The sequence below is a fragment of the uncultured Aureimonas sp. genome, assembly GCF_913775355.1.
In the GTDB taxonomy this organism is placed as follows: Bacteria; Pseudomonadota; Alphaproteobacteria; order Rhizobiales; family Rhizobiaceae; genus Aureimonas.
In genome coordinates this window covers 1-43,075 of the sequence record NZ_CAJYIU010000236.1, presented here as the reverse complement: position 1 = coordinate 43,075, position 43,075 = coordinate 1, and the positions used below count along the sequence as shown (strand labels likewise).

The following is a 43,075-nucleotide window of genomic DNA, read 5'->3' as shown; positions in this document are numbered from 1 at the left end:
AGGCGGTGATCTACGAGATGGGCGACCTTCTCGTCGAATCCGAGCGATTCGCCCGCGAGCCGCAACTAACGGTCGCGGACGTCGATCTTCAGCGCTTGCGGCTCGAGCGCATGCGCACGCCGACCTTTAACGATGCGGCCGCGTTCGAAGGGCATCCCGAACAGGAGTTTCGTCGCATCCGGTTCGAGCATCGACCGAGCTTCCGGGATCTCGGCCTCCGTCGCCCGCTGCGCCGTTTTCCCTATGTACCGAACGCCCAGGATCGGCTCGACGCGGATTGCTACGAGGCGTTCAACATTCAGGTTCATGGGCTGGTGAAGCGCTTCGAATCGACGCCGGGCGACCGAATGGTCATCGGCGTTTCGGGCGGTCTCGATTCCACCCATGCGCTGATCGTGGCCGCCAAGGCCTGCGACTGGCTCGGTCTGCCGCGCACCACGATCCTCGGCTTCACCATGCCGGGTTTCGCGACGGGCGACGACACGAAGGCCAACGCCTGGACGCTGATGCGCGCGCTCGGCATCGAGGCGGCCGAGATCGACATCAAGCCGACCGCCCGGCAGATGCTCGGCGACATGGGGCATGCCTTTTCGAAAGGCGAGCCCGTCTACGACATCACGTTCGAGAATGTGCAGGCGGGGCTTCGGACCGACTTCCTATTTCGCCTCGCCAACCAGCGCAACGGCTTCGTCATCGGCACCGGCGACCTGTCGGAGCTGGCGCTCGGCTGGTGCACCTACGGTGTCGGCGACCAGATGAGTCACTACAACGTAAATTCCGGGGTACCGAAGACGCTGATCCAGTATCTCATCCGCTGGACGGTTGCGAGCGGCCAGTTCGACGAGGCGACGGGCCGGGTGCTGACGGCGATCCTTGCGACCGAGATTTCGCCGGAACTCGTGCCTGCCGATGCGTCGGGCGCGATCCAGAGCACACAGGCCAAGATCGGGCCCTACGAGCTCAACGACTTCTTCCTCTTCCACACGATGCGCTACGGCCAGCCGCCCGCCAAGGTCGCGTTCCTCGCTTGGCATGCGTGGCGCGACGCGGCCGCCCGACGGTGGCCGGCGAACTTTCCGGACGGCGGCAAGAACCAATACGACCTCGCCACGATTCGGCATTGGCTGGAACGGTTTCTCGTCCGGTTCTTCCAGACCGCCCAGTTCAAGCGGACGGCGATGCCCAATGGCCCGAAGGTCTCGGCCGGCGGCAGTCTGTCGCCCCGCGGCGACTGGCGCGCGCCGTCCGACGCGGTGCCGCACGCCTGGACGGCGGACCTCGCGGCCGTTCCGGCCGAGGAACCCGTCTGGAAGCCTTGAACGCGAAAAGGGCCGGTTCGAACCCGGCCCGTCGTGTCATCGGCGCGTCATGGTGATTTGGAAATGGTGGGCGATACTGGGATTGAACCAGTGACCCCTGCAGTGTGAATGCAGTGCTCTCCCGCTGAGCTAATCGCCCGTCGCGCCGGGCGTTTCCAGCTGCGAACGAGACTGCCTATAGTCGCCCGCGCCGGGCTCGTCAATCCGCTAGCTGGCCGGCGTCAGCGGATCAGCCGTTCGACCAGCGCGACATCGATCTCGTCGAAATGCGAGACGACGGCGGTCGCCTTCTCACGCGCCGTACGGTCGGCATCGTAGCCGAAACCGAGGAGGATCGATGGAAGCCCGAGGCGTCTGGCCGCTTCGACGTCGGTGTCGGTGTCGCCGATCATCACGGCGCTGTCTGTCCGCCCGCCTGCCAGCGCGATCGTTCCCGACAGGTGGATCGGGTCGGGCTTGCGGCCGATGAACGTGTCCGCGCCGCAGATTGCGGCGAACCGTTCGGCGAGACCGAGTTCGCGCAGGAGCCGGATCGCGAGCGCTTCGGTCTTGTTGGTGCAGACCGCCAGTGTCGCACCGGCGTCGGCCATGCGCTGAAGCGTCTCCAGCGCGCCGGGATAGAGCGTCGAGGCGACGGCGATGTGATCGCTGTAGAAGGCGAGGAAGCGCGCCGTCTGGTCGGCCAGTTCGGGATCGCCGAGGCGGCGCTCGGCGCGCCGATAGGCGGCCGCCAGCATCGCCTTCGCCCCATGGCCCGCATCCGGCCGCACGCTGTCGAGCGAGGTCTCGGGTAGACCGACGGACACGAGGCAATGGTTGAGCGCGCCGGTCAGGTCGGGTGCAGTATCGACCAACGTCCCGTCCAGATCGAACACGACGGTCGCACCCTCGAGCGGCCGATCTCGTATCGCCGGAGACTGCTCTGGCAGGGAAACGACGGCTGGGCAGGCGAAGGGAATGGATCGGGCGACACTCATCGACGCGGACTTTGGGGACCTTCGGTTTCGGGTCAAGCAAGGCGAGGGCAGAGAACGGCGTCGAGCCCGCGAAAGCGCCGGTTTGCCGCTACGCTGGAACATTCGGGTCACAGGTTAAGCCGCGATTCACCAACAAAGAGTTGCACCGGCCCTCGCGGCTTCGGCTTTGCCCTCGCGGCTCGATCGGATAAGGCCGACGGTAGAATTTTGCGCGAAGGGGCGGCAATGGACGCGGCATCGTTGAAGGAAAAGGTCGGACAGGCGGCCGCGGCCGAGGTCGAGACCGGGATGCGCCTCGGCATCGGCACGGGCTCCACCGCGGAAGCCTTCGTGCGCGCGCTCGCCGTTCGCGTGGGTGAGGGACTTCGTATCGTCGGGGTGCCGACGTCCGAACGGACCGCGGCGCTGTGCCGCGACCTCGGCGTGCCGCTGGCGACGCTGGAGGAGGTGCCCGAACTCGACCTCACCATCGACGGTGCGGACGAGATGGACGGCGCGCTCCGCCTCGTGAAGGGCGGCGGCGGCGCGCTCCTGCGCGAGAAGATCGTCGCTGGCGCCTCCGCGCGTATGCTGGTGATCGCCGACGTGTCGAAGAAGGTGGAGATGCTCGGCGCCTTTCCCCTGCCGATCGAGGTCAACGGCTTCGGCATCGTCGCCTCGCTGATCGCCATCGAAAAGGCGGGCCACCTCCTCGGGCTCACCGGCGACCTCGCTTTGCGCAAGATCGGCGAGAGCCCCTTCGTCACCGATGGAGGCCACCTGATCGTGGACGCATCTTTTGGCCGTATTCCCGATCCAGAAGCGCTTTCGGCCGCCCTTCATGCGATTCCGGGCGTGGTTGAGCATGGGCTGTTCCTGGGGCTGGCAAGCGCGGCACTCCTGGCGGGACCGGACGGGATCGAACACGTCGCGCCGCGCTGACGGACCCTCGCGAATGCTCGGCGGGGCTTGCGGCGCAATTCAGAGTTTGGCACTTGGGCCGCAATAGCCCCATCGAGATCAATGGAGTGGGAACTTGAAGCTTCCTAGCGAAACACTGCGTCGCGGACTGTGCGTGTCCGTCGCGCTGCTCGGCCTGTCCGTGGCTCCGGCCTTCGCGCAGGACGCCAGCCCGTCGCACATCGCGGCGGCGCGTCAGGCCGTGGACGCTCTCGACACCACCGAGCAGTTCGATCAGATTCTCCTGAACGCAGCGACGCAGATCAAGGCGGAGCTGATCGTCAACAATCCGAATCTGCAGTCCGAAATCTCGAACATGGTCGACGACGAGGCGCTCAAGCTCGCCCCGCGCCGCGGCGACCTCGAGAACGAGATCGCCCGCATCTACGCCAAGCTCTTCACCGAGCAGGAACTGCGCGAGATCGCCGAGTTCTATCAGGGCGAAGCCGGCAAGAAGCTTCTCGCGCAGGGCCCCACGGCCTCGCGCGAGATGATGTCGGCCGCCGACGTCTGGGCGAGCGGCATCGTGCGCGACCTGCGCAACGCCTCGATCAACGGCGCGGCGAAGCTCGCTCCGCCGGCACAAGCCACCTCGACGCAGTGACGCCTCCGACCGGGGCTCTATAATCGGATGCAAGGGGCGGCCTCGAGCCGCCCTTTTTCATGAAGGCAGGAGTGGTCATGGCATCGGGCGCTTACGATTTCGATCTCTTCGTGATCGGTGGAGGATCGGGAGGCGTCCGGGCTGCCCGGAGGACCGCAGCGCTCGGCCACAAGGTGGCGATCGCCGAGGAATACCGTTTCGGCGGCACCTGCGTCATCCGCGGCTGCGTCCCCAAGAAGCTGATGGTCTACGCCTCGCACTTCGCCGAGGACTTCGAGGACGCCAAGGGCTTCGGGTGGACGGTCGGCGAGACGAGATTCGACTGGGCCGAACTCATCGCCGCCAAGGACCGTGAGATCGAACGTCTCGAGGCGATCTACGCCCGCAATGTCGAGAACGCCGGCGCCGAAATCCTGAAATCCCGCGCGGTGCTCGAAAGCCCGCACGAGATCCGACTTCTGTCGACGGACAAGGTGGTGACGGCCGAGCGCATCGTGCTGGCCGCCGGCGGCCGCGCCAACCCGTTCACCGATCTGCCCGGCGCTGAGCACTGCATCACGTCGAACGAGGCATTCCATCTCAAGCGCCTGCCGCAAAAGATCGTGATCCTCGGCGGCGGCTATATCGCGATCGAGTTCGCCCACATCTTCAATGGTCTCGGCTCCGAGGTTACGCTTATCTACCGCGGCAAGAAGGTCCTGCAGGGCTTCGACGAGGACCTGCGCGACGCGCTGCAGGCGTCGATGGTGGCCAAGGGCATCCGCGTCCTGACCGAGGACACGATCGTCCAGGTCGCCCAGAAGGCCGACGGCCGCTTCCAGGCGCACCTGAAGAGCGGCGCGCTGCTGGATGCGGACGAGGTGATGCTGGCAGTAGGGCGCATGCCGAACACGCTTCACCTCGGTTGCGAGAAGGCGGGTGTCGAGCTCGACGAGAAAGGTGCGGTCAAGGTCGACGATTATTCGCGAACGACGGCCGAGAACATCTGGGCGCTCGGCGATATCACCAACCGCGTCCAGCTGACCCCGGTCGCGATCCACGAAGCGATGTGCTTCGTCGACACCGTCTACCGCGATCGTCCGACGAAGCCCGACCTCAACGACATTCCGACCGCCGTGTTCTCGCAGCCCGAGATCGGCACGGTCGGCATGACCGAAGCGGAGGCCGCCAAGGCGTTCGACGACGTGGAGGTCTATCGCACGACGTTCCGTCCGATGCGCAACACCGTGTCGGGGCGCCAGGACCGGACGCTGATGAAGCTTCTCGTCGACGGGGCGTCGCGACGTGTCGTCGGAGCGCACATCTTCGGGCCGGACGCGGCGGAGGTCGTGCAGATTCTCGGCGTCTGTGTGAAGGGACGCCTGACCAAGGATGTCTTCGACCGGACCATGGCTTTGCATCCAAGCGCGGCGGAGGAACTCGTCACGCTCTATGAGCCGAGCTATCGCGTCCAAAATGGCCAGCGCGTCGATGGCTGAGCGGCCGCTCGGCGGCAACGTCCACCCCGACGATCCCGACCTTGCCGCGCTGGCCTTGGAGGGGCGGATCGTCGCCTATTTCGGCTACGGTTCGCTGGTGAACCGCGCGACCCTGCGCACGAAGTTTCTCGGCATTCGCCGGGCGAGCGTGACGGGCTGGCGGCGGTTCTGGATGCCGCGGCTCGCGCCCGAGGCAGCGCTCCTCTCCGTTCGACCGGAGGAGGGGTTCACGACGCAAGGCGTCGTCGTCTACGACCTTGCCGACCATCTTCCCGCCGTCGACGAGCGCGAAGCCGGCTATATTAGGCGTGTCGTCATGCCCGGCCATGTCGCGATCGAGAACGCGCCGGCGAGCGACGTTCCGCTCTTCATCTACGAGGCCTCGCCGACCACGCCGGATGCTGCCGACGTCGACGCCTTCATCCTCCAGTCCTATCTCGATGCGGTGCTGCAGGGCTTCCTATCGCTTTATGGCGAGGCGGGCGTCCGGCGCTTCGTCGCCGAGACGGAAGGGTTCGAGACGACGATCCTCGGCGATCGCGCCGCGCCGCGGTATCCACGTTCGGTCGTCCTCTCGGCCGGCGAAGCGGATCTGTTCGATCGTCTCGTGTCCGAACGAGGTGCACGGATCGTCGACCCCGGTTGAACGGTGTGCGTCAACCCTTTGGTGACAAACGGCCGGGTTCGTGTCAGTAAGCCGCCACCGATCGCTCCGGGCGCCCCCGCGTCCGTGAGCCATTCCGCCCGAACGAGAAACAGGAACCGGGCACACGATCGGGTGAGGAGATGTCATGGCCAAGGATTGGACCCCGTCGAGCTGGCGCGCAAAGCCCATCGAGCAGGTGCCGGCGTATCCCGACCTCGCTGCGCTGGCCGAAACCGAGAAGCGTCTGGCCTCCTTTCCGCCGCTCGTTTTTGCAGGTGAGGCGCGCAAGCTGAAGAAGGCGCTGGCCGAGGTGGCCGAAGGGCGCTCCTTCCTGCTTCAGGGCGGCGACTGTGCCGAGAGCTTCGCCGAGCATGGCGCGGACAACATCCGCGACTTCTTCCGCGCGGTCCTGCAGATGGCCGTCGTCCTAACGTTCGCGGCGTCCTCGCCCGTGGTGAAGGTCGGCCGCATCGCCGGCCAGTTCGCCAAGCCGCGCTCGTCCGGCAACGAGACGAAGAACGGCGTGACGCTGCCGTCCTACCGGGGCGACATCATCAACGGCATCGAGTTCGAGGAAGGCCAGCGCATCCCCGCGCCCGAGCGTCAGGAGATGGCGTACCGCCAGTCGGCGGCGACGCTCAACCTCCTGCGCGCCTTCGCGCAGGGCGGCTACGCCAATCTCGACAACGTCCACCAGTGGATGCTCGGCTTCGTGTCCGGCAGCCCGCAGGCGGAGCGTTACGGCCAGCTCGCCGACCGCATCTCCGAGACCATGAACTTCATGCGGGCGATCGGCATCAATTCCGAGAGCCATCCGTCGCTGCGCGAGACCGATTTCTTCACTAGCCACGAGGCCCTGCTTCTCGGCTACGAAGAGGCGCTGACGCGCGTCGATTCGACGAGCGGCGAGTGGTACGCGACCTCGGGCCACATGATCTGGATCGGCGATCGCACGCGCCAGCCGGACAACGCCCATGTCGAGTACTGCCGCGGCATCAAGAACCCGATCGGCCTCAAGTGCGGCCCGTCGCTTTCGGCGGACGAACTCATCCGCCTGATCGACATCCTGAACCCGCAGAACGAGGCCGGGCGTCTGACGCTCATCACGCGCTTCGGGCACGACAAGGTCGCCGACCACCTGCCGCGCCTGATCCGCGCCGTGCAGAAGGAAGGCCGGAAGGTCGTCTGGTCGTGCGATCCGATGCACGGCAACACGATCACGGTGAACGACTACAAGACGCGCCCGTTCGACCGCATCCTTTCGGAGGTCGAGGCCTTCTTCGACGTCCACCGCGCCGAGGGCACCCATGCCGGCGGCATCCATATCGAGATGACCGGCAAGGACGTCACGGAATGCACGGGCGGCGCGCGTCCGGTTCTGGCCGAGGATCTGTCGGATCGCTACCACACCCACTGCGACCCGCGCCTCAACGCCAATCAGGCGCTGGAGCTCGCCTTCCTGACCGCCGAGCGGATCAAGAAGGAGCAGGAAGCCTATCGGCCGCCGCAGGCCGTGGGCTTCTGAGCCGAGACCGATCGTCTCCATACGAAAAAGGCCGGGTGCGACAGCACCCGGCCTTTTTCAAATCCCGCCTCGGGTCTGCGATCAATCCTTCGACTTACGGTCTCGCCGCCCGGACGCATGCGAGGCGACGGGCTTCAGACCCTCGCCATCCTCGTCGTCGCGGCCGCGCGAGAGGATCTTGTCCCGGATCACGGAGCCGCCCTGCTGCCAAGCGAAGAACAGCGCCAGCAGGACGAAGAGCACCGCCAGCCCGATCATCACGCCGTGCTCCATCTGCTCGAGCCACTGGAACACGGACGTGATCGAGTAGCCGAAGACGTAGCCGATCGTCGTAAACAGGCCGGCCCAGATGGCGGCGCCGATGAAGTTGAGCGCGAGAAAACGCGGCACCGTGATCGAGGACAGGCCGAGCGCGATCAAACCGGGCATTCTGAGCCCGTAGACGTATCGGTTGACGATCACGAAGTAGGCCTGGAACCGGTCCACGAGGCGCAGGGCCTTGGCGAACTTCGGCTTCTTCTTCCAGCGCACCACCCATCGGCTGTCCGAGAAGTAGCGCGAGAACAGGAACACCGCGAGGTCGCCGCAGAACGATCCGACGAAGGCGAGCCCGGCCATCAGTTCGATCGGGTACGACCCGCGATAGGCGAGGAAACCGCCGATAATGGCGAAGACCTCACCTTCGAAGAACGTCCCGGCGAAGACGATGCCGGGACCGAACCGGTCGATCAGAGAGAGGATTTCGTACACACGGTCTCCGCAGGCGTCATCGTCGTGCGAGGCTTCTCCCTCGCGTCCTATGTCGGGCGGAATGCGCGATTTGCAATTGGGAGGCAAGCGTCGGAGGCGCATCTCTCCGTTGCGTGAGGCGTTGTGACGTGCTCTCGCTGGCCTCCGTTGCCCGTCTTCGACACCTCGCAGGCATCATTCTGGGTTATGGGCGGAATAGGACGAGGAAGCCGCGCGATGGATACACCGGCCCCCACCGATCTGCTGGCGGCCGCCTTTGCGGTCGGCGTCCTGTTTCTCCTCCGATTCGCGCTGTCGCTGCGTCGCATCCGCAGCGAAATCGGCGACCGATGGCCGAGCGAGCCGCAGGCTTGGCGGGGCGTCACACGTCCTCACGCGTTCGGCGAAGCGATGGAGCCGAACCGGCGCCATGCGGTGCGACAGCTCGGCGTCGGGCTATTCTGTCTCGCTTTGGCGGCGATCCTCGGCCTATGGCTCGGCGGCGCCGCGCTCTTCGGTTGGCCGGTTCCGTTCGCGACGGCATGATTGCCACGGGAACGCTCGCCGTCTATCGCGGATGGCATGACCGTTTTCGTCCGTTTCGCCCCGTCCCCGACGGGCTACCTTCATATCGGCAATCTGCGACCGGCGCTGTTCAACTGGCTGTTCGCCCAGCGTCACGGCGGCCACTTCCTGCTGCGATACGACGACACGGATCGTGATCGCTCGAAGGCTGAATACGCCGAGGCGATCGCGGAAGACCTCGCCTGGATCGGCATTCGGCCGGATGCCGTGGCTCGGCAGTCCGACCGGCTGTCGCACTACGATGCAGCCGCTGATCTCCTGCGCGACAGCGGCGTCCTCTACCCCTGCTACGAGACGGCCGACGAGCTGGAGCGGATGCGCAAGCGCCGCATGGGGCGCGGCCTGCCGCCGGTCTATGGCCGCGACGCCCTGCGGTTGAGCGCGGAGGACCGGGCACGGCTGGAAGCGGACGGCGCCCGGCCGCACTGGCGCTTCCGCCTCCCGAATTTCGCCAGCGACCCGCTGAACCCTCAGCGAACGGACGTCCATTGGGACGACGTGGTGCGCGGCCGCCAGACCGTCGACCTCGCGTCGCTGTCCGATCCCGTGTTAATCCGCGAGGATGGGACCTACCTCTACACCTTCTGCTCGGTCGTGGACGACGGCGAGATGGGGATCACCCATGTCCTGCGCGGGGACGATCACGTCACCAACACCGGCGTCCAGATCGCGATCTTCGAGGCGCTGGGCCATGCCGTGCCCGCCTTCGGCCACTTCAACCTTCTGACGACGATCGACGGCGAGGGGCTTTCCAAGCGTACGGGAGCCCTCTCGCTTCGCTCGCTTCGCGAGGACGGGCTAGAGCCGATGGCCGTCGCATCCCTCGCGGTGCTGACCGGCCTATCTGGCTCGATCGAGGCGATGCCGGACCTCAAGGCTCTGGAGGCGCGCCTCGACTTCGACCACGTCTCGGCGTCCAGCTCGAAGTTCGACCCAGCTGAACTCGAGCGCCTGAACGCCGAACTCGTTCACGCCATGCCCTTCGCGACCGCGGCGGATCGCCTCCACGCGCTCGGTGTGCCGGACGATGCTGCCGAAGCGTTCTGGATTGCCGTTCGCCGCAACTGCGGCCGAGTGCGCGACGCGGCCATCTGGCGGGACATCGTGTTCGGGGAAGCGATTGGCGCGCCGGACTGGTCGGCGGACGATCTCGCCTTCGTGCGACAGGCCTTCGATCTCCTGCCCGACGGCCCGTGGGACGCCGGAACGTGGAAGCTGTGGACGGAGCGCGTGAAAGCGGCGACCGGCCGCAAGGGACGCACCCTGTTCATGCCGTTGCGCCTTGCGCTCACCGGTCTGGAACACGGGCCGGAGCTGGCGGACCTCCAGCCGCTGATCGGCCCGGAGCGGGCGGTCAGCCGGCGCCCTTGATGGGCGCCGGCTGACGAGAGAGTCAGCCCCTCGCTTCCTCGTCGCGCTGCAACGCTTCCGCGACGGCGATCGCCGCCATGTTGACGACGCCGCGCGAGGTGACGGACGGCGTCAGGATGTGAGCCGGCTTGGCGGTGCCAAGGAGAATCGGCCCGACATGCAGCGCGTCGGTCATCGTCTTCACGACGTTCATCGTGATGTTGGCGGCATCGAGCGTCGGGAACAGGAGGAGATTGGCGTCCTCAGTCAGCGTCGAATTCGGCATGACGCGCTGGCGCAGCTCGCGCGAGAGCGCCGTGTCGCCGTGCATCTCGCCGTCGATCTCGAGGTCGGGCATCTGCTCGCGCACCAGAGCCAGTGCTGCACGCAGCTTGCGGGCGTCCGCCGTGTCGGCCGTGCCGAAGTTCGAGTGCGAGAGGAGCGCCGCGCGCGGCCTGATGCGGAAGTGCTCGATCATGCGCGCCGAAAGCTGCGCGATCTCGGCGAGATTTTCGGCCGATGGGCTGTCCTGCACGTAGGTGTCGGCGAAGAAGGTCGTGGCGTTCTGCGAGATCAGAAGGCTCAGCCCCGACAGACGACCGACGCCCGGCGCCACGCCGATGATCTGCCGGATGTCGCGGATCTGCCGCGAGAACCGACCGGCGAGACCGCAGATCAGGATGTCGGCGTCGCCGCGCGAGACCGAGACTGCGCCGATCACCGTCGTATTGGTGCGCACCAGCGCACGCGCCGTGTCCGGGTTGACGCCTCGGCGGCCGACCTTCGAGAAGTAGTGATCGACATAGTCGCGGTAACGCGGATCGTCCTCGGGGTTCACGACCTCGAAGTCCTGATGCGGACGAATGCGAAGACCGAACCGCTGCAGGCGGGTCTCGATGACGCTCGGGCGTCCGATCAGGATCGGACGGCAGACCTTGTCTTCGAGAAGCACCTGCGCTGCCCGCAGGACCCGCTCGTCCTCGCCATCGGAGAAGATCACCCGCTTTTCGGAATTGCGGGCGAAGGCGAAGATCGGCTTCATCACGAGGCCGGAGCGGTAGACGAAGCGGTTGAGGCGATCGAGATAGGCGTCCCAGTCCGCAACGGGGCGCAGCGCGACGCCGGTCGCCTCGGCCGCACGGGCGACCGCCGGGGCGATCTTGAGAATTAGCCGCGGATCGAAGGGCGAGGGGATCAGGTATTCCGGGCCGAAGACCGGAGTTTCCGAGCCGTAGGCCTTGGCCGCGACTTCCGACACTTCCTCGCGCGCGAGCGCCGCGATCGCATCGACCGCGGCGATCTTCATCTCCTCGTTGATCGATGTCGCGCCGCAGTCGAGGGCGCCGCGGAAGATGTAGGGGAAGCAGAGGACGTTGTTGACCTGGTTCGGGAAGTCCGAGCGCCCGGTGCAGATCATCGCGTCCTTGCGCACGGCCCGCGCGAGGTCGGGCATGATCTCGGGCGTCGGATTGGCCAGCGCCATGATCAGCGGCTTCTCGGCCATCGATTCGAGAAGCTCGGGCTTGAGGACGCCGCCGGCCGACAGGCCGAGGAAGATATCGGCGCCCGCGATGACGTCGGCCAGCGTCCGCGCCTCGGTCTTCTTCGCATAGACCGCCATCCAACGGTCCATGCCTTTCTCGCGGCCTTCGTAGACGACGCCTTCCTTGTCGGTGCAGATGATGTTCTCGACCTTGGCGCCGAGCGACACGAGGAGGTTGAGGCAGGCGAGCGCGGCGGCTCCCGCGCCCGAGGTTACGATCCGCACGTCCTCGATGCGCTTGCCCGCCAGAAGCAGCGCATTGCGCACCGCCGCCGAGACGATGATCGCCGTGCCGTGCTGGTCGTCGTGGAAGACGGGGATGCCCATCTTGGCGCGAAGCTGCTCCTCGACCTCGAAGCACTCCGGCGCCTTAATGTCCTCGAGGTTGATGCCGCCGAACGTCGGCTCCAGCGCCGAGACCACGTCGACCATGCGATCGATGCTGGTCGCGTCGATCTCGATGTCGAAGACGTCGATGTCGGCAAACTTCTTGAAGAGGACGGCCTTGCCCTCCATCACCGGCTTGGAGGCGAGGGGGCCGATATTGCCGAGGCCTAGCACCGCCGAGCCGTTGGACACCACGGCCACGAGATTGGAACGGCTGGTGTAGTCGGCAGCCACCGACGGATCGTCCGCGATCGCAAGGCAGGGCGCGGCGACGCCCGGCGAGTAGGCGAGCGCGAGATCGCGTTGGTTGCCGAGCGGCTTGGTGGCGTGGACGCCGAGCTTACCGGGCTTGGGATGGCGGTGGTAGAAGAGCGCCTGCTCGTCCAGATCCCGCTTGGCGGAGGTGTTTCTGGTTTCGTCGGCGCTCGACATGCTTGGCTCTCCAGTCGTTCGAATCGCGCCGACGCGCTGAGGCATGTCGGCAACGATGGGCTTCGATCGACTAATGCCAGCCGGGCAGGTGGTAAACAACCTTCGACCGGACGCCCTGCCGTCACATGGATGCAATGCAAACCGGCGATTTTGCCCGCATTGGCAATCGAAGGGGCCGAAGCCCATGACGCCGACGAGTCAGCCGGGCACGCACCGGCACTTTCGCACCCTCTTCATCTCCGACGTCCACCTCGGATCCAAGGCGGCGCAGGCCGAGCAGCTTCTCGCCTTCCTGGCGGTCCACGACGCGGAGAAGATCTATCTCGTCGGCGACATCGTCGACGGCTGGCGGCTGAAGCGCGCGTGGCACTGGCCGCAGTCGCACAACGATGTGGTTCAGGCGTTCCTGCGCAAGGCACGCAAGGGCACGCAGATCGTCTACATTCCCGGCAACCACGACGAATTCCTGCGCGGGTTTCCCGGCCAGCACTTCGGCGGCATCGAGGTGCGCCTCACCGACGTTCACGAGACGGCCGACGGCCGCAAGCTCCTCGTCATGCACGGCGACGAGTTCGACGTCGTGGTCCGTAATGCGCGTCTCATCGCCTACCTCGGCGACTGGGCCTACGACGCGGCGATCGCGATCAACCTCGTGTTCAACCGATTCCGCCGCCGCTTCGGCTTCGGCTACTGGTCCTTCTCGTCCTGGGCGAAGCTAAAGGTGAAGAACGCGGTGTCCTTCATCGGCGCCTTCGAGACGTTGCTCGCGGCGGAAGCCGACCGGATGGGCTGCGAGGGTGTCGTGTGCGGGCATATTCACCACCCGCAGATCGCGGAGCGCTCGGGTATCCTCTACGTCAACAGTGGTGATTGGGTCGAAAGCTGCTCCGCCATCGCCGAGCGTAACGACGGGACGCTGGAACTCCTGACCTGGACCGGCATGCAGATGCCGATGCCCCAGATCGTGGAGAAGCCGTTGTTGGAGGATGCCCGCACGCTCGAGCCCGCCCGCGCCGCCTGACGCGCCACTAGCCCCAGAGCGCAGCCTGCGGGACGCCGACGGTCGAGCCGTCGTAACGCAGGCCATCCGGCCGATCCTCGGCCAGAAGCAGCGGTCCGTCGAGGTCGCAGAGTTCCGCATCCTGCGCCAGGAGGACCGCGGGCGCCATGCCGAGCGACGAGCCGACCATGCAACCGGCCATCACGCCGAACCCGAGCCGCCGCGCCTCCGCCAGGAACCGCAGTCCTTCGGTCAGGCCGCCGGTCTTGTCGAGCTTCAGGTTGACGTAGTCATATCGTCCGACGAGCGCGGCGAGGTCGTCGCTTCCGTGCACCGACTCGTCGGCGCACACCGGCACCGGGCGCGGCATCCGCGCGAGGATCTCGTCCTGACCGGCCGGCAGCGGCTGCTCCACGACGAAGGCTCCGATCGAGGCGGCGACCAGCATGTGGTCGCGGATGGTCTCGGGGCGCCAGCCTTCGTTCGCGTCGATGATGAGACGCGCCGACGGCGCCGCCGCGCGGACGGCGCGCATTCGCTCGGCGTCGCCCTCCGGCCCGCCGACCTTCACCTTGAGGACGGTCCGGTTCGCGACGGCCGCGGTGGCCCGGTTCATTTCCTCGGGCGTGTCGAGCGAGATGGTGAAGGCGGTGTCGATCGGATGCGGCGTCCCGATGCCGAGGAGGCGGGCGACGCTGGTCCCTGCGGACTTGGCTTCGAGGTCCCAAAGCGCGCAATCGACCGCGTTGCGGGCGGCACCCGCCGGCAGGAGCGACTGGAGCGCCGCGCGGTCGGCACCTGCTTCCAGCGTCGCGCGCACGCCCTCGATCGCGGCACAGACCGTCTCGACGCTCTCGCCATACCGCGCATAAGGAACGCACTCGCCGCGCCCGCGAAGGCTGCCGTCCTCGATCGTGCAGGTGACCACCGCGGCCTCCGTTTTCGAGCCGCGCGCGATGGTGAAGCGCCGTGCCAGCGGGAAGCGGTCCACTGTGACCGAAAGACGACGCATCGGCATATTTCCTTCGCAAAACTTAACGGGCATTGCATCGCACACGACGCAAGCTAACTCTGGCACCACGACCTTGAGCCGGCCCGAGCGGTGTTCCGGCTTTTTCCTATACCGCCATCCTACGACCCGAGCGATCGCATGCTGGATACTCCGCACCCCGAAGGGGCACCGAAGAAGGAAGGTCGCCCCGACGGCGCCTCGCCTTCGCTCGAAGCGGAGAAGGGCAAGGGCGGCGTAGTGCTGCATTTCTCCGGCGACTGGCTGGCCCGCACCATCGGGCATGTCGAGAGCGTCGTCGAAGAGACGCGTAAGGCGGACCTCGGCAAGTCCGTCACCTTCGACCTCTCCTCGGTCGGACGCCTCGACACCTCGGGCGCGCTCCTGATGGAGCGGCTGCAGCGCGCCCTCGCCGAGAAGGGCGCCGAAGTGCGCTCAGAAGGGCTCGGGGACGCGGAGACCAAGCTCTTCGGCGCGGTCCGCAAGGCGATGGACACGCCGCGCCCCGAGACCAAGACCAAGAAGACCTCGGCCGTCGCGGATTTCTTCGCGGCGATCGGCGCCAATGTCTTCGCGGTCGGCCGCGAGACGATGATGGGCCTCAACATCGTCGGCGCCTCGCTCTACGGCGCCGGGCGGCGCATCACCGGCAAGCAGAGCTGGCGGCCCGCCGCCATCGTCAGCCAGATGGACCGCATGGGCGTGCGCGCCGTGCCAATCATCGCCCTGATGAGCTTCCTGATCGGCGCTGTGATCGCGCAGCAAGGCGCCTTTCAGCTTCGCAACTTCGGTGCGGAAATTTTCGTCGTCGATCTCGTCGGCATTCTCCAGCTGCGAGAGATCGGCGTCCTCCTGACCGCCATCATGATCGCCGGTCGTTCGGGCAGCGCCATCACCGCCGAGATCGGCTCGATGCGCATGCGCGAGGAGGTCGACGCGCTGCAGGTCATCGGCCTCAACCCGATCGGCGTCCTCGTCTTTCCGCGCCTCGTGGCGCTGACGATCGTCCTTCCGCTCCTCGCTTTCATCGCCGATATCGCCGGTCTCCTCGGCGCCATCGTCGTCACCTGGATCTATTCCGGCATCACGCCCGATGCCTTCATCACGCGCATGCGCAGCGCGATCGACATCGGTACTGTCTTCGCCGGCCTGATCAAGGCGCCGTTCATGGCGATCCTGATCGGCGTCGTCGCTTCGCTCGAAGGGCTGAAGGTCGGCGGCAGCGCCGAAAGCCTCGGCCGCCACGTCACGGCTTCGGTCGTGAAATCCATCTTCCTGGTCATCCTTCTGGATGCCGTATTCGCGATCTTCTATGCCGCCATCGGATACTGACACCACGCCTCACAACCGGGACGACGACGTAATCATCCGCGCCAAGGATGTGACGGTCCGCTTCGGCTCGAAGACGATTCTCGACGGCTTGTCGCTCGACGTGCGTCGCGGCGAGATCCTCGGCTTCGTCGGCGCCTCCGGCACCGGTAAGTCCGTCCTCCTGCGCACGATCCTTGGCCTCAACGCCAAGCAGTCGGGCACGATCGAGGTGTTCGGTGTCGACTACGAGCGCGCCGATGAAGCCGCGCGCCTGAGCGTCGAGCAGCGCTGGGGCGTTCTGTTCCAACAGGGCGCTCTGTTCTCGTCGCTGACGGTGCTGGAAAACATCCAGGTTCCGATGCGCGAGTATCTCGACATCTCGCCCAAGCTCATGGACGAACTGGCGCGGCTGAAGATTGACCTCGTGGGGCTGGCCGCCGACGCTGCCGACAAATACCCCTCGGAGCTTTCCGGCGGCATGATCAAGCGCGCGGCGCTGGCTCGCGCTCTCGCCCTCGATCCCGACATCGTCTTCCTCGACGAGCCAACCTCGGGCCTCGATCCGATCGGCGCCGCCGACTTCGACGAACTTATCATGACGCTGCGCGACACGCTCGGGCTGACCGTCTACATGGTGACGCACGACCTCGACAGCCTGTTCCAGGCCTGCGATCGCATCGCGGTGCTCGGCAAGAGGAAGGTCCTCGTGGAAGGGCCGCTTCAGACCATGCTGGATTTCGACGACGACTGGGTGAAGTCGTACTTCCACGGAAAGCGGGCGCGGTACGTCGTGCCCAAGGACGAGAATCCGTACTTCAGCGGGAACGAGTGATGGAAACCAGAGCCAACTACATCCTCGTCGGTGTGTTCACCGTCGCGGTGCTCCTGGCAAGCTTCGGCTTCGTCTACTGGTCCGCAAACGTGTCCGATCGCGACTCGCGCGTGCCGCTGCTCGTGCGCATCGAAGGCTCCGTCTCCGGCCTCAGCCAGGGCAGCCAGGTGCTGTTCAACGGTCTTGCCGTCGGTTCAGTCACCAACCTGCGGATCGACCCGAACAATCCGCGGGTCGTGATCGCGACCACGCAGATCGACCGTGCGACGCCGGTCACCACCTCGACCACCGCCACGATCGGCTTTCAGGGCCTCACGGGCATCGGCTTCATCGGCCTGACGGGCGGCAACGTCAACGATCGCAACATCATCCAGTCGGCTCTGGAACAGGGCGCGACGCCGGTCATCACAGCCAATCCGTCCGACGTCACCGACATCTTGGCCACCGCCCGCGACATCGCCGATCGGGCCAACAACATCCTCGGCGAGTTCGAGCAGATTGTGCAGGCGATCGGACCGGCCGTGCGCACGACTGCCGACAACGTCGCGCAGACTTCGACCAACGTTCGAACCTTCACAGACAGCCTCGCCGCCAACGCCGACCAGATCGACGACTTCCTCGCAAGCCTCGCCGATCTCTCGCGCAGCGCCAACAACGTCGCCGTTCAGCTTCCCGACCTCATGAACCGTGCGAGCACCTTCATCGGCGCTCTCGACGTCGCGGCCGTCAACCAGTCGATCCAGAACGTCGCTGCTATCTCGCAATCGCTGCGCGACCAGACCGGCAACGTCACACGCGCGATCGAGTCCGTGTCCTCGGCGGTCGCCGGTTTCGGCTCCGTGGGCGACACGATCACCCAGAATCTCCCGAGCGTTCAGACCTTCCTGCAGCGGCTCGGCCCGATCTCCGAGACCGCCACGAGCGTGGCGACGCGCCTCGACTCGACGCTCGCCGACGTCTCCCAGATCACCGCCGCGGTGAACCCGGATCAGGTACGCTCGACCATCAACAGCGTGTCCGGCTTCACCGACGCATTGAACGCCCAGTCCGGCCGCGTCGGCTCCGTCGTCGCCGGCGCCGACACGATGCTGCAGACGCTGAACGGCGCGCTGGAGGGCCTGAACGGAACCCGCGCCCGGATCGATACGCTGCTTTCGGCGGTCAGCGCCTCGACCATCAACCAGGCCGTCAACGACGTCTCGTCCGCGACCAACAACATCGCCGCGGCGGCCGACTCCGTGCGCGGTGTTGCCGACAACATCAATTCGCGCCGTCAGGACATCAACGACATCATCACGAATGTCGAAGACACGAGCGCGTCGTTGAAGGTGGCGTCCACGCAGGTCCAGACGCTGATCAACTCCGCGAACGGTCTCTTCAACAGCCCGGACGGCAAGGGGCTGACGGCTGAGGCACGCGCGACGCTTCAGAGCATCCGGACGACGGCGGAGACGATCCAGCGGTCGGTCGGCCCGATCGCGGCGAATCTTCAGAACTTCACCGGCCAAGGCCTGCAGGACGCCCGAAACCTCATCCGCGAGACGACGCAGGCCGTCTCGCGCATCGAACGGGCGATCCTCGACCTCGCGAACAACCCGAGCCGCGTCATCTACGGTGGCGATGGCGCCGGCGAGGTTCGCCAGTTCGATGGTCGCGTCCGCCGCTAGGAACAAGGCGCCGGCAGGCCATGCGGCTTGTCGGCAAAACATGCTGCGCGAGGCGTCCGACCGGTACGCCCCGCCTCCTTCAAACCCGCGGGAAGCGATCCAGCTTCGGCTTTCCGCCTGTATGCGTCGAGGATGAAGATGGCACGATACGCAGCGGCAAGATGGTCGAGCCTCGTGGTGGCGGCGATCGCGCTTTCGGCCTGTGCGTCCTTGAAGACGCCACCGGCGACCTTCGAGCTTTCGCCGCCGGGACCGGCGTCGGTCGGCTTGGCATCGACGCGCTCGCAGATCCTGCTGCCGGAGCCGACCGCGACGCAGACGCTCGACAGCCAGCGCATCATCGTCAAGCCCACGCCGCAGACCATCGAGAACCTCGCGGACAGCCAGTGGAGCGACCGCCTCCCGCGCCTAGTCCAGCTGCGCCTGCTGCAGGCCTTTCAGAACACGGGCCGGATCGGCGCAGCCGGTGTGCCGGGGCAGGGGCTGGCGATCGACTATCAAGTCGTCACCGAGTTGCGCCGCTTCGAGATCGCCTTCGAGCCCGGTGCCACCGCCGTCGTCGAGATTTCGGTCAAGGCGCTGAACGACCGCACCGGCGTCGTGCGCGGCACCCGCATCTTCCGCGCCGAGGTGCCGGTGGCGAACGGCCAACCCTCGGGATACGTCACCTCACTTGACCAGGCGTTCGGGCAAGTCGCCGATGAGATTGTCACGTGGATGATCCGCCTCGTCTGACCGAGGGCGATCTGCGATCGAAAAAAAAAGTCCGCTTCGGCGGGCTTTTTTATTGCCGGATGTCGGTTGATCGCAATCGCGTTCAGGCATGCGATTAACGATCGAGGCCTGGAGCGCTTTCTGATCGAGTTGAAGGGTCGATATCGTCCTTCGGACACCCGTTGCTCCGTGGGGGCTTTCGCGGTGCGACTAGCCTTCGCTTCACATCGATGTTGCTCGTCGGCCACGATGCGACGGCGTCGCTCTCTTCACGCCCCTCGGCGCGAACCGAAATCACTGCCATGCCAACCATCTCACCCGGACGGAAAACGCTTTGGGCTGATAGTCTTTCCGCATCGGCTTCGCCCTTGGTCTCGCTCGTTGGTCAGTTGAGGTGAACCGTCAGCCTCACGGCTGACGAGTGCTGTCCGGCGAAGTTGCAGAGACGAAGGGTGGTCTCCCGATTTGGGTTTGCGTGACCTGGACGTCGAGGTCATCACGATCGATCAGGAGCATGCGACGCTGGTCGGAATATTCCGATCCGAACCGCTCACCATCGACGAGATCCGGCAGCGGTGAGAACGTTCGCGTCGGGATCGAGGAGCGGGATATCGGTCTTATGAAGCTCAGTGCGGCGTGAAAAGAGTTGTACCGTTCTCCGTTACGCACGGGTCCCAGCGATCGCGTGCGAGCAACCCGAATCCAGACCTTCGGCGTTAGTCTGCCTGATCCTTCCCGCCTGCCGGCTTCATTGAACGAAAATGGGCGGAGCCTCGCAGCTCCGCCCATTTTCGTTTCGCATGTCTCGTCGGTTTCGCTCAGTCGAAGCGCCCGGAGGCATGCGCAAGCATCGTGTAGACCTTCCCCGTGTCCGAGGTCAGGTACGACTTGCTCCGCGTGTTGTCGGGATCGCGGCGGGACGCGTCCTGCAGCAGGGATTCGAAGTCCGCGATGTAGCGATCCACGGCGTGCCGGAAGTCGGCATCCCGTTGATACTTGCGACGGATCTCGTCGAACGTCTGCTGGCCCTTCATCGTGTAGAGACGACGGGTGAAGACGTTGCGCTCGCCGTTGCGGTAGCGGTCCCAGAGTTCCACCGAGACGTTGTGATCGATGGCGCGGGCGATATCGACCGACAGCGAGTTGAGCGAGTCCACGACGTGGGCCTGGCTGCGCTCCGCACGGGCGGCCTCAGGTGCCGACGTCGTCACCGGCGCCTCGGGTGCATCGTCCTCATCCTGCGAAGCGCGACGCAGGAGGTCGGACACCCATCCGCCATCGCCATCACCCGCCGCCTGATGAGCGGCCGGGTTGGTCGGCGCGGGGATCGCAGATGCAGAAGCCGGAGCGGCCGGACGAAGCGGCGAGAACTCGCCGGACCGGGCAGGCTGGACCGGAGCGGCGGTCGGCTGGGATGCAAGCATCCGCGACCCTTCGGCATTGCCGCGTACGTCGTAGGCAAGGTTTCCGCCGACAGCCGGCGATGCAGCGCGGCGCTCCACCTCGGCAGCAGGCGCAGCGCGGGTGCCGCGATCCTCGGTGGACGGCTTGCGAACATCGAGAGCGCGGCCCGACGTCGAGACGATGTCGCTCAGTTCGCGCAGCGCGCGGATCTGGTCAGACACCGCGCGACGCATGGCACGCGTGCTCTCGCGGGTTTCCTCCGGTAGTTCGAAGACGCCGCGGCGGATTTCCGTGCGGGCCGTCTCCAACTCGCGTCGCATGTCCCCGGCGGCGCGGCGCATATCGGCCGTCGCCCCCGCGAATTTCTCGGACGCTTCCTCAATCACCGAGCGCAGAGCCTCGCGGATCTGCTCGGCAGCTGCCTGCGAGCGACGCTCGGTCTCCTCCAGCTGCTGTTCGGCTTCGCCGAGGCTGGAGCCGAGCTCGCCGTTGACGGTCGCGGCCACGGCGCGAGCCCGAGCCTCGGCCTCGGAGAACAGGCGATCCACGACACCCTCGAACGAATTGAGGGTGGTCGAGATGTCCCGCGAGCGGTCGGCCAGCGTGCCGGCGAGGAGCGTGAGCCCCTCATGGCGCTCTTCCAGCGTCGCCTGCAGATTGGTCTGCGTTTCGTCGAGAAGACGCGCGGCATCGGACAGGAGGCGTCCATGCTCGGCGAACTTCTCGGTCATGCCGCCGATCTGCATGAAGGCCGTCGACGTGACGCCGTCCATGCGGGCGATCGACTGCTCGAGACGGTCGGACGACGAGGTGATCTCGTCTTCGAGGCGGAGCGCTTCGGTGCGGAAGCGGTCCCGGGTGTCGATGAGCGAAGTCTCCACGCGGCCGATCGAGCCGCTGGCATCCTCCAGCATCGTGCGCAGGGTCTCGTTGCTGTTGTCGAGACGATCGAGGAGCTGAGTGATTTCTTGGCCCAACTGGCCCTGCATGCTCGATACGCGGGTCGCCGCTTCTTCGGACCGAAGGTCAAGGGCGGAGATCAGTTCCGACGACGAGCGGCTGAGGCGTTGGACGCGCTCTTCCGTGCGCTGGATGAAGTCCGCAACGACAGCCGCGTTCTCGGCACGGAGGCGCTCGGCGACCTGATCCGACGTTCCCTCCAAAGCCTCGATCGCAGCCGTGCCGGTTTGGGACAGCGCGTCGACGATCGGCTGCGTCCGCGTTTCGATGAGGTTGGCGAGTTCAGCGTTGCGGTCGGCCAGGATCTGCGACAGGGCGCGGGTGCGCTCGGCCAAGCGCTCCGCGACGCGGTCCGAGCTGTCCGACAGGTCGCGCTCGGAGGAGGCGACACGATCGGCGATCTCGGCACCGAAACCGGTCGTGATCTCGGCAATCTGGTCGCGGGCCCGTTCGGCCTCGAGCCGCAGCGCGGTCGCGGCGGCCGACAGGCCGAGCACGACCTGCGAGCCTTCGGCGCTCAGCGCCGTGCGGGCCTGCTCGGCCTCGCGCAGGATTTCGCCGGAGACATGGGCCGTCTCGTCGCGGATGTTGGCCGCCACGGAGAGGATGTCGCTGCGGATGCTCTCCGACGTTCCATCGATCTCGGCGCGAAGGTCCATGATCGACCGCGACAGGCTCTCGTTGAGGCCACCGGACGTGTTGGAGAGAAGCGTCGCCAGACGATCGGACAAGGTCGCCAGTTCCCCGACGAAACCATCGGCCCGCTCGCCGAGAAGCGACACGCTGCGGCCGGTCTCGTCGCGGATCAGCGTCGATGCACCGCGAACGCGCTCGGCGAAGCTTTCGGCATCGGCCAGGAAGCGATGACGGGCGCCCTCGGCCTGCTCGGACATCGACGACGCGACGGCGTCGATCTCGCCGACGACCCGCGCGGCATCGGCCGCAAAGCGCTCGCGAACGTCGCCGGAGCTCGCCTCGAAGCGATCGGTCGCGCCGGTAAGCTCGGCAACGATCTGCCCGGCCGTCTCGCCGATCCGCTCGCGGACACGGTCCGTCTCGCCGCGCATCGCCTCGACGACGCGGGCGACCTCGCCGGTGATGCGACCTGCATCGTCGAGGAGGTTGCGGCGCGACTGCTCACCCGCTTCCCGCAGATGCCCGCTCGCGTCCGTGAACTCGGCGCCGATCGCGGCGGTCTGTTCCGCGACCTCGCGGCGGAGCGCATCGGACTGCTCGCGCACCTGCAACGCGGCAGCCGCGACTTCCTCGCGAATCTGCGCGGCGTCGGTCGCGAACTGCTCGCGGGTCCGGTCGCCAATAAGGCGCAGCCTGTCCGATGCGTCGGTGATGTCACCGGAGAGGGACTGCGCCTGATCCTGAACGATCTGGCGAGCCGCCTCGGCGTCTTGGCGCAGGCGATCGGCCATGGCTTCGAGACCGCCGGCGAACTCGTTTGCGACCTCCGACAGGCGCTCGCGGGCCGCCTCGGCCTCGCTGCGCATGGCCAGCGAAGCGCCGCCGATCTGCGTGGTGAAGGCGTCGCCTTCGAGGGCCAGCGCTTCTCGCAGTTCCTCGGCATCCGCGCGCATGCGCCCGGCGACGTCGGTGACCTGCCGGCCCAGCTGCTGCGCCTCGGCGGCGAAACGCTCCTGCGCTTCCTGGCCGATGCGACGGATCGACTCCGCCGACAGGACGATGCCCTCGGCGATCTGCGCGCTCTGACCCGTCAGTTCGTCGCGTGCCGTCAGGCTCGTCTCCTGCACCGACTGGACGACCGCCTTGATGCGCTCCTCGAAGCGTCCGGCTTCGGCCACGAACTCGGCCTGGGCCTCGGCGGACGACGAGCGGAACGTGGAGCCGAGTTCGCCGATGATGATGGCGATCTTCTGGGTTTCGGTTTCCAGCCCGGCGCGGGCACGGTCGGCTTCCTCGCCCATCTTGGTAGAGGCTGCCACGATCGACTCGCGCAGCGTGTCGGCGATCAGTGCCGTACGGCCGGAGAGCGTGCGCTCGACGTTGCCGAGACCACGCTCGAGGCTTTCCGTGATGGCGTTGGTCCGCTCGTCGACGGCGGCGGCGAGGCTGACCGTGCCGGCAGCCAGGGCCGCGACGATCTCTTCGCGCTTGGTCTCGAGAGCCGTCGTGACGTTGCCGGCGCTCTGTTCCAGCACGCGGCGCACGTCATCGGCGCGGTCACCGAGGGTGGCGGCCAACGAGCCGGCGACGTCCTCGATCGCGGAGGTGAGGTTGTCGCGACGCTCGTCCATCGCGGTCGCCAGCAGGCCGTCGGATTCGACCAGCGCTTGGCGAAGCGCGGTGATCCGGGTCTCGAGCGTCGAGAGGATGGTTGCGTTGCCGCCGTCGAGGGTGGCAGCGAGCCGGGTCGTGCGCTCGTCGAGATCGGAGATCAGCGAGCTTTCCGAGGCGTCGACCATCTGGCGCATCGAGAGGATGCGCTCGTCGAGTCCGTCGAGGATGGCGCCACGGGCGTTCTCCACGGCATCGCGCAGCGAGGTGCCACGGCTGTCGAGCCCTTGGATCAGGAGCGACAAGGCGTTCTCGACCGCGGACAGGACCGTCCCCGCGTTGTGGTCGATGTCGCGGGCGAAGCGAGCGGTGCGCTCGTCGAGGTTCGCGGTCAGACCCTGATGCGACGCGTCGACCGTGTCCGACAGTTCGCGGACGCGCAGCGCAAGATCGTTGACCACGCGCTCGACGGACTGTTCGAAGCTTGCCTCGATCCCGGCCGTGCGGGTCTCGAGGTTGGCGAGGAACTCCTGGCGACGATCGTCGCCCATCATCAGGGCCGCCTCCAAACGCCCGATGACGTCGTCACCGACGCGCGAGGTGTAGAGATCGAGCGACATGGACAGGCGCTCGCCGCTGTCGCGCATGAAGGCTTCGTTGGCTGCGATACGATCCGAGAGGCCGGTCGTCAGCGTCTCGTTGCGCTCGTCGAAGTCGGCGACGAACCGCTCGGTGCGGTCGGCCAGCAGGCGGTCAAGCGACGCAAGACGCGTCTCGAACTCATTCGAGAGGAGCTGCGTGCGCTGGTCGATCGCGACCTCGATCGCCGATCCACGCTCGGCCAGAAGGGCATTCATGCGATCGAGGCGCGTCTGGAACCGGTCGTCGGCCTGCGTATCGGCGGCGGCTAGCGCCGCCTCGAGCTTCTCGGCGCGCTCTGCGACGCCGGAGACCATCCGACCTTCCGCGCCGCCGATGATCGCCTCCATGCGGGCGACATTGCTTTCAATTGACTGGGTGAGGGCGCTTCCGCGCTCCTCGAACTGGGCCAGGAGCGTCTGCTGGGCGAAAGCGAGCGACGTGTCGATATCGGCAGCGCGGTCGCTGAGGACGGCGCCGAGCGAGCCGATCTGGGCATCGAAGGTCGAGCGCACGTGATCGGAATGATTGGCGAAGCTGGCGTCGATCCCCTGCCGGGCGCTCTCGGCGGCTGCGGTCAGCCCCTCGCGACCGCTGTCGATGGCGTGACGGATCTCGTCGGCACGCTCGGCAACGGTACGTGCGAAGCTGCCGGAGCTTTCGGAGAGCGTGAGAGCCAGTCGATCGGCCGTGCGATCGATCGCCTGCGCCTGACCCTCGATGGTCTGGACGAGCTGGGCGCCCTTGCCGGACAGCGCGGCTTCCAGCTGCGCCAGCCGTTCGTCGAAGCGGCCGAGAACGTCGTCGTTGCGCGAGCCGAGGAGGGCTGTGGCATTCTGGATGCGGCTGTCGAACGCTTCGTCGAGACGGCCGAGAAGGCGCTCGGTCTCCGTGGCCAGATGTGTCAGGCGCTGGTCGAGACCGGCGGTCAGCGAAGCGATGAGAGCCTCGTTCTCGCCGATCATGCGAGCGGAGCGTTCGTCGAGGGTTTCCGTCAGGCGGCGGTCGAAGGTCTCCGAGCCGGTCGCGAGGTTCTCCGTCCGCTCGGCCAGCTGGCGCAGGACGACCTCATTCGACTGACGCAGGCGCTCGCCCGCGTCCTCGCTGATCGAGGACACGCGCTGAACCAGCTCGTCGGAGCGAGCCTGAAGCTCTTCGGCTTGGGCCCGCAGGGAGAGGGCGAGCTCTTCACCGGTCTGCGCCAGGCGCCGGGTAGTCTCTTCGGCGGTCTCGCCGATGCGCTGGATGACGGCGGTGCTGCTGCCGGTGAGTTCGCTCTCGATCTCGCGGCTGCGAGCGTCAAACATGGCCGTCAGCGCCTGGCTGCGATCCTCGTAGGCCTGCGACAGCGCGGCACCGCGCTCGTCGAGCAGCGAGTGGAAGCGTTGCGTCGCCTCTTCGACCTGCTGGATGATGCGGGTGGAAGCCGTGTCGACGTCACCGATCAGCCGGTCGTGCGAGCCGACCACCGACGAGCGGAGCTTTTCCGCATGGCTGAGCATCGCCTCACGCTCGGACGATAGGTCCGTCACGAGCGAGCGGATCTTGACCTCATTGTCGGCGTAGGCGCGTTCGAGCGAGGACACCTCGTTGTGGACGATGCCCTCGAGTTCGCCCATTCGCGACAGCGCGCGCTCGACGCCCTCGCCGAGCGCCGCAACCTCGCGGCGGATGGCGTTGCCGACGCTGGCGACCTTCTCGGCGGCGATGCTCTCCGGTTCCGCCAGTCGCAGCGCGACCTCGGCGAGGGACCGGCTCATCAGACGGAGGTCCTGCGAGCGGCGCACCATCACGGCGAAGGCCATGATCAGGAGGGCCGGGAGCACCACGGCCAACGCGGCAAGCGACAGCGTCAGCCCCTCGGGAACCGGCGAACTGCCGGCGCTGATAAAGGCAAAGGACGCCGCACCGGCTAGAAGGGCCCAGGCTGCGGCGACGACACCGCCGATGACCAGCGTGCGGCGGGACGAACGGCGGGTGAGAAGGGCGTCGGCACGAACCGCTGCGGAACGCTGCTCGTCATTGGCGACGCTCGCCTTGAAGTCCCGCGTTCGGGACGGCCGCACGGGCTCGGGAGCGGCGGCAGGCTCGGGTCGCTTCGCGGTTGCCTCTCGGCGGACGGGCGGGGCGGAAGGGGCGTCTTGAGCGGCGGTGCTGGCGGTCCCGGCAGCGATCGCCGCGGCGACCGGCGGCACGGCGCTTCCGAGGCGATCGGAGGCGGCGGGCGGATCGACGCGCTCGATTTCGCCGAGAGAGGCGATGAGTTCCTCCTCCGCGATCTGGAAGTCCGGCTCGGGCGGAACGTCTGCGTCAGTGGCAGGCGGTTCGGACGGCGCAGCCGGGATCACGGCGCTTTCCTCGCGCAGGGCGCTGGTCGCCTCCTCGACGGAGCGGTCGAACTCGTTCAGGGCGAATTCGATGTTGATCTCGGACGCGGCCAGCGTGTCGTTCTCGACATGCCCCTCGGCCGTACCGCTCACCTGCGGTTGCTCGGGGTCGGAGCCCAGGAAATCCGTGTCCTGAAGCGCCGCCTCCAGCTCGGTGACTGCTTCGTCCGATAGCTGTTCAGCCGTCTTGATCTTCGACATGACCCGCCGCCCCGTACTCGTTTACTCGCGGGATGATCGCTGACCCGCCGCCCTGTCGCGCGCCAACAAACACCCGGCCATTACCGGCTCACCCTCGGACACACGGAGGGCGGGCCTTTTACATGCTCTCAAATTAGAGGCCCCCGCGGCGGAAGGAAACCCGCAATTCCGGGCTTTGATACAAGTTTAAACATTTGGTTAACGCCGATTTGGAAATGCCGGTTTCGCCGATAGCCTTCTCTTGACTGCGATCGGCGGAAGCGGGTTCGACCCGGTCCCCGACATGACGTCGCGTCGACCTGCATTTGCGGGGCCGAATCAAATCGGGCGCCCCTTGCGGCACGAGGACGCGTCAATCGATTGGGTCGCATTCTCGCGATCACGTCCCGCGAGGCAGCGCGGTCACGCGCCTGTTGATAACCATCGGGCCTGTCGGCGGATCGCGCGGTTACGAGACGGTTGACCCGGGGCCGGCGTCGTTCTACCCGCGGAGCATGACCGCGATCAGCTTCATCACTTCCGACGGGACCCGCTACGACCTCGACGCCCCCGACGGCGGGAGCGTGATGCAGGCTGCGATCCGCAACGACGTTCCCGGTATCGATGCCGACTGCGGCGGGGCATGCGCCTGCGCGACCTGCCACGTCTATGTCGACGAGGCCCGGCTCGCCGAACTCCCGCCGATGGAGGCGATGGAGGAGGACATGTTGGATTTCGCGCTCGATGTGCGGCCGAACTCGCGACTGTCCTGCCAGATCCGTGTCAGGCCCGAACTGGCGGGACTGACCCTGACGGTGCCTGCCCGGCAGGCCTGACCGGTCGTCCTGCGGTGCTAGCGCACGGACTTGATGGCGGCGCTGAGCTTGGCGTTCAGGCGGGAGTCGACCACCCGCGTCTCCGCGCGGTCGAAGCCGTTCTGCTCCTTGGCGTGCGCGAGCTGCATGTCCTGAGAGCGCCGCGATGCGGTCATCTCCATGCGGGCGCAGGTGGGTTCGGCGGGCAGCGCCAGAAGCTCGCGGTTCATCCGGTCGAGCCAGGACTTGGCGATCGCCGTGTGTTTCGCCTCGTGCTCGGCAATATCGTGCTGCAGCACCTTCCACATCGTGCGCGTATGCACGTCGGCCCCGCGCGGGGCATTCCAGCGGGGCAGCGTCGTCACGAGGTCGAGCCGGAGGTTGGTGCGCGAAACGTGGCAGCCCGTCTTCTCGGTCTTGAACTCCAGGTCGCGGCTGAAGGTGACCTTGGTCGATCCCGCATGGCGCTCGCCGCCACCCAGAAGCGGACCGTTCGACCCCAGCGCCTTGTCCAGCTCGGCGAAGGTCGCGCCACGCACCATGAAATAGGTGGTGCGCTCGGTGATCTCGGCCGCGTGGGCCAAGCCGGTGGACATGCATCCAGCCGCAAGGCTGCAGATCAGAAGTCGCCGCATCGTCGCTGGCCTCGACCCTTGAAACATCTGACCCCTACGCTACGCGGGTTCCCAAGAGTTACAAGAGACGATTGCGGAAATATTGCGGTCGTCAGTAACGGGCAGGGGAACTACCGATGATGTCGCCAGCCTGCGTGACAACCGACCGCACGTGGCGCCTCGCGCACAGTCGTACGCTGCATCTCGGCCCGAAATCGACGATCATGGGCATCCTGAACGTCACGCCGGACAGTTTTTCCGATGGCGGACGCTTCGACGGCGATGTGGAACGCGCGGTCGATGCTGCGCTGGCGATGGTGGAGGACGGCGCGGAGATCATCGACATCGGCGGCGAATCCACACGGCCGGGCGCCGAGCCGGTCGAGGCGTCGGAAGAGCAAAGGCGGGTGCTGCCTGTGATCGAGGCGCTGCGCGCCCGCTCGAAGGTCGCCATCTCGATCGACACCTATCGCGCCGAAACAGCCTCGCTTGCCGTCGAAGCCGGCGCATCGATCGTCAACGATGTGTGGGGTGCCCAGCGCGAGCCCGACCTTGCGCGCGTGGCGGCGCGTACTGGTGCTGGGCTCTGCCTGATGCACACGGGCCGCGAGCGGCAGAAGCGGACGGACGTGATCGCGGATCAGATTGCCTTTCTCACCCGTTCGATCGAAATCGCGCGAGCAGCAGGCGTCGCCGACGAGCAGATCGTCATCGATCCCGGATTCGGCTTCGCCAAGGATGCCGGCGAGAACCTGGAACTGATGATGCGTCTTGGAGAACTTGCCCCGCTCGGCTTTCCGATCCTCGTCGGTACCTCGCGAAAGCGCTTCGTGCGCGGGGTTCTCGACGGAGACGAGGGCGATCTCGACATCGCCACCGCGGCGACCAGCGTCCTAATGCGCGAGCGCGGGGCCTCGATCTTCCGGGTGCACGCGATTGCCCCGACACGCGACGCGCTGGCGGTGGTCGATGCAGCGCTCGCGAGGGGGCGGCGATGACCACGGCCTATCTCGGGCTCGGCGGCAATATCGGCGACCCCGTCCACGCGATGGCCGAGGCGCTTCGCGCGCTCGACGCGGACCCGGCGACACGCGTCGCCGCCGTTTCGCCGGTCTACCGGACCCCGCCGTGGGGACCTGTCGAGCAGCCGCCGTTCCTCAATGCCTGCGCATGCGTCGAGACCAGCCTGGAGGCGGAGGAACTTCTGGCGCTTTGCCTTTCGGTGGAGGCGAGCCTGCACCGCGACCGGAGCGTGCGTTGGGGTCCGCGAACCGTCGACCTCGACCTTCTCGATTTCGGCGGCAGGAGCCTTGCGAGCGATCGGCTGACGCTGCCGCATCCGCGGATGGCGGACCGCGCCTTCGTGCTCGTGCCCCTGGCCGACATCGCCCCGCAACTTTCGGTCGAAGGCGTGTCCGTCATCGAGCATCTGCGCTCGCTCGACACGTCGGGCATCGAGCGGCGCGATCTGGCCGCGGATTGGTGGCGGACGGCCTGAGCCGTCAGTCGGCGAGGGCGGCGCGCTTTACGCTCTCGTCGCGCTTCAGCGTCATCCCGATGACCGGGACGAGCTCGCCCGCGACCTGCACCGAGATGGTGATCATCAGCTTGTTCTTGTCTTCGAGCCGGGCAACCATCGCGCCTTTCAGCTGCTTGCGATCGAGCCCGACGACAACCTTGTTGCCCGACACGTCGCCCGAAACGATGTCGAGACCCTTGCCGCCCGATCCGTCGAGGAAGGTGCCCTTGTAGGACGAGCCGCCCTTCGTGAAGGTCGCGTTCATCGGCTGCGAGAACATGCCGACCCGGCAGGCGCCATCGAGCGACATGCCGACCGCCTTGTCGGGCTGGAGCCCGGACAGGTCGCAGACGAACTTCGTGCCCTTGTACTTGCCGGCCACGATCTCGCCCGGTCCCGACCAGCGCCCGAACACGGAGTTGAAGAAGGCTTGGTCGACATCGGCCGCGCGAGCCGGCAGGGAGCCGACGCAGGCGAGCGACAGAAGCGACAATCCGGCGACGGCGGGACGGAACATGGCGGGCCTTCGGAGCGGCAAGGACATGGGCCTATCTATCGCGCGGAACGGTTAACCGAACCTTTCGCACGCTGCCCGTCGTCCTGGCAATGCTCAGGGCTTCTCGCCACCCATCGGCTTGAGTTCGTTGAGGAAGTCGCCGATCCGTGGGCGCTGGACGCTCAGAAACGGCAGCGGCCGGCAGAGGTCCATCGCGGCAATGCCGATGCGCGCCGTCAGCAGTCCGTTGACGAGGCCTTCGCCGAGTTTCGCGGATAGCCGGGCCGCCAGGCCATGGCCCACGACCTGTCCGACAATGCCGTCGCCGACGGCGATCGAACCCGTCACCGCGAGATGCGCCAGAACGTCGCGCACCAGCCGCACGAGGCCGAGCGCCCCCGGCCGGGCGCCGTAGAGCGACGACACCACCCGGATCAGCCTCACCGTTTCGAACAGGACGAAGGCGAGATCCATGAAGGCCCGGGGGCTGACGGCCGTCACCACCGACACGCGCTTCGACGAGGCGACGACCAACGCGCGCGCCCGGGCATCGAGCGGCAGGAGGAGTTCGCGCTCGGCGAGGGTGACGAGGTCGCGTCCGTCGATCACGTCGTGGCGCGAAGCATGAAGTCTCTCGCGACCGGCCGCGGTCTCGGGGCGCGACGCCACGATCTTCGAGAGCCGAGCCACCACGGCCTCCGCCTCGGCGGCGGAATCGGTCTCGAAGGCACGGCGGCCGTCCCGCCGCTCGCGCTCCACGTCGTTCAGCCGCATGATCCCGATCGCCTCGCGGCCGACGACGCCGAGGAGGCCCACGACGAGAAGCCCGGCGAGACTGAGGGCCGCCCAGCCCAGCCAGTCCGAGCGCTGGAAGAGGTCGCGCACGAGGCTGTCGAGGGCGAGGCCGAAGGCAAGCGAGGCGAGGGCGCCGAGCGCGCCCATGGCCAGCTTCCCGAACGAGAAGCCGCGTCGGCGGCGGGTCGCGGGGTCGGCGTCCAGACGGGCTGCGGCTTCTGCCTCCAGCGCGTCGTCCGGCTCGATCGTCACGCGTGCGAGATCGGAAATGCTGCGCGGCTCGCGCGCGGACCGGATGGGCGGCGGGGCAGCCGGCGGATCGATCGGGAAGGCCGACGGGCGACGGGGCGTTTCGCTCATGCCAGTCGATCTCCCATGAGGAACTGGAGCGCGCGGTCAAGACGGATCTGCGGCAGCGACAAGGTCGCGCCTTCGGCGGATCGCTCCAGCCGGGGCGGGCGGAACCGCACGAACGTCAGCGGATCGAGTGCCCCCGTGCCGTCCGGACCGGCGCGCAGGATACGGGACGCGTCGTCCGGCAGGTCGCCCGGAAATACAGCCGTTTCCGTGCGGCCGTCGAAGCGCTGACCGCCGATCTCCTCGCCCTCTATCGGGGTGCCGACGATCACCGGCAGCGTCTCGCCGCGATCCGTGACGGTCGCTTCGTGCGTGGCGCGGACCGCGGCCATTGCGGCGACGTCGGTCTGGGCGCCCGACAGGCGAGCGCGATCCACCGCGCCGTCGACGAGCCGGCGGACGATGTTCTCGAGGCGCTGGTGGCTGGTGCGATGCAGATGGTCGGCCTTGGTCGCGGCAACGAGGATGCGATCGATGCGGGGCGTCAGGATCGAGCCGAGCCACGACGCCCGACCCGGGCGGAAGCAGGCCAGAATGTCGCTGAGGGCCGTCTCGAGATCCTGCACCGCCTCGGGACCGGCGTTGATCGCCTGAAGCGCGTCGATGAGGATGATCTGCCGGTCGAGCCGGGCGAAGTGGTCGCGGAAGAAGGGGCGCACGACCACGGTCTTGTAGGCCTCGTAGCGCCGCGCGTGCACGGCACCGTAGCTCCCCTTCGGATAGGTGCGGCCCGTCTCGACGGGCAGCGGTGCGAAGGTGAGGGCAGGCGAGCCTTCCAAGTCTCCCGGCATCAGGAACCGGCCCGGTGGAAGGGTCGAAAGCGCCGTCCGGTCCTCGCGACAGGCGCGCAGGTAGTCCGCAAAGGTCGAACTCAGCCGCTGGCTCGTCGTCTCGTCGGCGGTCGCTGCGGGATCGATCGCGGCGAGTGCATCGAGGAAGGGGCGCGCCATGCGATCGCGGGACGGCAGGCGGGCACGCTCGAGCGATTCCGCCGAGAAGGTCGCGAAGTCCTTTTCGAGCAGCGGCAGATCGAGGAGCCATTCGCCGGGGTAATCGACGATGTCGATCGACAGCTTGCCCGGCGACAGAAAGCGCATCCAGCCGGACGCCGTTTCGTACTCGACCGTCAGCCGGAGCTGCGAAATCGCGCGGGTCGACTGCGGCCACACGCGATCCTCAAGCATCGCGCGCAGGTGATCCTCGTACTGGAAGCGCGGTACGGCGTCGTCGGGCTGCTCCTCGAGATAGGTGCGCGAGATGCGCCCGGAGCTCTGGGCCTCGAACATCGGCAGTCGCCCGCCATGCAGGAGATTATGGACGAGCGCGGTGATGAAGACCGTCTTGCCGGCCCGCGACAGACCGGCCACACCAAGCCGGAGCGTCGGATGAAACAGCCCGGACCCTCGATCCGAGAGATTGTCGAAGACGATCCGCGCTTCGTCGGCAATGGATGGCATGGGCAACCGATCGGGTCTTGGAGAGGCATCCTGGTCGCGCTCATATAGTCGGCGTCCGACGCTCTCGACAGACCGGCGGGCTCAAGGCTTGATGATGGCTCGCAGGCGACCGTCGAGATCCGGTCCTCGGTGAAGATCGACGATCAGCCAATATGCCGTTCCGACGCCGCCCCGCAGTTGCCCCTGTGATGCCGCATCCATCTCGCACAGAGACATGGCGAGGTCCTCGATCGTCGGATTGTGGCCGACCAGCAGCAGTTCACCCGGCCCTTGGAATGCAGTGATCTCCGCTCGATAAGCTTCGGCCCCCAAGGCGTAGAGATCGTCGCTGAACCGCACCGGCACCTCAGCGGGCAGAGCGCTGCGGACGAGATCGAGCGTCTGTCGCGCGCGCACCGCGGTCGAGCAGACGACGGACCCGACGGGGACCTCCGTCTCGCGCAGCTTGGCCGCGAGCGACGCTGCATCAGCACGCCCGCGATCGTCGAGAATACGCTGATGGTCTCGCTGCCCGGGCACGGCCCACGAGGAATGGGCGTGGCGGAGAATGTGGATCGTGCGTTCAGCCGTCATGTTTCCTCGTTAGGACAAGCCGCACCGAAGGTCGAGAATCGGCTGGCGGTCGGTTGAGGCGGTCCGCAACCGCAGCGCGAAGTCGGTTCGCTTGTCCCGGCGACCGTCGGGGCTGGACCCGGGCTGACGAAGCGAAGAGGTCGGAACCGGGATGTCACAAATTCGCTGCGATTTTCGCGGTTTAGCGATGGCGAGAGCAAAAGCCGCAGGGTCCGCCGGGCAACTTGTCCGGTTCTCCAACGGTCGCTATAAGCCCGCGCAAGGTGCAGATGGAGGATCCGCATGAGTGAAACCCTTCCGTTGGGAACCGGCTTGCCGGAAGACGGGCCCTTCATGAACGACCGCCAGAAGGAGTACTTTCGCAAGAAGCTCCTCGGATGGAAGGCGGATATCCTTCGCGAGTCCCGTGAGACGCTGGAGGCTCTCGCCAGCGAGAACGCCAATCTGGCCGACGCGGCCGACCGGGCCTCGTCCGAAACCGACCGGGCCATCGAGCTCCGCGCCCGCGACCGGCAGCGTAAGCTGATCGCCAAGATCGATGCCGCCATCGAGCGTATCGACGACGGGACCTACGGCTACTGCGAGGAGACCGGAGAACCGATCAGCCTGCGTCGCCTCGACGCCCGGCCGATCGCCACGCTCTCGCTGGAAGCCCAGGAGCGCCACGAGCGCCGCGAGAAGGTCTACCGCGACGAGTAGGCCGTTTCGCGGACTTGGATCGGATACGAAAAAGGGCCGCTCGCGCGGCCCTTTTTCGTTGGCTTCGACGGTTCAGCGCCGCTCGGAAACGTCGATCGTAAAGTCGTGGAGCAGGCGCTCCATCTCCTCTTCGAGCGTCAGTGTCCGTTCCGCTTCCTCATGCGGCAGGCTCTGCGGATCCGAGCCTTGCACATCCGAGGCCACGGCGACCGGCGCGGCTGGAGCGATCGGAGCGGCGGCGTAGACGGGCGGGGCCGGCGGAGGCGTCACGGGCGACGTGCGCGCGGGCGGGTTTACGACGGGCGAGGCCTCGACCGGCGGCGACGCACGACGATCCTGTATCGTCGACGCGAAGCTGCGGACCGAGAGCGGCGCGGGGCTTGCGGTATCGGCATCCGCCTTGGGACCGGCAAACCCGACTTCGGCGTCCGCGTCGGCATCGGCGCGCGGAGCAACCGGGGCGGACGGCCAGCGCACCGGGATGCGCTCCGGCAACGGCGGAACGCTTGGCGGAGCGCTTCTCACGTCCTCGGGCTCGGAGCGCAGAGCCTCGTCGTCTCGTCCCGCGGGCGACGACCCCACGGCCGGCGCCGCGGGCGTCGTCGACCAGAACGAGCGCGCCGGTGTCACGTCGGCTTCGTTGCGAACGGGCGGCGCCACGGGCGTCGCGCGGGAGGGCTGAGGCAGTGTCGGTGTCGCCATCGAGCGAGGCGGCGCGGACACCGGCGGTGTCGCAGGCGGCTGCGTTGGCTGGGCTGCGGGGAGGCGCGTTGCGTTCGGCTGCTGCTGCGGCTGCGCCGCAGGCGATATAGGCCCGGCCGCCGCCGGAGAGACCGGAATGGCGGGCGGACGCTGGATTGGTGCCGGCGGAATGATGGCCTGCCGCGGCGGCTCATAGGTCTGGGCGCTGGCGACGGGAACGGCGGGGGGGGCCTCGGACCGGCGCGCGGGCGGCTCGACGAAGGTCGTCGTCGGCAGACTGCGCGACGGCGGCGCGGACACCGGCGGCGTCACGTCTCCCGCGCGGCGCGACGGCACTGCGGGCTCGACGGGGAAAGCCGGCTCCGAGCGGCGGGCAGGGATCTGCTCCTCCACCGCGCGAACGGGTGAAGCCGCGACCGGCATCGGTGCAGGCACCACGGGCACGGTCGGGGCGACGATCAGCGGGGGAATAATCTCCGGCTCGACGTGGGGCTCCACGGCTTGCGGCTGGGGCTGCTGTGTTGCAACGGGCGGGACGACGCGAGGTTCGATCGGAGCGACGCGCTCCGGCGCTGACGCCTGCGCGCGCGAAACGGGCTGCTGGCGTGGCTCCGGAACAGGCATGACCGGGGTTTCGGCGATCGGCGCCAGCGACGGGTGTTCGCCCGTCTGCTGCCCGTCGTTCGGGACGGGCTGGACGGTCGGGCGCGGCGTGCGACGGTGGGGAAGCGATTGCTGGGGCTGAGGCTGGGGCTGCGGTGCCGTGCGCTGCTCGGGCTCGGCGAAACCGGGCTCCTGGCGCGCCCGCCGAGGTTGGCCGCGCACGATCCCCGGCTCCACGACGAGATCGTTCTGGCCGCCGATTAGAATGAGGTGCTCCACATCGTCACGGCGAACCAGCACCAGCTTGCGCTTCGGGTCGACGGGCGCCATGTCCAGCACCGCGAGGCGTGGGGCGCGCGAGCGGCCACCGATGCCGCCGCTGCCGGCGAACACGCGCTTCGCCAGCCCGATCAGGACGAGCGCCAAGAGCACCACCAGCGCGGCCGCCAGAATCACCGTCATGATCGGGGCGAGGCTTTCGCCGACGATGCTCGCGAGCCACTCACGCATTTACCATATCCTCCTGGGCCTTCGTATGCGATGGAACCGGGACGGTTCCGCCGGACGACGCCATGCCTGCCATCTAGAGTTCCGCCGATCAGGCTCCAGCGCCGCGTCAGCTTCGGAACATAGTGCCGTGCCATCATGTCGAGAGATTGCGGATGGCGCAAATTCGACAGATTCTCATGCCCGTGCCGTCCCGCATTAATCTGTTCGGCTTTGCCTCGGAAGGGTCGATCGTTCGCATATGGAACATCTGCTGTGGACCAGACGCCCGCTTCCGCCACGCACATGAGCGATAAGCCGCTGATCGACGGACGGTCCGATTCGAGCGGCGTTCGCCGTCTTCTGTTCCTTGCCGGTTTCGTCTTCGTGTTCGCTGCGACGCTGGCGCTTCTCGGCCACTCCTACGGCGCGCTGGCGCTGCTCGTTATGTTCGCGATCCTCGCGATGTGCGGGATTGCGGCCGTTTTCGGCCTCGCGCTCGGGTTCCTCCATGTCGGGCCGCGGATCGCCGACGCCGACATCGCCCGCGAAGCGCTCAACTCGCTTCCGGTCGGCATGCTCGTGACCGACCGCAAGGGTCGGATCATCTACGCCAACAATGCCTATGGCGAGAAAACCGGCGCCGCGGGAGCGTCGTCCGTCCGCACGCTGGAACGGCTCCTGTCGCGCGAGGCCGAGGCCTCCGAGGCGATCTACCGGCTCGCGAATATCGCGCGCGAGAACAAGCCGGGGCAGGAGGAATTTCGCCTGACGCGTCGTCTCGGCAGCGCCGGTCCGTCCTCGCCGCACTGGTATCGTGCCTCGGTCGGACCGTTCGGCGACGCTGCGGCAGGGCTGCAACTCTGGCAGATCGCCGACATCACGCCCGAGCGCGAGGAGCAGGAGTCCTTCTTCAAGAACCTGCAGCACGCCATCGACTATCTCGACCACGCCCCCGCCGGTTTCTTCGCCGCCGACGAGCAGGGGCGCATCGCCTACATCAACGCGACGCTGGCGGACTGGCTGTCGCTGGATCTGGCGACCTTCAAACCCTATTCGCGCTCGATCCAGGACTATCTGGGCGAGGGTGCGTCGAGCTTCCTGCGTCGCGCCGGCGACCAGCGCGCGCCGGGCGCCGTTGAGAGCTTCGACCTCGATCTCGTCACCTCGGGCGGGCAGCGTCTGCCGGTGCGGCTCCTGCGCAATGCGACCCGAACCGCCGACGGTGCGCCCGGCTTGACGCGGACCCTCGTCCTCGACCGCGCGCCGCGCGGCGACGACGAGAATGCCCTGCGCGCCGCGGAAATCCGCTTCACGCGCTTCTTTAATTCCTCGCCGATGGCGATCGCTGCGATGGATGCCAATGGCCGCGTTACCCGCGCCAACGCCGCCTTTGCCACCCTCTTCGGAGACGAGGCGGCGATGGGGCGAGCGGCGGTCTCGGACTGCCTGCGGGAGGAAAATCGCGAAGCCCTGCGTCAGGCCGTCTCGGCTGCGATGCGCGGCCAGGCCGGCATTCCGTCGCTCGACGTCGACCTCACCAGCGAGCCGACCCGCTCGGCACGCCTTTACCTCAGCGCCAACGCCGACGTCAGCGACGGATCGGGCGAGGTCGCGATCCTCTACGGCGTCGACATCACGCAGCAGCGGACGCTGGAGGACCAGTTCGCGAAGTCGCAGCGGATGCAGGCGATCGGCAACCTCGCCGGCGGCATTGCGCACGACTTCAACAACGTCCTGACGATCATCACCGCGTCGGTCGACTTCCTGCTCCTGAACCACCGGACGGGCGATCCCTCGTTCCAGGATCTCCTTCTCATCAAGCAGAGCGCCAACCGCGCCGCCTCGCTGGTGCGCCAGCTTCTCGCCTATTCCCGTCGTCAGACGATGCGTCCCAAGATGCTCAACCTGACCGACGTGATCGCCGATATGCACCTTCTCCTGAAGCGCATCTCCGGCGACCTCGTGAAGCTGGAACGCCAGCACGCGCGCGACCTGTGGCCCGTGATGGCCGACATCGGCCAGTTCGAGCAGGTGGTCACCAACCTCGTGCAGAACGCGCGCGACGCGATGTCGACGAACGGCCGCGTCATCATCTCGACCCGCAACGTGCCGGCGGAGGAGGCCGCCCAGTTCGGCTACAGCGAGCTGGGCGAGGGCGACTACGTCCTGATGGAGGTTTCCGACACCGGCTCCGGCATGCCGGCGGACGTCGCCGAGCGCATCTTCGAGCCGTTCTTCACCACCAAGGAGATTGGCAAGGGCACCGGTCTCGGGCTGTCGATGGTCTACGGCATCGTCAAGCAGTCGGGCGGATCGATCTTCGTCGAGACGAAGCCGGGCGAGGGTACCACTTTCCGCATCTTCCTGCCGCGGCACATCCCGGTCGACGTGCCCGCCGCCAAGGGGGAACTGCCGTCCCCGGCCGCCTCCAATGCCAAGCAGGACCTGTCCGGCACCGCGTCGATCCTTCTGGTCGAGGACGAGGACAACGTGCGAGCCGGCAACGTGCGCGCGCTCAAGATGCGGGGCTATGAGGTCCACGAGGCGTCGAGCGGTCTCGAGGCGCTGGACGTGATGGAGGAGATCGGCGGCAAGGTCGACCTCGTCGTCTCGGACGTCGTCATGCCCGAGATGGACGGCCCGACCCTCCTGCGCGAGATGCGCAAGCAGCGGCCGGACCTCAAGTTCATCTTCGTCTCCGGCTATGCCGAGGACGCGTTCGCCAAGAACCTGCCCGACGGCGAGAAGTTCGGGTTCCTGCCAAAGCCGTTTTCGCTCCGTGAGTTGGCCGTGGCCGTGAAGGAAGCGCTCGAAGAGTAGGCGATCAGCGTCGAGCGCTGGCGACGGCGATCTGAGCGGCTAGCCGCGCGTTCGAGCGCACGAGCACGATGTTCGCCTCCAGCGAGCGACCGCCGCTCAGTTCGAAGATCCGCTTCAGGAGGAACGGCGTCACCGCTTTACCCCGCACATCGGCCGCGTCGGCGTCGGCGAGCGCCGCCTCGATCCAGCCGCCGACCGTCTCGCGGTCGATCTCGAGATCGGGCGCGAGCGGATTGGTGACGAGCATCCCGCCCTCCAGGCCGATCGCCTCACGCGCGCGCTGGAACGCTGCGATCTCCTGCGGACTGTCGAGACGCAGCGGCGCGGCGATGCCGGAACCACGCGACCAGAACGACGGCAGTTCGTCCGTCGCGTAGCCGATCACCGGTACGCCCTTGGTTTCCAGGACCTCGAAGGTCTTGTGAAGGTCGAGAATAGCCTTCGCCCCGGCGCACACGACGATGACCGTGGTTCTCGCCAGTTCGTCGAGGTCCGCCGAGACGTCGAAGCTCGATTCCGCGCCGCGATGCACGCCGCCGATGCCGCCGGTGGCGAACGTGGCGATGCCCGCGAGCGCCGCGGCGATCATGGTCGCTGCGACCGTCGTCGAACCCGTTCGTCCGGTCGCCATCGCGAAGGCGAGATCGGCACGCGACAGTTTCATCGCACCCGTCGTCTGGGCGAGCGCCACCAGATCGTCGTCGGAGAGCCCGATGCGCAACACGCCATCCAGGACGGCGATCGTCGCGGGCTCGGCGCCTTCCGCACGGATCAGGGCTTCGACGCCGCGCGCCATCTCGATATTCTGCGGCCACGGCATGCCGTGTGTGATGATGGTCGATTCGAGGGCGACGACCGGGCGCCCGGCGTCGAGGGCGGCCTGAACGGCAGGGGAACATTGGAAGGGCTGGGACACGCGACGCTCCGTCAAGTCAGAATGAAATCGGGGTTTGGAAGGGCGGCAGCGATCGCACGGGCTTGCCTGGCCGAGGCCTCGTCGAGGCCGGAACCGATCCGCAACGACGCTGCGGCGAGACCGAGGCGCACCGCGTCCGTGAAGGCGAAGCCGCCGAGCCAGGCGCCGAACGCGGTGCCGGCCAAGGTATCCCCGGCGCCGACGACGTCGACGACGGCGTCGACTGTCGGCGGCGCTTGCCGCCAGCTTGAAGCCGGTTCGACCACGAGGATAGGTCGCGCCCCGTCCGTCACCACCGCTCGCGCCAACCCGGCCGTCCGGACGGCCGCGACCAATTCGCCGTCGCTCGCCTCGGTCGGCAACTCGAGCAGCGCCGCGATTTCGATCCGCGAGGCGAACAGGACGGACAGGCTTCGCAGAACCGGGGCGAGGCGGACGATCTTGGCGGGCGAGACGGCGATAGCGGCAAGGCTGGCCGGTTTCAGCGCAGCGAGATGGGCCAGCGCTGCCGACGACAGGTTCGCATCGACGATGAGGCCATCGGCGTTCGCGACGCGGTCGAGGACATGACGCCGCGACAGGACGCGCGGGTTCAGTCGATCGTAGATCTCCATGTCGGCGACGCCGCCGACGAGATCGCCGCCGACGTCCACGAGGGCGGTATAGGTGGCCGAGCGGCGATCGAGCCACGCGATCCGTGCGTCGGAAATTCCGAGACGGTCGAACTCCGCGCCGATCCGCTCCGCCGCCTCGTCGCCGCCGCACGCGCTGACGAGAGCCGTTTCGTGTCCAAAGACGCGGAGCGCCTTCGCGGCGTTGAAGGCCGCGCCGCCAACACGCTCGATGACACGCCCGGGATTGGAATAGCCGGGGTGGAACGGAGCGTCGGATATCGCGATCTGGTCGACGTGGGCGGCACCCACCAGCACGATCGATGCCGGGCGTAGCGCCAAGTCGGCCGTCAACGTTCGCTCACCCACTCCGACGACGTTCACGCGAACGAATCAGTCCGCAAACACGAGAACACATCGGGATCATGCCTTGCAAAATGAGAACAAAAGAGGTACATGAAGAGCCACGGTAACGACGTTGCACCCCACCATCGCTCATGGAATAAGGTCCTGACCCATGGCCCAGAATTCACTCCGTCTCGTTGAGGATACATCGGTGGACAAAACAAAGGCGCTCGACGCAGCCCTGTCGCAGATCGAGCGGGCCTTCGGCAAGGGCTCGATCATGCGGCTCGGTGCCACCGAGAAGCTCGACATCGAGACGATCTCGACCGGTTCGCTGGGGCTCGACATCGCGCTCGGCGTCGGCGGTCTTCCCAAGGGACGCATCGTCGAGATCTACGGCCCCGAGTCGTCGGGCAAGACCACGCTGGCGCTCCACACGGTCGCCGAAGCCCAGAAGGGCGGCGGCGTCTGCGCCTTCGTCGATGCCGAGCACGCGCTCGACCCGGTCTACGCCAGAAAGCTCGGCGTCGACCTCGACAGCCTCCTAATTTCGCAGCCGGACACGGGCGAGCAGGCACTGGAGATCGTCGATACGCTCGTCCGTTCCGGCGCGATCGACGTGCTCGTGGTCGACTCGGTCGCCGCGCTGACGCCGCGCGCCGAGATCGAAGGCGAGATGGGCGACTCGCTGCCCGGCATGCAGGCTCGCCTGATGAGCCAGGCGCTGCGCAAGCTGACGGGCTCGATCTCGCGCTCGAAGTGCATGGTCATCTTCATCAACCAGATCCGCATGAAGATCGGCGTGATGTTCGGCTCGCCCGAGACGACGACGGGCGGCAACGCCCTGAAGTTCTACGCCTCGGTGCGCCTCGACATCCGCCGCATCGGTTCGATCAAGGAGCGCGAAGAGGTCACGGGCAACCAGACCCGCGTCAAGGTGGTGAAGAACAAGCTCGCACCGCCGTTCAAGCAGGTCGAGTTCGACATCATGTACGGCGAGGGTGTGTCGAAGGTCGGCGAGCTGGTCGACCTCGGCGTGAAGTCCGGCATCGTCGAGAAGTCGGGCGCCTGGTTCTCCTACAACTCGCAGCGTCTCGGACAGGGCCGTGAGAACTCGAAGCAGTTCCTGCGCGACAATCCGGCGGTGGCCACCGAGATCGAGTCCGCGATCCGTCAGAACGCAGGGCTGATCGCCGAGCAGCTTCTGCAGAACGGCGGCCCGGATCCGAACGACGACGCCGAGTGATTATGACGAAAGAGGGCGCCGCGAGGCGCCCTCTTTCGTTTGTGCTGCGGGAACGGTTCAGATCTTCGGGTCGATCATCGCGATGCCGTCCGGCGCGCTGCGGCCCATGGCGACGAGAGCGGGGACCGCCGCTTCCAGCGACAGCGTCTCGCCGATCAGTCGATCGGGACGCAGCGAGCCAGCGAGGATCATCTCCAGCATCGCGTCGTACCGCCACGACTGCATGCCGTGGCTGCCGTAGATTTCCAGTTCATGGGCGATGACCTGCGCCATGGGGATCGACGCCTTCGCGTTGTCCGCCAGCATCAGCCCCACCTGCACGTGGCGGCCGCGGCGACGGAGATTGGCGATGGAGTTGAAGCAGGTCTCGGGATGACCCAGCGCATCCAGCGAGACATGCGCCCCGCCTCCGGTAATCTCGCGGACCGCCTCGACCACGGAGGAAACCTCGCGAGAATTGACGGTCGCAGCCGCTCCCATCCTGCGTGCCAGTTCAAGCTTCGTGTCCGCAACATCGATCGCAACGACGCGCGCGCCGAGTGCTGCCGCGATCATGACGGCGGACAGGCCGACGCCGCCGGCGCCATGCACCGCGACCCATTCGCCGCCTCGCACGCGTCCCTGGTCGACCACGGCGCGGAACGATGTAGCGAAGCGGCAGCCGAGACTGGCCGCCGTCCGGAAATCCATGCTCTCCGGTAGGCGCACCAGATTGTTGTCCGCCCGATCGATCGACACGAATTCGGCGAACGAGCCCCAATGCGTGAAGCCGGGCTGGAACTGCGCCTCGCAGACCTGCTGGTGCCCGGCGTGGCACTCGCGGCAATGCCCGCACGCGGCGATGAAGGGGACGGTGACACGCTCGCCCGGCGTGAAGCCCCGCACATCCCGCCCGACGGCGGCGATGACGCCAGCGAACTCATGTCCCGGCACATGCGGCACGCGGATGTCGGTGTCGTGCCCCACCCAGCCGTGCCAGTCGCTGCGGCATAGACCCGTCGCCATGACTTCGATCACGACGCCGTCCGGGGCCGGGGTCGGATCGGGAACCTGCCGGATGTCCGGCTCGGTCCCGAAGGTCTCGAAGATCATGGCTTTCATCGTGCGGCGCTCCGTCTGACAGGAGCATCCTCCACCGCAACGGCGTCGCAACG

The 43,075-nt window shown here is 67.1% G+C and carries 33 protein-coding genes and 1 tRNA gene; 19 read left to right on the top strand and 15 right to left on the bottom strand.

Features of this window, described 5'->3' with window-relative positions:
- On the top strand, positions 1-1,319 hold a 1,319-nt coding region (locus tag QZ753_RS14440), incomplete at its 5' end, for an NAD(+) synthase (protein ID WP_294644559.1).
- Positions 1,320-1,383: 64 nt separating this feature from the next.
- On the opposite strand, the gene QZ753_RS14435 is transcribed toward QZ753_RS14440, so the two are convergent.
- Together QZ753_RS14435 and QZ753_RS14430 are read right to left on the bottom strand one after the other, a co-directional pair.
- A tRNA-Val gene (locus QZ753_RS14435) sits at positions 1,384-1,458 on the bottom strand.
- 82 nt (positions 1,459-1,540) lie between these two features.
- Entirely contained in the window at positions 1,541-2,296 is a 756-nt protein-coding gene (locus QZ753_RS14430; RefSeq protein ID WP_294644558.1) for an HAD hydrolase-like protein, read from the bottom strand.
- A 225-nt stretch (positions 2,297-2,521) separates the two neighbouring features.
- On the opposite strand from QZ753_RS14430, the gene rpiA reads away from it, so the two are divergent.
- The 5 genes from rpiA to QZ753_RS14405 all read left to right on the top strand — a co-directional run bounded on the left by rpiA (position 2,522) and on the right by QZ753_RS14405 (position 7,488).
- Positions 2,522-3,217, top strand: coding sequence for a ribose-5-phosphate isomerase RpiA (gene rpiA, locus QZ753_RS14425; protein ID WP_294644557.1), 696 nt, complete (start codon positions 2,522-2,524; stop codon positions 3,215-3,217).
- A 94-nt stretch (positions 3,218-3,311) separates the two neighbouring features.
- Positions 3,312-3,839 (top strand): DUF2059 domain-containing protein, encoded by a 528-nt coding sequence (locus QZ753_RS14420; protein ID WP_055884374.1) that lies wholly within the window; start codon positions 3,312-3,314, stop codon positions 3,837-3,839.
- A gap of 77 nt (positions 3,840-3,916) precedes the next feature.
- Complete coding sequence (gene gor, locus QZ753_RS14415; RefSeq protein ID WP_294644554.1) at positions 3,917-5,317, top strand: glutathione-disulfide reductase; 1,401 nt, start codon at positions 3,917-3,919, stop codon at positions 5,315-5,317.
- Positions 5,310-5,963 (top strand): gamma-glutamylcyclotransferase family protein, encoded by a 654-nt coding sequence (locus QZ753_RS14410; RefSeq protein ID WP_294644553.1) that lies wholly within the window; start codon positions 5,310-5,312, stop codon positions 5,961-5,963. Before gor ends, QZ753_RS14410 begins: the two co-directional genes overlap by 8 nt.
- 145 nt (positions 5,964-6,108) lie before the next feature.
- The gene (locus QZ753_RS14405) at positions 6,109-7,488 is read left to right on the top strand and encodes a class II 3-deoxy-7-phosphoheptulonate synthase (RefSeq protein ID WP_294644552.1); all 1,380 of its coding nucleotides are present in this window, start codon (positions 6,109-6,111) and stop codon (positions 7,486-7,488) included.
- An 81-nt stretch (positions 7,489-7,569) separates the two neighbouring features.
- On the opposite strand, the gene QZ753_RS14400 is transcribed toward QZ753_RS14405, so the two are convergent.
- On the bottom strand, positions 7,570-8,238 hold the full coding sequence (locus QZ753_RS14400) for a DedA family protein (RefSeq protein WP_294644550.1): 669 nt from the start codon (positions 8,236-8,238) through the stop codon (positions 7,570-7,572).
- Positions 8,239-8,454: 216 nt separating this feature from the next.
- Here QZ753_RS14400 and QZ753_RS14395 point away from each other — a divergent pair, with 216 nt between their 5' ends.
- Both QZ753_RS14395 and gltX read left to right on the top strand, forming a co-directional pair.
- Positions 8,455-8,763 carry a hypothetical protein gene (locus QZ753_RS14395; RefSeq protein WP_294644548.1) on the top strand — a complete coding sequence of 103 codons (309 nt, stop codon included), beginning with the start codon at positions 8,455-8,457 and terminating at the stop codon, positions 8,761-8,763.
- A gap of 36 nt (positions 8,764-8,799) precedes the next feature.
- Positions 8,800-10,173, top strand: coding sequence for a glutamate--tRNA ligase (gene gltX / locus QZ753_RS14390; RefSeq protein ID WP_294644547.1), 1,374 nt, complete (start codon positions 8,800-8,802; stop codon positions 10,171-10,173).
- Positions 10,174-10,195: 22 nt separating this feature from the next.
- On the opposite strand, the gene QZ753_RS14385 is transcribed toward gltX, so the two are convergent.
- Complete coding sequence (locus QZ753_RS14385; RefSeq protein WP_294644546.1) at positions 10,196-12,514, bottom strand: NADP-dependent malic enzyme; 2,319 nt, start codon at positions 12,512-12,514, stop codon at positions 10,196-10,198.
- Between the two features lie 184 nt (positions 12,515-12,698).
- Between QZ753_RS14385 and QZ753_RS14380 the strand changes: the two genes are divergently transcribed.
- A complete protein-coding gene (locus tag QZ753_RS14380; protein WP_294644545.1) occupies positions 12,699-13,535 on the top strand; it encodes a UDP-2,3-diacylglucosamine diphosphatase in 837 nt (278 codons plus the stop codon).
- Between the two features lie 7 nt (positions 13,536-13,542).
- Here QZ753_RS14380 and dgcA read toward each other — a convergent pair whose 3' ends face one another.
- Complete coding sequence (gene dgcA, locus QZ753_RS14375) at positions 13,543-14,532, bottom strand: N-acetyl-D-Glu racemase DgcA (RefSeq protein WP_294644544.1); 990 nt, start codon at positions 14,530-14,532, stop codon at positions 13,543-13,545.
- A 132-nt stretch (positions 14,533-14,664) separates the two neighbouring features.
- On the opposite strand from dgcA, the gene QZ753_RS14370 reads away from it, so the two are divergent.
- The 4 genes from QZ753_RS14370 (at position 14,665) to QZ753_RS14355 (ending at position 19,068) form a co-directional block, all read left to right on the top strand.
- Positions 14,665-15,855, top strand: coding sequence for an ABC transporter permease (locus QZ753_RS14370; protein WP_294644542.1), 1,191 nt, complete (start codon positions 14,665-14,667; stop codon positions 15,853-15,855).
- A complete protein-coding gene (locus tag QZ753_RS14365; RefSeq protein WP_294644539.1) occupies positions 15,836-16,666 on the top strand; it encodes an ABC transporter ATP-binding protein in 831 nt (276 codons plus the stop codon). The genes QZ753_RS14370 and QZ753_RS14365 overlap by 20 nt, the downstream gene beginning before the upstream one ends.
- Entirely contained in the window at positions 16,666-18,333 is a 1,668-nt protein-coding gene (locus tag QZ753_RS14360) for an MlaD family protein (protein ID WP_294644537.1), read from the top strand. The genes QZ753_RS14365 and QZ753_RS14360 overlap by 1 nt, the downstream gene beginning before the upstream one ends.
- Before the next feature lie 177 nt (positions 18,334-18,510).
- Positions 18,511-19,068, top strand: a complete 558-nt coding sequence (locus QZ753_RS14355) for an ABC-type transport auxiliary lipoprotein family protein (RefSeq protein WP_294644536.1) — start codon at positions 18,511-18,513, stop codon at positions 19,066-19,068.
- 797 nt (positions 19,069-19,865) lie between these two features.
- Here QZ753_RS14355 and QZ753_RS14350 read toward each other — a convergent pair.
- Complete coding sequence (locus tag QZ753_RS14350) at positions 19,866-26,885, bottom strand: hypothetical protein (protein WP_294644534.1); 7,020 nt, start codon at positions 26,883-26,885, stop codon at positions 19,866-19,868.
- Positions 26,886-27,379: 494 nt separating this feature from the next.
- On the opposite strand from QZ753_RS14350, the gene QZ753_RS14345 reads away from it, so the two are divergent.
- Complete coding sequence (locus QZ753_RS14345) at positions 27,380-27,700, top strand: 2Fe-2S iron-sulfur cluster-binding protein (RefSeq protein WP_055884414.1); 321 nt, start codon at positions 27,380-27,382, stop codon at positions 27,698-27,700.
- Positions 27,701-27,717: 17 nt separating this feature from the next.
- On the opposite strand, the gene QZ753_RS14340 is transcribed toward QZ753_RS14345, so the two are convergent.
- Positions 27,718-28,275: a DUF922 domain-containing protein gene (locus QZ753_RS14340; protein ID WP_294644532.1), complete on the bottom strand. Its 558-nt coding sequence runs from the start codon at positions 28,273-28,275 to the stop codon at positions 27,718-27,720.
- A gap of 155 nt (positions 28,276-28,430) precedes the next feature.
- Here QZ753_RS14340 and folP point away from each other — a divergent pair, with 155 nt between their 5' ends.
- Together folP and folK are read left to right on the top strand one after the other, a co-directional pair.
- On the top strand, positions 28,431-29,291 hold the full coding sequence (gene folP / locus QZ753_RS14335) for a dihydropteroate synthase (RefSeq protein ID WP_294644530.1): 861 nt from the start codon (positions 28,431-28,433) through the stop codon (positions 29,289-29,291).
- The gene (gene folK, locus QZ753_RS14330; protein ID WP_294644529.1) at positions 29,288-29,791 is read left to right on the top strand and encodes a 2-amino-4-hydroxy-6-hydroxymethyldihydropteridine diphosphokinase; all 504 of its coding nucleotides are present in this window, start codon (positions 29,288-29,290) and stop codon (positions 29,789-29,791) included. Before folP ends, folK begins: the two co-directional genes overlap by 4 nt.
- Before the next feature lie 4 nt (positions 29,792-29,795).
- Here folK and QZ753_RS14325 read toward each other — a convergent pair whose 3' ends face one another.
- The 4 genes from QZ753_RS14325 to QZ753_RS14310 form a co-directional block, all read right to left on the bottom strand.
- Complete coding sequence (locus QZ753_RS14325; protein ID WP_294644527.1) at positions 29,796-30,329, bottom strand: hypothetical protein; 534 nt, start codon at positions 30,327-30,329, stop codon at positions 29,796-29,798.
- A 93-nt stretch (positions 30,330-30,422) separates the two neighbouring features.
- The gene (locus QZ753_RS14320) at positions 30,423-31,463 is read right to left on the bottom strand and encodes a YcjF family protein (RefSeq protein ID WP_294644525.1); all 1,041 of its coding nucleotides are present in this window, start codon (positions 31,461-31,463) and stop codon (positions 30,423-30,425) included.
- The gene (locus tag QZ753_RS14315; protein WP_294644523.1) at positions 31,460-32,917 is read right to left on the bottom strand and encodes a YcjX family protein; all 1,458 of its coding nucleotides are present in this window, start codon (positions 32,915-32,917) and stop codon (positions 31,460-31,462) included. Before QZ753_RS14315 ends, QZ753_RS14320 begins: the two co-directional genes overlap by 4 nt.
- Before the next feature lie 81 nt (positions 32,918-32,998).
- Positions 32,999-33,490, bottom strand: coding sequence for a histidine phosphatase family protein (locus QZ753_RS14310; protein ID WP_294644522.1), 492 nt, complete (start codon positions 33,488-33,490; stop codon positions 32,999-33,001).
- A 282-nt stretch (positions 33,491-33,772) separates the two neighbouring features.
- Between QZ753_RS14310 and dksA the strand changes: the two genes are divergently transcribed.
- The gene (gene dksA, locus QZ753_RS14305) at positions 33,773-34,189 is read left to right on the top strand and encodes an RNA polymerase-binding protein DksA (protein ID WP_090959666.1); all 417 of its coding nucleotides are present in this window, start codon (positions 33,773-33,775) and stop codon (positions 34,187-34,189) included.
- Between the two features lie 72 nt (positions 34,190-34,261).
- On the opposite strand, the gene QZ753_RS14300 is transcribed toward dksA, so the two are convergent.
- Positions 34,262-36,004, bottom strand: coding sequence for a flagellar biosynthetic protein FliO (locus QZ753_RS14300; RefSeq protein ID WP_294644521.1), 1,743 nt, complete (start codon positions 36,002-36,004; stop codon positions 34,262-34,264).
- A gap of 252 nt (positions 36,005-36,256) precedes the next feature.
- On the opposite strand from QZ753_RS14300, the gene cckA reads away from it, so the two are divergent.
- Positions 36,257-38,803, top strand: a complete 2,547-nt coding sequence (cckA, locus tag QZ753_RS14295) for a cell cycle histidine kinase CckA (RefSeq protein ID WP_294644520.1) — start codon at positions 36,257-36,259, stop codon at positions 38,801-38,803.
- A 4-nt stretch (positions 38,804-38,807) separates the two neighbouring features.
- Here the strand turns inward: cckA and QZ753_RS14290 are convergent, their stop codons facing one another.
- Together QZ753_RS14290 and QZ753_RS14285 are read right to left on the bottom strand one after the other, a co-directional pair.
- Positions 38,808-39,719 (bottom strand): pseudouridine-5'-phosphate glycosidase, encoded by a 912-nt coding sequence (locus QZ753_RS14290; protein WP_294644518.1) that lies wholly within the window; start codon positions 39,717-39,719, stop codon positions 38,808-38,810.
- An 11-nt stretch (positions 39,720-39,730) separates the two neighbouring features.
- The gene (locus tag QZ753_RS14285) at positions 39,731-40,642 is read right to left on the bottom strand and encodes a PfkB family carbohydrate kinase (RefSeq protein WP_294644516.1); all 912 of its coding nucleotides are present in this window, start codon (positions 40,640-40,642) and stop codon (positions 39,731-39,733) included.
- 205 nt (positions 40,643-40,847) lie between these two features.
- Between QZ753_RS14285 and recA the strand changes: the two genes are divergently transcribed.
- Positions 40,848-41,921: a recombinase RecA gene (gene recA / locus QZ753_RS14280; protein ID WP_090959655.1), complete on the top strand. Its 1,074-nt coding sequence runs from the start codon at positions 40,848-40,850 to the stop codon at positions 41,919-41,921.
- A gap of 57 nt (positions 41,922-41,978) precedes the next feature.
- Here the strand turns inward: recA and QZ753_RS14275 are convergent, their stop codons facing one another.
- Positions 41,979-43,022, bottom strand: a complete 1,044-nt coding sequence (locus QZ753_RS14275; protein WP_294644514.1) for a zinc-dependent alcohol dehydrogenase family protein — start codon at positions 43,020-43,022, stop codon at positions 41,979-41,981.
- Between the last annotated feature and the right edge of the window lie 53 nt (positions 43,023-43,075).

Bases quoted from the DNA above. Each gene is read 5' to 3' on its own strand.
- QZ753_RS14310 (WP_294644522.1), bottom strand. From the start codon at position 33,490: ATGACGGCTGAACGCACGATCCACATTCTCCGCCACGCCCATTCCTCG.
- QZ753_RS14365 (WP_294644539.1), top strand. From the start codon at position 15,836: ATGCCGCCATCGGATACTGACACCACGCCTCACAACCGGGACGACGAC.
- QZ753_RS14410 (WP_294644553.1), top strand. From the start codon at position 5,310: ATGGCTGAGCGGCCGCTCGGCGGCAACGTCCACCCCGACGATCCCGAC.
- gltX (WP_294644547.1), top strand. From the start codon at position 8,800: ATGACCGTTTTCGTCCGTTTCGCCCCGTCCCCGACGGGCTACCTTCAT.
- folK (WP_294644529.1), top strand. From the start codon at position 29,288: ATGACCACGGCCTATCTCGGGCTCGGCGGCAATATCGGCGACCCCGTC.
- QZ753_RS14345 (WP_055884414.1), top strand. From the start codon at position 27,380: ATGACCGCGATCAGCTTCATCACTTCCGACGGGACCCGCTACGACCTC.
- rpiA (WP_294644557.1), top strand. From the start codon at position 2,522: ATGGACGCGGCATCGTTGAAGGAAAAGGTCGGACAGGCGGCCGCGGCC.
- recA (WP_090959655.1), top strand. From the start codon at position 40,848: ATGGCCCAGAATTCACTCCGTCTCGTTGAGGATACATCGGTGGACAAA.
- QZ753_RS14320 (WP_294644525.1), bottom strand. From the start codon at position 31,463: ATGAGCGAAACGCCCCGTCGCCCGTCGGCCTTCCCGATCGATCCGCCG.
- gor (WP_294644554.1), top strand. From the start codon at position 3,917: ATGGCATCGGGCGCTTACGATTTCGATCTCTTCGTGATCGGTGGAGGA.
- QZ753_RS14325 (WP_294644527.1), bottom strand. From the start codon at position 30,329: ATGTTCCGTCCCGCCGTCGCCGGATTGTCGCTTCTGTCGCTCGCCTGC.
- QZ753_RS14360 (WP_294644537.1), top strand. From the start codon at position 16,666: ATGGAAACCAGAGCCAACTACATCCTCGTCGGTGTGTTCACCGTCGCG.
- QZ753_RS14395 (WP_294644548.1), top strand. From the start codon at position 8,455: ATGGATACACCGGCCCCCACCGATCTGCTGGCGGCCGCCTTTGCGGTC.
- QZ753_RS14300 (WP_294644521.1), bottom strand. From the start codon at position 36,004: ATGCGTGAGTGGCTCGCGAGCATCGTCGGCGAAAGCCTCGCCCCGATC.
- QZ753_RS14350 (WP_294644534.1), bottom strand. From the start codon at position 26,885: ATGTCGAAGATCAAGACGGCTGAACAGCTATCGGACGAAGCAGTCACC.
- QZ753_RS14405 (WP_294644552.1), top strand. From the start codon at position 6,109: ATGGCCAAGGATTGGACCCCGTCGAGCTGGCGCGCAAAGCCCATCGAG.
- QZ753_RS14385 (WP_294644546.1), bottom strand. From the start codon at position 12,514: ATGTCGAGCGCCGACGAAACCAGAAACACCTCCGCCAAGCGGGATCTG.
- QZ753_RS14380 (WP_294644545.1), top strand. From the start codon at position 12,699: ATGACGCCGACGAGTCAGCCGGGCACGCACCGGCACTTTCGCACCCTC.
- dksA (WP_090959666.1), top strand. From the start codon at position 33,773: ATGAGTGAAACCCTTCCGTTGGGAACCGGCTTGCCGGAAGACGGGCCC.
- QZ753_RS14340 (WP_294644532.1), bottom strand. From the start codon at position 28,275: ATGTCCACCGGCTTGGCCCACGCGGCCGAGATCACCGAGCGCACCACC.
- dgcA (WP_294644544.1), bottom strand. From the start codon at position 14,532: ATGCCGATGCGTCGTCTTTCGGTCACAGTGGACCGCTTCCCGCTGGCA.
- QZ753_RS14275 (WP_294644514.1), bottom strand. From the start codon at position 43,022: ATGAAAGCCATGATCTTCGAGACCTTCGGGACCGAGCCGGACATCCGG.
- folP (WP_294644530.1), top strand. From the start codon at position 28,431: ATGATGTCGCCAGCCTGCGTGACAACCGACCGCACGTGGCGCCTCGCG.
- QZ753_RS14370 (WP_294644542.1), top strand. From the start codon at position 14,665: ATGCTGGATACTCCGCACCCCGAAGGGGCACCGAAGAAGGAAGGTCGC.
- QZ753_RS14430 (WP_294644558.1), bottom strand. From the start codon at position 2,296: ATGAGTGTCGCCCGATCCATTCCCTTCGCCTGCCCAGCCGTCGTTTCC.
- QZ753_RS14315 (WP_294644523.1), bottom strand. From the start codon at position 32,917: ATGCCATCCATTGCCGACGAAGCGCGGATCGTCTTCGACAATCTCTCG.